37 protein-coding genes (1 of these 37 cut by a window edge) are annotated in these 41420 nt (G+C 37.8%); 19 read left to right on the top strand and 18 right to left on the bottom strand.

Going from position 1 to position 41420, the window contains the following annotated elements:
- The first annotated feature begins 227 nt into the window (after positions 1-227).
- Both A9Y75_RS08550 and A9Y75_RS08545 read left to right on the top strand, forming a co-directional pair.
- The gene (locus tag A9Y75_RS08550; protein WP_071189142.1) at positions 228-617 is read left to right on the top strand and encodes a hypothetical protein; all 390 of its coding nucleotides are present in this window, start codon (positions 228-230) and stop codon (positions 615-617) included.
- Entirely contained in the window at positions 617-949 is a 333-nt protein-coding gene (locus A9Y75_RS08545) for a hypothetical protein (protein ID WP_071189141.1), read from the top strand. The genes A9Y75_RS08550 and A9Y75_RS08545 overlap by 1 nt, the downstream gene beginning before the upstream one ends.
- A gap of 82 nt (positions 950-1031) precedes the next feature.
- Here A9Y75_RS08545 and A9Y75_RS08540 read toward each other — a convergent pair whose 3' ends face one another.
- The 4 genes from A9Y75_RS08540 to A9Y75_RS08525 all read right to left on the bottom strand — a co-directional run bounded on the left by A9Y75_RS08540 (position 1032) and on the right by A9Y75_RS08525 (position 3981).
- Positions 1032-1592 carry a Uma2 family endonuclease gene (locus A9Y75_RS08540; RefSeq protein WP_071189140.1) on the bottom strand — a complete coding sequence of 187 codons (561 nt, stop codon included), beginning with the start codon at positions 1590-1592 and terminating at the stop codon, positions 1032-1034.
- Between the two features lie 296 nt (positions 1593-1888).
- On the bottom strand, positions 1889-2320 hold the full coding sequence (locus A9Y75_RS08535) for an NUDIX domain-containing protein (protein WP_071189139.1): 432 nt from the start codon (positions 2318-2320) through the stop codon (positions 1889-1891).
- Between the two features lie 8 nt (positions 2321-2328).
- A complete protein-coding gene (locus tag A9Y75_RS08530) occupies positions 2329-2781 on the bottom strand; it encodes a DUF3531 family protein (protein ID WP_071189138.1) in 453 nt (150 codons plus the stop codon).
- A gap of 267 nt (positions 2782-3048) precedes the next feature.
- Positions 3049-3981, bottom strand: a complete 933-nt coding sequence (locus tag A9Y75_RS08525; protein ID WP_071189137.1) for a Sll0314/Alr1548 family TPR repeat-containing protein — start codon at positions 3979-3981, stop codon at positions 3049-3051.
- A gap of 331 nt (positions 3982-4312) precedes the next feature.
- Between A9Y75_RS08525 and A9Y75_RS08520 the strand changes: the two genes are divergently transcribed.
- Entirely contained in the window at positions 4313-4984 is a 672-nt protein-coding gene (locus A9Y75_RS08520) for an energy-coupling factor ABC transporter ATP-binding protein (protein ID WP_071189136.1), read from the top strand.
- A gap of 24 nt (positions 4985-5008) precedes the next feature.
- Positions 5009-5764: a 16S rRNA (guanine(527)-N(7))-methyltransferase RsmG gene (gene rsmG / locus A9Y75_RS08515; protein WP_071189135.1), complete on the top strand. Its 756-nt coding sequence runs from the start codon at positions 5009-5011 to the stop codon at positions 5762-5764.
- 38 nt (positions 5765-5802) lie between these two features.
- Here rsmG and A9Y75_RS08510 read toward each other — a convergent pair whose 3' ends face one another.
- A complete protein-coding gene (locus A9Y75_RS08510; RefSeq protein WP_071189134.1) occupies positions 5803-6525 on the bottom strand; it encodes a superoxide dismutase in 723 nt (240 codons plus the stop codon).
- A 398-nt stretch (positions 6526-6923) separates the two neighbouring features.
- Here A9Y75_RS08510 and A9Y75_RS08505 point away from each other — a divergent pair, with 398 nt between their 5' ends.
- The 3 genes from A9Y75_RS08505 to A9Y75_RS08495 all read left to right on the top strand — a co-directional run bounded on the left by A9Y75_RS08505 (position 6924) and on the right by A9Y75_RS08495 (position 12574).
- Entirely contained in the window at positions 6924-9317 is a 2394-nt protein-coding gene (locus tag A9Y75_RS08505; RefSeq protein WP_071189133.1) for a dynamin family protein, read from the top strand.
- Between the two features lie 66 nt (positions 9318-9383).
- Positions 9384-10271: a hypothetical protein gene (locus A9Y75_RS08500; protein WP_071189132.1), complete on the top strand. Its 888-nt coding sequence runs from the start codon at positions 9384-9386 to the stop codon at positions 10269-10271.
- Between the two features lie 14 nt (positions 10272-10285).
- Positions 10286-12574 carry a dynamin family protein gene (locus A9Y75_RS08495; protein ID WP_071189131.1) on the top strand — a complete coding sequence of 763 codons (2289 nt, stop codon included), beginning with the start codon at positions 10286-10288 and terminating at the stop codon, positions 12572-12574.
- A gap of 348 nt (positions 12575-12922) precedes the next feature.
- Here A9Y75_RS08495 and A9Y75_RS08490 read toward each other — a convergent pair whose 3' ends face one another.
- On the bottom strand, positions 12923-14344 hold the full coding sequence (locus A9Y75_RS08490) for an NADP-dependent isocitrate dehydrogenase (protein ID WP_071189130.1): 1422 nt from the start codon (positions 14342-14344) through the stop codon (positions 12923-12925).
- Positions 14345-14648: 304 nt separating this feature from the next.
- Between A9Y75_RS08490 and A9Y75_RS08485 the strand changes: the two genes are divergently transcribed.
- Both A9Y75_RS08485 and A9Y75_RS08480 read left to right on the top strand, forming a co-directional pair.
- Positions 14649-15362, top strand: coding sequence for a GUN4 domain-containing protein (locus A9Y75_RS08485; RefSeq protein ID WP_071189129.1), 714 nt, complete (start codon positions 14649-14651; stop codon positions 15360-15362).
- Positions 15363-15570: 208 nt separating this feature from the next.
- A complete protein-coding gene (locus tag A9Y75_RS08480) occupies positions 15571-16710 on the top strand; it encodes an ABC transporter ATP-binding protein (RefSeq protein ID WP_071189128.1) in 1140 nt (379 codons plus the stop codon).
- A gap of 165 nt (positions 16711-16875) precedes the next feature.
- On the opposite strand, the gene A9Y75_RS08475 is transcribed toward A9Y75_RS08480, so the two are convergent.
- From A9Y75_RS08475 to A9Y75_RS30080, 6 genes are all read right to left on the bottom strand, one after another.
- Positions 16876-17715, bottom strand: coding sequence for a hypothetical protein (locus A9Y75_RS08475; protein WP_071189127.1), 840 nt, complete (start codon positions 17713-17715; stop codon positions 16876-16878).
- 25 nt (positions 17716-17740) lie between these two features.
- Complete coding sequence (mtnA, locus tag A9Y75_RS08470; RefSeq protein ID WP_071189126.1) at positions 17741-18775, bottom strand: S-methyl-5-thioribose-1-phosphate isomerase; 1035 nt, start codon at positions 18773-18775, stop codon at positions 17741-17743.
- Positions 18776-18924: 149 nt separating this feature from the next.
- Entirely contained in the window at positions 18925-19632 is a 708-nt protein-coding gene (locus A9Y75_RS08465) for a class I SAM-dependent methyltransferase (protein ID WP_071189125.1), read from the bottom strand.
- Positions 19633-19749: 117 nt separating this feature from the next.
- Positions 19750-20700, bottom strand: a complete 951-nt coding sequence (locus A9Y75_RS08460; RefSeq protein ID WP_071189124.1) for a DNA cytosine methyltransferase — start codon at positions 20698-20700, stop codon at positions 19750-19752.
- Between the two features lie 20 nt (positions 20701-20720).
- Entirely contained in the window at positions 20721-21254 is a 534-nt protein-coding gene (locus tag A9Y75_RS30085; protein ID WP_269086279.1) for a HindVP family restriction endonuclease, read from the bottom strand.
- A complete protein-coding gene (locus A9Y75_RS30080) occupies positions 21205-21822 on the bottom strand; it encodes a HindVP family restriction endonuclease (protein ID WP_269086278.1) in 618 nt (205 codons plus the stop codon). The genes A9Y75_RS30085 and A9Y75_RS30080 overlap by 50 nt, the downstream gene beginning before the upstream one ends.
- A 119-nt stretch (positions 21823-21941) precedes the next feature.
- On the opposite strand from A9Y75_RS30080, the gene A9Y75_RS08450 reads away from it, so the two are divergent.
- Complete coding sequence (locus A9Y75_RS08450; RefSeq protein ID WP_071189123.1) at positions 21942-23693, top strand: FAD-dependent oxidoreductase; 1752 nt, start codon at positions 21942-21944, stop codon at positions 23691-23693.
- 101 nt (positions 23694-23794) lie between these two features.
- The gene (locus A9Y75_RS08445; protein WP_071189122.1) at positions 23795-24031 is read left to right on the top strand and encodes a hypothetical protein; all 237 of its coding nucleotides are present in this window, start codon (positions 23795-23797) and stop codon (positions 24029-24031) included.
- Positions 24032-24588: 557 nt separating this feature from the next.
- Here A9Y75_RS08445 and A9Y75_RS08440 read toward each other — a convergent pair.
- Complete coding sequence (locus A9Y75_RS08440; protein ID WP_071189121.1) at positions 24589-25647, bottom strand: class I SAM-dependent methyltransferase; 1059 nt, start codon at positions 25645-25647, stop codon at positions 24589-24591.
- A 331-nt stretch (positions 25648-25978) separates the two neighbouring features.
- On the opposite strand from A9Y75_RS08440, the gene A9Y75_RS08435 reads away from it, so the two are divergent.
- Entirely contained in the window at positions 25979-26179 is a 201-nt protein-coding gene (locus A9Y75_RS08435; protein ID WP_071189120.1) for a hypothetical protein, read from the top strand.
- Positions 26180-26271: 92 nt separating this feature from the next.
- On the opposite strand, the gene glnA is transcribed toward A9Y75_RS08435, so the two are convergent.
- Entirely contained in the window at positions 26272-27687 is a 1416-nt protein-coding gene (glnA, locus tag A9Y75_RS08430) for a type I glutamate--ammonia ligase (protein WP_071189119.1), read from the bottom strand.
- 362 nt (positions 27688-28049) lie between these two features.
- Here glnA and apcB point away from each other — a divergent pair, with 362 nt between their 5' ends.
- The 3 genes from apcB (at position 28050) to A9Y75_RS08415 (ending at position 30188) form a co-directional block, all read left to right on the top strand.
- Positions 28050-28559 carry an allophycocyanin subunit beta gene (apcB, locus tag A9Y75_RS08425; protein WP_071189118.1) on the top strand — a complete coding sequence of 170 codons (510 nt, stop codon included), beginning with the start codon at positions 28050-28052 and terminating at the stop codon, positions 28557-28559.
- 375 nt (positions 28560-28934) lie between these two features.
- Positions 28935-29369 (top strand): DUF29 family protein, encoded by a 435-nt coding sequence (locus A9Y75_RS08420; RefSeq protein ID WP_071189117.1) that lies wholly within the window; start codon positions 28935-28937, stop codon positions 29367-29369.
- Positions 29370-30188 carry a TlyA family RNA methyltransferase gene (locus A9Y75_RS08415; protein ID WP_071189116.1) on the top strand — a complete coding sequence of 273 codons (819 nt, stop codon included), beginning with the start codon at positions 29370-29372 and terminating at the stop codon, positions 30186-30188.
- Between the two features lie 126 nt (positions 30189-30314).
- Here A9Y75_RS08415 and A9Y75_RS08410 read toward each other — a convergent pair whose 3' ends face one another.
- The 3 genes from A9Y75_RS08410 to A9Y75_RS08400 all read right to left on the bottom strand — a co-directional run bounded on the left by A9Y75_RS08410 (position 30315) and on the right by A9Y75_RS08400 (position 33562).
- Complete coding sequence (locus A9Y75_RS08410) at positions 30315-30590, bottom strand: Calvin cycle protein CP12 (RefSeq protein ID WP_071189115.1); 276 nt, start codon at positions 30588-30590, stop codon at positions 30315-30317.
- Between the two features lie 405 nt (positions 30591-30995).
- Positions 30996-32372, bottom strand: a complete 1377-nt coding sequence (locus A9Y75_RS08405) for a GTP-binding protein (protein ID WP_071189650.1) — start codon at positions 32370-32372, stop codon at positions 30996-30998.
- An 857-nt stretch (positions 32373-33229) separates the two neighbouring features.
- Positions 33230-33562: a hypothetical protein gene (locus A9Y75_RS08400; RefSeq protein WP_071189114.1), complete on the bottom strand. Its 333-nt coding sequence runs from the start codon at positions 33560-33562 to the stop codon at positions 33230-33232.
- 555 nt (positions 33563-34117) lie between these two features.
- On the opposite strand from A9Y75_RS08400, the gene A9Y75_RS08395 reads away from it, so the two are divergent.
- A complete protein-coding gene (locus tag A9Y75_RS08395; RefSeq protein WP_071189113.1) occupies positions 34118-35050 on the top strand; it encodes a cobalamin-binding protein in 933 nt (310 codons plus the stop codon).
- Positions 35051-35131: 81 nt separating this feature from the next.
- On the opposite strand, the gene A9Y75_RS08390 is transcribed toward A9Y75_RS08395, so the two are convergent.
- Positions 35132-37408 (bottom strand): bifunctional (p)ppGpp synthetase/guanosine-3',5'-bis(diphosphate) 3'-pyrophosphohydrolase, encoded by a 2277-nt coding sequence (locus A9Y75_RS08390; RefSeq protein ID WP_071189112.1) that lies wholly within the window; start codon positions 37406-37408, stop codon positions 35132-35134.
- A 297-nt stretch (positions 37409-37705) separates the two neighbouring features.
- On the opposite strand from A9Y75_RS08390, the gene patD reads away from it, so the two are divergent.
- The 3 genes from patD to A9Y75_RS08375 all read left to right on the top strand — a co-directional run.
- Positions 37706-38059 carry a heterocyst frequency control protein PatD gene (gene patD / locus A9Y75_RS08385; RefSeq protein ID WP_071189111.1) on the top strand — a complete coding sequence of 118 codons (354 nt, stop codon included), beginning with the start codon at positions 37706-37708 and terminating at the stop codon, positions 38057-38059.
- A 388-nt stretch (positions 38060-38447) separates the two neighbouring features.
- Positions 38448-39689: a zinc ribbon domain-containing protein gene (locus tag A9Y75_RS08380; protein ID WP_071189110.1), complete on the top strand. Its 1242-nt coding sequence runs from the start codon at positions 38448-38450 to the stop codon at positions 39687-39689.
- A 239-nt stretch (positions 39690-39928) separates the two neighbouring features.
- Positions 39929-41420, top strand: the 5' portion of a protein-coding gene (locus A9Y75_RS08375) for an ABC transporter ATP-binding protein (RefSeq protein ID WP_071189109.1). Its footprint extends 158 nt past the window's final position; only the first 1492 of its 1650 coding nucleotides appear in the window; it begins with the start codon at positions 39929-39931; the stop codon falls past the right edge of the window.

The following is a 41420-nucleotide window of genomic DNA, read 5'->3' as shown; positions in this document are numbered from 1 at the left end:
AATCCGGTTTGATTCTCCGGTTTGATTCCTGTTCGCGGTAGCGTGCCGTAGGCATATTTACTCGTAGAGGCAGGGAACTCTTAACAGAAAAGAAGGAATATAAGGTGTACTGAGTTTGTAAGCGCAAAGCGCAGGCTGCGCCAACAAAAATCAAATATTATTCCTATATCTGTTAGTTTAAGGTAAATTTGAATTAACCTGGAAATTTCGACTCAGGAGTTAAATTGATGGATATACTCATTGAATCGACCAAGGATTTTGAAAAAGATTTAGAACAATTTACCGATACGGAGAAGTTTAGAATTATTAAAGAAATGAATCTCTATTTTGAACTTTTGTCATCTGAAAACAATTCTTTTTATCAAAATAGCGAACAACTGAGAAATATAAAACTTAATCACTCCTATGATTCCACTATATATTCTCTTAAAATTAATGAACAACAAAGAATAATTTTAACTATTGATGATGACCCAATTTTTGGTTGTATATTAGTCACTTTATTTAGAATAGTTAATGCAGAAGATGCACAAAAGGCATATAACGCTATTGCAGAGTTTATTTATCAAGATTTTACAGTAGATGAAAATCTAGAAGTTAAAGTTACTTCTTTCTAATGCCACAAATTAAACCTCTTCTAGATGAATATGGCGTTATCTATGAAGCGATGAAGATTTTGCCAGAAGATTTAAAAATTGATTTTCTCCAAGCTTTAGCGGAATTAGAAGATAATGAATGTCACAGAACGCGAACGTTTCCCAAAACGAGATTACATAAAGTAACAGGTATTAAACAAGCAATATACCGTGCTGATATTGATAAAATCTCTGGGTGGCGTATCCATTTACAGTATATTGAAGGTAGAATTCATCTCAAAGATATTATTGGTGGTCAACATCATGATAATGTCATTGAGGTAATTAAACTTAAAAAAGATCGATATGATTAATTCGTAATTCGTAATTCGTAATTCGTAATTCGTAATTCGTAATTATCTTTACTTAAACCCGATAATTAGTTAATTAACAACTTTATCCTAAAACGGCATCTACATTTAACTGAATTTCGGGAAATATTTGTAAATCGAGAATATCACCACGCTGAAAAGTTTTAATTTCGCTATAACCATTTGCGGTAGGGTAGCGATAAACTGTAATTACTTGTTCTTCAATATCGACTAACCAAATTTCCAAAATTCCGCTACTCGCATAAAGAGGAATTTTAACTTCTCTGTCATATTCAATGCTACTATCTGCAACTTCAACTAATAGTAAGATATCCTGTGGTTGCGGGTGTCCAGCTTCATAAAAATCTGCACGAGGTTTGAGTAATGCTATGTCTGGTTGCGGTTCTGAAAGATTATTTAAGATAATTGGATTTTGAGCATCAATTATTGCTAATTCACCCAATAGTTGAGAAAATAGGTTAATTAATCTCCGCACACAAGTTGCGTGTCTTGTTCCAATTGGTGACATTTCAATAATTTCTCCGTTAATAAGTTCTACTCTGTCATCTTCTTTCAAAATTCCAGCTTTATTCATTTGGTGGTACTGAGAAATGTTAAAGCGTCGTTTGGCTAATTGTACAACCATGAGGAATCTCCTAGTTTGACTCTATAGCTTGACTATAGCAATCATAAATGAAGTGTGAACACATATTTTCTAGTAGATGTTGGGTTACGACGCGGTTTGGTGATTTATCTATGATCTTTATCAATTACAGCACTTCCGGCTGTTATGAGGTACAAGAACCCCCCCCCCAACCCCCTCCCCGCAAGCGATGAGGGGGCTATCATGTATCTTATAACAAAGGAATCTGCTGTAATTATCGTGTCTAACCCAACCTACAAAAGGTTCGCAATCTCAGCAAAGATTGCTATATTCTTACATTACAAATAATCAAAAAAGACTTCTGGAACTAATCTTAATTCTCCTGATTTAAATTTAGAAATATCTATCCATAAAGCGCGGTGTTTACGTTCTGGAGTTTCGGAAAAAGTGATACTTTCGATTTGGTAAAATTTGGCATCTGCAAAATCACATTCATAAAGTTGAATGATTTCATGTCCTTGTTTACCATCGAAAGTAAATAGGTTTTCTATACAATTCAAGTAGCGAATATTGGTTAAATCAGCTTGAATTTCTTCTTGGAACTCTCTTTCTAAAGCTACACGACTAGTTTCGCCGAATTCCACACCACCACCTAAAGCCCGATAGAATGTTGATTGTTTTGCGGGATCATAACCTTCAGATACAAATATTCTATCACCATCTCGAATTAGTGCTAGAACTATAACGCGAATTTGACCTGCTTTATTCATTGTTTTGACTAATTATCGTAAATTGAGTAAGCGCGACTTTCACTATCTTCAACAGGCCAATCTGAGTTTTCGCCGCCGATATATAATTCTTCAATAGTGACGTATTCTTCACTTAACTGGGTGAGAGAATTGATTAAAATATCGAGTGCCATAGCATCACTGGTTCCTAAATCAAACCAACAACGCCCCCATTCTCCTTCATACTCAAACTCACCCATGTTGTGCATCAAAGATAATAGACTTTTGTCATAACCTTTGGCATCGTAATTCATGTAGCTGATATCAAATCCGGTATCTTGGACTTGGAGATTTTCAGCATTAAATGCCCCTAATTTACCCAAATAAAACCAGGAATTAAAAACTTCTTCTACATATTGTTTTTCACGTTGGGAGGGTACAGTGCTGAATCTCAACCAAATCCAGACATCAAAAGCATTAAACTCACGGAATTGAATGTTCATCTTGGTAAGTAGTAAGACTGAAGAAAAGAAAAGTTAGTAGTAAGGGCTTTAGCCCTATCAAACCTAGCAAAAGAGCGATAAACCGCTCACTACGACAAAAATTTTATCTGACATTTAATTCTTTCTACCTGACTTGAAAATAAGACCCCACCCCTAACCCCTCCCCGCAAGCGAGGAGGGGAATAAGAAGTTTTTTTCATGCGTTCTGGTGTACGAAGTTCATGATGGCTACTTAATGGGTAATAGCTAATTATGAATTACGAATTATCATAAATTTTGTAAGCGTTGTGTAGCTTGTTTACGTTCGTATTCAATTTGTTTTACTAGACTAGCGGGGAGTTGGGAATTTTTGGTTAACGCTTTATCAAAATTAGCGATCGCTTCCTTAATCAGATTCTGGCTTTTTTCATTTCTTCCCTGTGCTTGGAGGATTTGGGCTTTGAGGTAATAGATTTCTGGGTTATCCGCAGTTGTTTTTAAGGCGCGATTGACATAATCTAAAGCTTGAGGGTATTTTTTCAAATCCCGGTAGGCCAAAGCAATACCCCGATCTACCAAATACCCAGGGGCGGCATTTTTTTCTAGCCGTTCAATTGCTTGATCTGGGCTAGTAAAAGGTAAATTCACCGCCAATAATAAATCCATGTAGCCTCGGATTAAGTTTAACTCTGGATCATTGGGAGCGATCGCTTCGGCATTACCTAAATATTCATAAACTTTGCGTAAGCGACTGAATGCTTGTGAAGCACCATTGACAGTTCCTTCACGAGTGATAATTACCGCACCCTCCAAAAAATTTCCCACAGCACTGTATAAATTACCACGTAATGGGTCACTACTAATCAACTTTTGTCCAGTTTCCAGAGTTTGACGACTGTAATTATTGAGACTAGCCCAATCTTGATTTCCATAAGCTAAAGATGCTTTCATCGCATAAGCTAGAGGTTCATCAGGCTCACTAGAGAGGGCTTTTTCCAGAAAATCGGCTGCTGCTGGATAATTTCCCTGTTGAAAAATAGCTTTAAAAGCAGCTTCTGTGCGATCGCCAATTTTACGCGGTTCACTACTCCGAAACGGATCACCAGCCAAAGAAGGATTTACCCATAGATTTAGAGTAATAGCAGTAACAAAAGCCACTTTAGCAAGTACAGGAAATCGAAGCGAGGTTATTAATTGAGGAATAAAAAACGGTTTCAACATAAAAATCCTCAGAATAATTGCGGTTGTAATAGTCTTATCCGTTACTTAAAATGCAAAAAATAGTCAATTTTCAACTTAAGTTATTACCGTCAAAACTTTCTACACCCTTAAACACTAAGTTACTTAGTACAAGATGTCAGTTTTGCTGATTCCACAACTCATACTCCTTCCCAGTGTAAGATCACTTATCTTCTTCCTTCTTCCTTCTTCCTTCGCGCCTATCCCTACGGTCCCGTAAGGGATACGCGGTTCATTAAATCCGTATTCTTCTAACCGCGACTCATAGTCCTTCAGACTTGGTGGTTTGCTAACTTTTTGGTAATCTTAACAAATGCTCTATCTTAGAAATTTAACCTATCACCCCACAGCTTGCCCAACAGCCATTCTCAAATCAATCAACTTAGACTTACCACCCCAACAACTAGGTCTAATTATTGGTCCCAGTGGTTCTGGTAAAAGCACCTTACTAGAGATTTTATCAGGACTAGCTGAACCCACATCTGGCGCAGCTTTCTGGCGGGAACAACAACTCATAGCCGAACAGTTACAACAATTAGCTGGGATAGTGTTTCAGTTTCCAGAAAGGCACTTTTGCGGTGGTACAATTTTAGAAGAATTACGTTTAGGGCATCCAGAATTAGGCTCAGAGCGAGTTCACCAGGCATTAAGCGAAGTAGGATTAGACCATTTATCACTCTCTACCTCTCCCCATGCTTTAAGCGGTGGACAACAGAGACGTTTAGCTTTAGCAGTGCAATTGATTCGCCAACCGAATTTACTCTTATTAGATGAACCCACAGCCGGTTTAGATTGGTCAATGCGTCGCCAGTTAGTAAATTTATTAGCGAAACTGAAAAAAGATTGGACACTGTTAGTTGTAACACATGACGCTGGGGATATGTTGCCAATAGCTGACAAGTGCTGGACACTCAATCATGGTGTACTAGAAGCAGTTGATCCAGCGACATTGGCAAGTAAAGAAAAAGAACCAATAGTAAATTAAAAATTAACAATTACAACAATAATAATGACTCTAGAATCTTTACCTATAGCCAGCTTACCGGAAATGGCAGAAATCTGGCAGCAAACTCTCAATTGGCAACCAACAGACCAACAACAAAAACAATTTCAACAGCTTTATGAATTAATTGTAGAAGGGAATCGGCAACTTAATTTAACTCGCATTACTGAACCTGAAGAATTTTGGGAAAAGCATCTTTGGGACTCTCTGCGAGGTATTGCACCAAAACAGCAATTTATTTCTTCTCTCTCAGATGGAATATCTGTAATTGATATTGGCACAGGTGCAGGTTTTCCGGGTTTACCAATTTCTATAATTTTTCCCAATTGTCAAATAACTCTGTTAGATTCAACGCGTAAAAAAATTAATTTTATTGATTCGATATTAAGTAATCTTTCTCTAACCAATACTAAAACAATTGTAGGAAGGGCAGAAGAGATTGGTCAGGAAAATAAACATCGCCAAAAGTATGATTTAGCTTTAATTCGGGCAGTGGGTACAGCTTCCGCTTGCGCTGAATATAGTCTACCGTTGGTAAAACAGGGTGGTTTAGCTGTGATTTATCGGGGAACCTGGACACAAGAAGAAAGCCAAAGTCTAAAAAATGCTGCTAATCAATTGGGTGGAGTAATTGAATTAATTGAAGAATTTACCACACCTTTTACTAACAGCATTCGTCATTGTATTTATTTGCGAAAAGTGGTAAACACTCCAATTCAATTTCCCCGTGCTGTTGGGATACCGAGTCAAAAGCCTTTGTAAGTTTGCTAAAGGGAAATTGATAAAAAATCAATTACGAATTATCCTAATTTAGTTGCGTCTGCAAAGCGTTGATTAATTTCATCCCAGTTGACTACATTCCACCAAGCTTCTAAATAATCAGGACGACGGTTTTGATATTTAAGATAATAGGCGTGTTCCCAAACATCATTACCAAAAATGGGATATTTGCCTTTGCTTAAAGGATTATCTTGATTTGCGGTAGTTGTAATTTCTAATTTACCATTTTTGCTGCGAACTAACCAAACCCAACCACTACCAAAACGACCAGCACCAGCTGCATTAAACTGTTTTTTGAAATCTGTAAAACTACCAAAATTATCTTTAATTGCGGTTGCTATTTCTCCTGTGGGTTCACCACCGCCATTCGGTTTCATTATTCTCCAAAACATGGAATGGTTAACATGACCACCGCCATTATTTCTAACTGTAGTTCTAATATCTGCGGGTACATTATCGAGATTTTGCAACAGTGCTTCAACTGATTTACTTTTCAGTTTTGGGTGTTTATCTAATGCCTGATTTAAGTTGTTTACATATGCTGCATGGTGTTTATCATGATGGAACTGCATTGTTCTAGCGTCTATATGCGGTTCTAGTGCGTCGTAACCATAGGGTAAGGGGGGTAGTTGAATAGCAGGTACTGAAGGGGTAGATGTTTCTGCTGAAGCAAAGCTATCTAAGAGAAAAGCACCACTACTAGCACTCAGTAAAACCAAGAAATGACGACGATTTAAAGCCATAAATCTTTTTGCAGCTACGTTTTTGTAAATTTGCTCACACTTTCCACTGTTTTAGATCATAACTGCAAAAATAGATTAAGGGATTGTGATTCACACCCCTCAACAGTATCAAGTCTATTCATCCAATACCTACGTTTATACGTACTAAGTCTTGTTTGTATTTATATATGCAATATTCTGATTTGGGGATAAATGTCTATCTAGCTAGAAAAACCTGTAAAGCTTTATTTGGCGATACTTTTATTCTCCTTCAGCAAGCATTAAATAGTCAAATACTTGATCAACCTTTTCTAAAATAGGTTTTTTAAGCACTTGCATTTTGCTATTTATACCTGTACAATAGCATTTGTCACGACAAGTAATAAACACGCACATAAGTTTATATAAATACCAACAATATGAGTAACCAAGTCTATAAGGTATTTGAAGAAATCGAGTTTAAAGCCAAGCTACTGGCTCAATACTGGAATAATTTTCACACGGAAATATCCCAGCATTTACCAGAGAGTTATCAGCCGGAAATACAAGAACTTTCTCATAATTTAGAAACAGCATTAACTCAGCTAATTTTTGAACTGCAAAATCCTACTCTTACTCTGGCCACAACAGGAACTACAAGCAGCGGTAAAAGCACTCTGGTTAATTTGCTATGTGGAGCGGAAATTGTCCCGGTTGCAGTTAGTGAAATGAGTGCTGGGGCTGTGACAATTGAGTACAGTAAAGAAAAGTCTCTAATCATTGATGAAACACCGGGGGCGTTATGGGAGTGTGGAGAATGGAGAGGAATTAGTGACGATAAAATTTATCAGCGTCTTTATCAAGCAATGATAAGTTATATCGAAAATAGAGAAACACAACCAAATTTAGCCTGTCCACAATCTACAATTTCTTACCCTTTTCGATTGTTAAAAGAATCTCAATTACAATTACCAAAAGGAACAAGAGTCAGAATACTTGATTTACCTGGTTTAGCCTATGTGGGTGATCAAGGTAACGCCAATGTGATTAAACAATGTCGAGAGGCTTTGTGCATAGTCACATACAACAGTGCAGAAACAGATTCTCAAAAAGTAAAAAGTTTATTGCAAGAGGTTGTACAGCAGGTAAAAGATTTAGGTGGTTCTCCGGCGCGGATGCTTTTTGCACTGAATAGGATTGATGTTTTTAGAGCAGATAGAAGTTGGCCAGAATCAGAAAACCGTTTTGTAGAAAAAGCTATTCGTGATATTAAAAATGAATTAACTGATCAATTAAAGGAATACACAGAAGATATTGTAAATTTAAAAGTGGTAAAACTGAGTACATGGCCTGCTTTGTTATCTTTGCAAATTCAAAATCAAGATGATATTTATAGTGCTGAAGCTTCTAAAAAAGCAGACAACAATTTTAATGGATTAATTGAAGATATATTAGAAGATTTGCCACGTAACACACAAAAATGGAATAGACACGATAAAAATAGAGTTGCTGAAGCATTATGGAAGAAATCCTATGCTGAAGAATTTCAGCAAAATTTACGAGAACATATTAATAAAAACTTTCCACAATTGGTAATTCCGCAAATTATAGAACGGTTTAATATTGCTGCTGGAAATGCCATAGCAGAATGGGCAACACAAACAACAACAGCTATTTTAAATAGTTCTGAGGAGCAATATCAACAAGAATGCGAAAACATAGTACAAATTAGATTATCACTTAAGAGTTTTTTGGAAATTAGTGATAGAAACTTAAAAGAGCCTTTTGAAAGACTAGATACAAAAGTTAAACAGGTTTTAGCAAAGCAGTCAGAAGATGACGTTGTAAAGTATATAAGAACCATAATTTCAGAACTTCAAGAGGTAGAACCATACGATGAATTAGGGGTAAAATTATTTCCACTTTATTCATGGGAAAATGAATTTCAAAAAGGAATTAACCAAGTATTGGAAGCAATAGCAAAGTCTTTAGAAACTGGAAGAGTAGACTTAGATAGTCCAAATTTAAAAAGAGCAAACGTTTTAAATGTCAATTTATTAGCAAGAAACTTGAACCGTTTAGTTGACTTAGGCTACAAAGCTTCCGTTGCTAAAGAAGGAAAAACAATGGAAGCAAGAACAGAACTAGAGAAAAATAAACTCAAACAACTCAATGAGGAACTCAATGAACTAGCTATACATCTTAACATTGTAATACAGGATGTATTGAAACAAATTTCTACTCAAGAATTAAATAGAATTTATCAAGCTGTGTCTGAATTATTTCGTTGTCACTTGTCTTATTTTGAAAAAGAAGGAAATGATATTGCACCCAACATAGCGATTAAATTTCCTGAATCAGAACTGAGTAAAGTTGAGAGTAATTTAACATTTAATTTCCAGTTTAAAGCAGGATTTGCTGTCACACAAGGGACTTGGGAAGAAGCGGTACAAGTTGAAAAAAAGAAAAGAACTTGGTATACATTGTGGATAAAGAAAAAAACCTTTTATGAAACCGAGTATCAGCCACGTTCTAGCGATAATGCTAAACTACCTAGCATAGAAGATTTACTTACAGGTTGGGTAGAACAGGCTAAAGAAGAAGACTCTGAAAGAGTAAATCAAGTTGCACGCTGGTTACTAGACCAAATTGATTGTCTAAAAAAAAATGTAGACAAAATTCAAAATGATATTATTGACCGTTATCAGGAAAGACTCGATAAGGCAAATCAGGAAATCACTTTAGATTATGAAAAGCAGAAAAGTGTCTGGCAACCTATGGAAAAAAAAGCTCAAAACCTAGCAGAAAATTTTTCTAAGTTAGAAGAAATTTAAATCAATTGTTAACACAATGAATTTTGTTCACCGAGAATCTTTAATACATTCAAAAAATGCAATAATATGAATACGCAAAAAATAGGATTTTCTCCAGGCAAAGAACTAAAAAAATTGTGTGACGACATTTTTAATGAAATTTATCCTCAGATAAAAAAACAGAAAAAGGGAGTTCTATCTACAATAATCTATATAATACTTGAACAAGAACATTCACAAGCAGAACAAATTCATAAATATTTTCAAATTGAAAATAACGCATCATTAGAAGATGATTTATCTATATCAGCAGACGTTATTGGGCTTTTTATAAGTGACCCCAATAAAAATAAAGACTGGTGGAAAGAAATCATAAATGATGGAGTAGTTCAGGTAAAAGAAATCGCAAAGGATGCACGTAAAAAGATTGGGAGTCGTTTGGAAAGTAATGATATGAAATTATTTCAAATTGTTGTAATAGGATGTCTAATTGTAGGAACAGTTTCTTGTCTTATATATCTCAAGAAGAAACAAGGAGAAGTAGAAAAAAAAAGCAAAAATAATACACCATCAGATAGCTCTCCACCACCACGAAGAGTTCCTGTATCTGTAGCTTTATGTCTGGTTGTACCAGCAGCAGTAGTAAGAAATCTAGGGAACGTCATAAAAGATACTACAATCAATGTCTCTGATATAGAAACACTAATAGAAAATGCTTCATATTTTCTATGTACAAGTCCTGAATATACTAATGCCATACAGCTAAAATTAACCAGCGAAGATATTAGAAATGTAAGTGAACAAAGGGAAATTTACATCAGAATCAAGATTGATGATGGAGGAGACATGAAGGGTAAAAAAGTTCCCTATATTTTAAAAAGGAATCTCCCTTCTAATGGACAAGGTATCGTTGAAAAAATAGCTTGTTTAGAATATCTATCTGTATCTGGTTTAGAAGACTTTAACCGTATTTAAGGAGTATCTACAAAATGGATTGGAAAACAGCATCTTCCTACTATGAAACCCGTCTAACCGACGCTTTAAACATCCAAAGACACGCGGTTAATTTAGCCAACTTACCTCAAGCAGAAGTTCCCGACAAATTAAAACAAACACTATTACAAGAAGCACAACCCGCACGTCGTCAACTAGAAAGACTCAAAAAACGCGAATTTCGCATTGCAGTAGTCGGGTTAGAAAAAGCCGGAAAAAGTACCTTTGTTAATGCTTGGTTAGAATGTGATTTACTTCCAGCTAAAGGAGGAAGATGTACATTTACAACCACACAAATTTATTCAGTTGAAAATGAATCGGAACAAAAACTAGAAGTACAAGCAAAAACAGAAGATGAATTTATCAACTTACTCAAAGAACTAGAAAAAGCCAACGCGCAAGAAGATATTAATACTATTCGTATCAATGAAATCACTTTACAACAAGTGAGACAAGAAGGAAACCGGACATTTCCATTTACTAGATTAGAAGATATTCGAGAACCTTTAAAAAAATATGTAGCAGATGAAAAATATGCTCATGCTGTGTTAGAAGCTAGACTTTATACAAACAAACTTGCACAAGCTGAAGGGATTGTTTTTTATGATGTTCCCGGTTTAGATTCAGGTTTAGCAAAGCACGTTGACGAAGCACAAGAAATGTTATCAGATTGTGATGCTGTGATATTAGTACAGCGTTTTACCAGTCTCAGAGAAAAAGAATTAGAAATCATCAAATTTACAGAACAGGGTGATAAAAACGTCACTGTTGCTGATAAATTGTTTGTGTTTTTAAGTCGCATTGATTCTTTAGGTAGTGCAGAAGCAATGAAAACCCACATTCAAGAAGCTTCTCAAGACTGGTTAAAACGGGCAAATTTACCTAATCATAGAATTGTTTCTGGTTCTGCTGGTGCATATTTGCTATTAAATAATATAGCTGGAGAACAAACTAAATTAGAAATTGGAGATGCAAATATTATTCAATCTCATTTACAGAGATTAACTGGTATTGCTGATGAAGAAAATCTTAAAAAATATGCTACAGGTATTCCTGAAATCAAAGAGAAAATCTTTCATTATATTAATACTGAAAGAGTCGCTATTTTAAAGAAACGGTGTGAAGCTTCTCTAAATACAATTATCAGCACTTCTGAAGAAATTTATACAATAGTTAGTAAAAATCATCCAGAAAATCCAGAAGAAGCAAAATTATTTGCAGAAAATAATCGTCGAGTTTTATTTGCTGAATGGTGGAATCAAAAATGGTTAATTATTAAAGCTGATTTACAAAAATACTATGATGCTTATGTTGTCAACCAAGCTTTAGAAAATTTAACTGCTAATTCCTTAACTCAAATAGAAAAATTTCGAGAAGGATATCTAGAAATTGTTGATAAAGAAATGCAGAAACTTAGGGAAGAAACATTTAAAAAGAAAGATACTATGTTTCTGGCTAACTCAAATCCTGAATTTGATAGAATGAAAGCTAACTTTGCTTGGAGAGAAGATTTGTATAATGATATTAGTAAACTTTTATCTAATATTGCTAGACAACTGGCTTTAGAATTACAAAATGAAGCCTTAAATTTAGTTGAATATATGACAAGTTTATTATGGGGAAGTAATCAAGTAAAAGCCAGATTAATTGAAAATTCAGAAGATTATTTTTTATCTAAATTAGAAAATAGTTTAAGCGTGTTATTTTTACGCTTTGCACGTCCAGTAGCAGAAGTTTTGATTCGTGGACCTGTTAACAGTGATACTCGCAATAAAATTATCAAAAGCCTGGGAGTAGATATTGAAATTGTAGATAACTACTACACTGGAGAAGAACTTGCTTATAGCGTTCTTAAAAGATATATAAAATATGGTGCTGATTTGCTTTTTAACTCAGAAATTCGCCAACAAGTATTAGGAGTAACCGCAGCACCAAAGCCAAATTCTCTAAATGTTTCTCATGAATTTATAGTTGAACAACAAGCTGTAATTTTTGAAGTTGAAAATGATATTAATGCTTTTGAGGAATACTTGCGATTTGCAATTTTTAATGCTGCTAGTTTTGAATCATATTGTATTCAAGAACTCAAAGGTTTAGTTGATAGCTTTAGAGAAAAAGAAGGTACTTGGACAGGGGTTGCACTGAATGAATGGTTACAAGGAAATCCACTTTTATTAGCAGAAATACCGAACAATTTAAAATCACAAGAATCTAATTTAGAAGTTAGTGAAAGATTACGACAATTATCTATTGCATTAAAAAGGACTCATTCACAAGAAAGTTAAATTTTATTCTCTCACCACGATTAGTAACTGTAGTTTTGGTTGATGCAAGGAAATATGATATCACTTTTGTATCCCCGACTTTTTAGATAATGTTAGGATCTACATCCAAAGCTTTTAATAACAATCTAAACTCAAACTAAATCCTGAACTTATACTTATTCACCCAAAGAATTGGCAGTGATTATGGATGATTATCTTAGTCAGTTAACTGGTGGTGAAAATTGATTATCTTAATCACAAAATAAATTCAAAAATTAATTTCTAAATCCTGTTCATCCTTTAATCCTGGATATCCTGATTCTGACAATTGATAGGACGGGGAAACCCCGCCCCTACGATTAACCGAAATTAACCGAAATGTTTGATGATTGCGTCGGCAAATTCAGAACACTTTAATGGTTCTACAGGTGGTTCCATTAACCGCGCTAGGTCATAGGTGACTTGAGAATTTGCGATCGCATCCCCCAATCCTTTTTTAACCAAATCTGCGGCTTCTTGCCAACCCATGAACTCCAGCATCATCACACCGGAAAGAATCACCGAACCAGGGTTAATCTTGTCTAAGCCAGCGTGTTTGGGTGCTGTACCGTGGGTAGCTTCAAAAATGGCGCAGGAGTCGCCAATATTTGCCCCTGGCCCCATGCCTAAACCGCCAACGATAGCAGCAGCCGCATCAGACAAATAATCACCGTTAAGGTTCATTGTCGCCAAAATCGAATACTCATCTGGACGAGTTTGGATTTGTTGAAAGATGCTATCGGCAATGCGATCATTAACCATGATTTTCTCTTTCCATTTGCCGTTTCCGTGGCTTTCCCAAATGGCGTTAAGAACTGTTTCCACTTCCTTGACAATTTGCGCTTTCTTCTCTGGTGTCAAGGCATCAAAACCAGGATCGATTTGACGGGCGTTTTCTTCTGAGGAGAGATTGGCGTTTTTCTCCTTGTTACCCAAAATCCAAGATTCCCTTTCTGTAACCGTTTCTTGACGAAATTCCGTAGTTGCTAATTCATAACCCCAATCACGAAAAGCGCCTTCGGTGTATTTCATGATATTGCCTTTATGCACCAAGGTCACTTGTTGCTTATTTTTCGGCAATAACAAGGCGTGTTTGATAGCCCGACGGACAAGGCGCTGAGAACCGGTTTTACTGATAGGTTTGATGCCAATTCCCGCATCCAAAGGAATTTGCTTTTTACCATGTTCTGGGGTAGCGGGTATCAATTCCTCATTCAAGAATTTTATCAAGCGATCGCCAATTTCACTTCCCTGTTTCCACTCAATCCCCAAATAAATATCTTCCGTATTTTCCCGATATATAATTACATCCAGTTTTTCTGGAGTTTTGTGTGGAGATGGTGTCCCAGCGTAATATCGGCAAGGACGCACGCAAGTATAAAGGTCAAAAATTTGTCGTAGTGCTACATTTAAAGAACGAATTCCCCCACCTACCGGAGTAGTTAAAGGGCCTTTAATAGCAACGCCATATTCTTCAATAGCGGTTAATGTATCCTGAGGCAAATACTGGTAAGTACCATATAAATCACAAGCTTCATCACCAGCATAAACCCTGAACCAGCTAATTTTTCTTGTGCCTTTGTACGCTTTCGCTACCGCAGCATCAAGCACTTTTTCGGTTGCTGGCCAAATATCTATACCCGTCCCATCACCTTGAATAAAAGGGATAATGGGATTTTCAGGTACAACTGGCTCACCATTTTTGAAGGTAATTTTTGCTCCAGTTGTCGGGGGGGTAATCTTGTCGTACATAATTCACAAACTCCAAATTGATACGCTGCCACACAAAGTGAGAAAATATCCGTTGGGCAGGTTAACAGATTTCGCTATTTTTGTCTTCACTCGGACATGAGGCGCAGATTATCCCCTGCTTTATCTGATACAGTATTGGTGGCTCAAGTGTAGGTTTTAGTGAAACCACCGCTATTTTGTACGTTCGCGTAGCGTGCCGGAGGCAATCAAAAATAGTAAACTACTTTTCGCTATCTGTGCTTCATTTTGTAGAATGCCCAATAGCTGATTCGTTTTTCCACTGAACGCTAACACGAGTAATGGCATGACAGACCCAATGATTCTATCAGGCACTGCTAATCACATCGACTCCCTGCGCCAAAAGTTAATCGCTGGGTCTGAAAAAGTCCAACAACAAATCATCCCACAGTTAGCTGACTTGGGTAATGAGGGGTTAGATGTATTGCAGGAATTTTTACTGAAACGTCGTGACACCCCAGCAACTTGGATTGATGGTAAAGCCTACAAAGTAGTCTACAACTCTGATGCACCAAAAGCCAAGGAATTTCTACAAACTTATTTTCCTGAGGGAATTGTACCTCTAAAATCAGGCTGTGGGATCAATTACAATTCTTTGCAAAAGCTTCTAGTCGCGTCAGATTTCCAAGCTGCTGACCTATTGACAATTCAAACAATGTGTGAAGTGGCAGGAACCCAAGCAGTACAAAGAAAGTGGTTATATTTTACCGAAGTAGAAAATTTTCCCATCCAAGACCTAAAAACCATTAATCATCTCTGGGTAGTTCACTCGGAAGGTAAATTTGGTTTTTCTGTACAGCGAGAAATTTGGTTGGGGTTAGGGAAAAACTGGGAAAAATTATGGCCGAAAATTGGCTGGAAGAGTGGTAATAAATGGACGCGCTATCCCCACGAGTTCACATGGGATTTAAGCGCCCCCAGAGGTCATCTACCCCTCTCTAATCAACTGCGGGGTGTGCGGGTGATGTCTTCTCTTCTCAATCATCCGGCTTGGAGTTAAGTGATTAGGGAGATGGGGAGATGGGGAGACGCGGGGATGGGGAGATGGGGAGATGGGGGGGATAATTAGAAAATAATTATTACCCAATCACTAATCCCCAATCACCAATTCTCAATCACTAATTCCCAATTCCCAATTCCCAATTCCCAATCACCAATTCCCAATCACCAATTCCCAATCACTAATTCCCAATTATGACTGATTAAAAATGGCAAAAGTTCTGTTAGAAAACGTTAAGCGTAGATTTAACAATGTCACCGCAATTGAGGATATCAGTTTTGAAATTCCTGATGGGGAGTTTTGGGTTTTAGTTGGGCCTTCAGGTTGTGGTAAGTCTACGATTTTACGAACCATTGCTGGATTAGAAGCTGCAACATCTGGTAATTTGTATATAGGCGATCGCTTGGTTAACGATATCCCAGCAAGAGCGCGTGATGTAGCGATGGTATTTCAGAACTATGCCCTTTATCCCCACATGACAGTAGCCCAGAATATCGGTTTTGGGTTAGAAATGCGAAAAATTGACCCCAAGACGATTCAAGAACGGGTGTTGACTATAGCGCGATCGCTTTCTCTAGAATATCTTTTAGATAGGAAGCCTAAACAACTTTCTGGGGGACAGCAACAACGAGTAGCATTAGGAAGAGCGATCGCACGTCAACCACAATTATTTTTACTTGACGAACCTTTATCTAATTTAGATACTCAATTGCGGGATGATACCAGGGCTGAATTAAAACAGCTACATCAACAGTTAGGTATTACGACAATTTACGTCACTCATGATCAAGTTGAAGCGATGACTTTGGCTGATAAAATTGTGGTGCTAAATCGGGGACGAATTCAACAAATTGGCGATCCTCAAAGTATTTATGCTTTACCTGCTAATGAAATGGTAGCGACTTTTTTGGGCAATCCGCCTATGAATATTTTACCAGCTATTTATAAAGGCGATAATTTTGATGTTAGTGGTCAATTATTAGCAGTTCCCAAAAATATCAAAGCAGCTTTAAGTTTACAACCAGAACAAATTTGTAATTTAGGAATTCGTCCTGAACATATTTATATTAACAAATATATTAATGAATATATTAACGAACCACAGAAACGCGGAGAACTCAGAGAGGAAGAGTTGGGAGGTTTGGTTGCAGAAGTGAAGGTGGTGGAACCTTTAGGACGAGAAACATTGATTCGTACAAGTTTATCTGGTTCTTCTGGTTGGCTAAATGTGCAAGTCGGTGGAGATGTCCGTTTACATCCAGGAGAACGGCTGAATTTGCAATTAGATTTAAGTCAGTTATTTGTATTTAATCCAAGTAATGGTAATAGAATTTTTCCCGTTGCTTGAGGATAATTCAAAATCAAAAAATGTAGGTTGGGGAGTCCCCGTGTCTTCTTCAAGTAAGGAAACTCAACATTATCAAATAACATTATCAAAACTTTTGTTGGGTTGCGCTGTCGCTTAACCCAACCTACAAAAAATCAATTTAATATCAATTTAACAGCTAAAAATTTATTTCAATCCTGTAGCTTTCAAAATCTCACTATCACCTTTTTTGACAATAAGGGTTGAAGGAGAATTTCCATCTTCTGTAATGGGTTGTTCTAAAATGTAGAAATAATCTCCATTTGTCCAACCTGTAACACATTTACCATCCCGACAAGATATTTTCCCACCTGTTAAATTAATACATTTACCTTGAGAGTCACATCCTTTATAAGTCAAGTTTCCTGTATTATTAACTCCTGTCCAAGAGTCAGTATTTCCAATAGTAATTGTCCACTCACCATTACTTATAGTGTTGGATTTACTTGATTTACTATCTTCGGTTTTGGTGGATGATTTCTCATCTAGAACTTCCATCTTAGTAATGATAGATTCTTTGCGAGTTTTACCACATGGTTCAATACTTTGACAATCACTAACTGATTCTATTTGGTAAGAAGCACGTACTTTTTTATTTAAAAATTTTGCTTCTTCTGCACAAATCTCAAAGCTTGCACCTTCATTATATTCAGTTCCATTTTCATCTACTAATTTGACATAACATAGTAAATCACCATTGACTAATTCTTTGACTGTTCCAATTTCTGGTTGTTTGGGTACTTTTGTTTGTGGGGTTTGACTTTTTTGAGTGGTATTGCTGACAGTTTGAGGTGCAGATTTTGTTGCGGTTGGAGTATCCGTTCGAGTTTCTGTTTCAGGTTCTGGAGAAGTTGTCGTTTGAGATTGTGCAACAGTATTAGTTGAACCTTCTGGTGCTGTATTAGCTGTATTTGTTGGTGAATTACCACAACCGACAATTGATATACAGCCAATAATTAAGGAAATTGTGGCAATTAGTTTTTGCATTATTGAATGTTGTGATTTACACCATTTAATTTGTTTGAGACTTTACTAAATCACCAGGAGGAAATGCACCATTTTCTGTAATAATGGCTGTAATTAATTCGGCGGGAGTAACATCAAACGCAGGATTATAAAACTCTACTCCTGAAGGTGTCAAAATAGTATCACCAATTTGATATATTTCCGATGGATGACGTTCTTCAATGGGAATTAGACTACCACTAGCTAAGGTAAAATCAATGGTAGAAACAGGTGCGGCAACGAAGAAGGGAATATTATGTTTTTGAGCTACTATAGCTAAACTGTAAGTTCCTATTTTATTAGCGGTGTCCCCATTTGCAGCAATTCTATCAGCACCGACAATAACCGCATCAATTAAACCTTGTTTCATGCAATGTGCAGCCATACTATCAGTAATAACTGTTACGGGAATTCCTTCTTGCACACATTCCCATGCGGTGAGTTTTGCACCTTGTAAGCGGGGACGAGTTTCATCTGCAAATACTCGCGTTAAACGTCCTTCTCTCCAAGCAGAACGCACTACACCTAATGCAGTACCATAACCAGCAGTTGCTAAAGCACCGGTGTTACAGTGAGTAAGTATAATTAGCTTTTCTGGGGTTTTGGGTAAAGCTGCTAAACCGTGATCACCAATAGCTTGACAGATTTGAATATCTTCAGCGTTAATAGTTTGGGCAGTTTCGAGGAGAATTTGTTGAATTTCTGCGATTGTTCCCAGAGTTTCATAAGCAGTTTGCATCATTCTACCAATTGCCCAAAACAAATTTACGGCTGTGGGACGGGTAGAACGCAACAATTGAGCCACTTTTTCTAATTGTTGCAAAAATTCGGTGCGATCGCTAGTTTCAATTTCCCTCGCACCCAAATACATTCCATAAGCAGCAGCGACACCAATTGCCGGCGCACCTCTAACAATCATAGTTCTAATTGCTTCGGCCATATCTTCACTGCGATGAATTTCCACCACAGCATACTCATTTGGTAAACGAGTTTGGTCGATTAGTAAAACGGAGTTATTTTTCCAAACAATGGGATAAAGCATAAATGGGTAATTGGTGATTGGTAAGAGTTATTTCTCAGTCCTTATTTCCTACTACTATGGGAAATAAGCAATCATCATACCAACTTTAGGGTGATTTTGAGCGATCGCGTCGGAAATAGTCTAAGTAATAAAAATATCTAAGTAGTAATTTAAGAGTTTTTAGTTGCTACCCAACCACCAACCCAAAGTCCTGTATAAAATCTCAAGATATTGCCAAAACCAGCTTGCTGTAATAATTCCACTACTCTCATTTCTGAAATAGGGAAAACACCTTTTTTGATTGTTTCTAGTCCTTGTATTCTTTTTTCTGGGTTCATCCCCATTTGCTCCCAATAAACTTGAATGATGGAAATCATGCGTTCAAATTGATCAGTTTCTTTTTCACCAAATATATCTACTAAAATAAAAGTAGCTGATGATTTTAGACGCTGGGAAATATTTTTCAGTAAAGCCAATTTACTGCCATCATCAGGTAGAAAGTGCATTACTAAAATACAAGTTGCTGCATCATATAAAGAAGTAGTATTTAAATCATGTGTATATCCTGCGAATAATTTGATTCGTTCAGATAATCCATGTTCATCTATTTTATTTTGAGCAATAGATAGCATATTACTCGATGGATCTACACCGAGCATTTGCCAATGTGAATTACTTTGACTAAACTTGACTAATTCCATACCACTACCAGCACCCACTATCAACAAATTAGCTCTTTCTGGTATGTTTGCTCTGAGAACAGATAATGCCATATTGTGCATTACCTCATAACCAGGTAAAGCCATTTGAATCATCGTGTCGTATTCATTGGTAGCAACTGGTGGATTAGAGTCAAAATTTATAGTTTGTTCTGGCATTTGCTTTTATTTTACTGTTTAATTACTCATTTGATTATACATCAACACAATAAACGAAATAATGCAAGCAGCAGTTTAGCAATGCTAAAGCTTTACATAATTCTGGATTTTGACAATTTAAACAGTTAACAATGAAACATCAAATATCTGGGATTTATTTTTATCTTGAATATACATCAGCAGACATTTAGCAACATATTCTGCTAATTTAACAGGTACAGCATTACCAATCATCTGTTCCAAATCAGTTTTTGAACCTTCAAAAATAAAATCATCAGGAAAACTTTGAATATAACTTCTTTCACGAGTAGTTAGGGGACGTAAATCTGGTGTTAATTCTGCAACATCTCCGGGATGTTGTTTATAATTTTTAGGTATTGGTCTATTTACACCTCTAATAGTTGGACTTGGTTCATCAATACTAAAAATAGCCCTTCTTTGATAACTTCGAGGATGTCGATAATAGTATTCAATTCCTAAACTATTTCCTACATAATCTCTAATAGTTGTAGGTTTTCTAGATAAATTAGCTTCTAGATAAGTCTTTAAATTATCATCCTTACCACCTTTTTCTCCTATACAAAAAAATCTTTTTCTTTTTTGAGGTACACCGCATAAACTAGCATCTAATACTTTTTCTGTTAAACCATAACCAGCAGATTTAAGAATTTGCCGAAATTCTTGATATTTGTTGGATTTTCTAAACAATTCTACATTTTCTAAGACAAACCATTGACTAGAAACATTGGCTACTATTTCCGCAAATGTAATACTTAAATCTCCTCTACCTAAATCTTCATTACGCTTACCTGCACTAGAAAAATCTTGGCATGGTGGACCACCAATAATCACATCTGGTAAGAATTTTTTAAATAGGGAATAATTATTATTTATCTGACTCAAATCATATTCACAAATTGGATGATCAAAATTTAGCTTGTAAACATTTATTGCAGGCTTCCAGTTGTCAAAAGCAGCGACAATTTTAAATCCACCATTCTGAAATCCTAGTGATAAACCACCACAACCAGAAAATACATCTATGACTTTTAAGAAAGAGGATTCCATTTGTATATTCATTAAATTTATCAAATGTGTTTTAATCTATCATCAAAAATTTCTGGATTGCTTAAAATAATAGCATCAAATCTTCTTTCAGGGCTTAAAAAGTTCTGTCCTCCTCCTAAAATTATGTTATTAATTTCTTCTTTGGTAATTCTGGGTTGAATCAAATTATCACAAGTCATATAAGGTCGAGTATTAGAACCACTTAAAGCAAAAGCTTTATCATTCTTCGTGTTATAGGTTAATGTATCAATAATTAATTTATGATTTATTTTACCAATTAGAGCAAATTCATATAACATCTTTGCTAACCATACCACAGAACGCATAGGTCTTTGTATGCTTTCTTCTGATTTAGCCAATCTTTTAGTGATATCAAAGAAAAGCCTAGTAAATCCGAAGTTGCTCCAAACAAAAATATCTAAACAGTTTTGATAAAGTTTGGAAGTTTTACCTACAGTTTTCCATATGGGTTGCATGACTAATGGAGATTGAATTTCAATATTCTCACTTATTAAAGTATCTAAACAATCTACAATTTGAGGGATAAAAGGCAATATTATGACTTATACTTTGCCAATCTTGAATCTGACTACATACGGGTTGTAGATAATTTAGTAATTTATCTCTTGAATTTTCAAATTCATGAGCAATACTCAGAGCAAGATAGACAATAGTATCGGGTCTTGTTACAATTTCACAGCCATATTGATTATCTGGTAAACGATAAGTAGAATTGTCAGGTAATGCTGTTAATTTAATTTCTATACTTCGTAAACAAGCATTATCTCTATTAAGATCATGGGTGACTAAATCAACTCGTGGCAATTTACCAACAACTATTTTTCTATAAGGTACATAGTCACTTTCAAAAGAAAAAAATAAATTAGGAGAAAGAGGACAAATACCCAATATTTGAGAAGTATCTATTTCTTGATGCTGAATTGTTAACCCCTTGTCCAAAGTTAAATAATTTAGTTTAAGTCCTTTCTCGTGCATATAACAAGCTAATGACACAGGAAAAGAATTATTAAATTGATTTTTCCCCCAACTTTCTCTTTGAGAAAAGTCTCTATTAGAATGAATTAATCCAAATAAACCTACTTGTAAATTATCTGGTTGCATTAGAGGCTGTTTGATAATATGCTCACATAACAATTTCAGTATAAATTAATTTATTGATATTTAGCTGATTTCTTGATTTATAATCACTCATCATCAAAAAAGTAGAGTAACTATTATTTATGCTCAATCAAACCTATACAACCGATGTCCTAGTAGTTGGAGGAGGAACCGGCGGAACTGCTGCGGCTATCCAAGCTGCACGAAGAGGCGCTAAAACCATCCTTGTGAGCGAATTTACCTGGTTAGGAGGAATGCTCACCTCAGCGGGCGTATCTGCACCAGATGGTAACGAATTACAAGCCTTTCAAACCGGCTTATGGGGAGCATTTATACAAGAATTACGCCAACGACAACAGGGAGGATTAGATAACAGTTGGGTGAGCTTTTTTAGTTATGAACCGCGTATAGGTGCAGAAATCTTTGCTGACTGGGTGCAGGAATTCCCTAATCTCCAATGGATATCCGGAAAAGTCCCTTTAGAAGTATTGCGTCAGGGAGACTGTATTACAGGTGTACGCTTTGCAGACTTCACAGTTAACGCCAAAATTATTCTTGATGGTACAGAATTAGGAGACTTATTAGCTTTAGCAGAAATACCTTACCGTTGGGGTTGGGAACTAAAGTCAGAGTGGGGAGAACCCAGCGCCCCAGAAAGTTTTAACTCTCTCACAGAAAAATATCCCGTACAAGCGCCAACTTGGGTAGTGGTAATGCAAGATTTTGGGGAACCTGTCGCCCCACAAATTCCACCTGCCCCTAACTATAATCCATCATTGTTTACAGGCGCTTGGGATGACTATGGGGCGGAAAAATTTTTAAATTATGGTCGCCTGCCAGGAAGTCGGTTTATGATTAACTGGCCTATTTGTGGCAATGACTACGGCCAAAAAGCTAACCGTTTGATAGAGTCGGATTTAACTAGACATGAGTTTGTCCAAGAATGTTTCTGGCATAGTCAAAACTTTGCCCATTTTATCCAAACTCAGCTTGGTCGGCGTTACGGTTTAGCAGAAGGTGTTTTTCCTAGTTTCTCTCCAGCTTTTGCGCTGCATCCCTATTATCGGGAAAGTCGCCGTTTAAAGGGACTTGTTACTGTCTGTGAGCAGAACATTCTGCCTTTATCAGGTAGTAGTGTCGCAGCTAAATTTGATGATACGGTTGCTATTGGTAACTACGCCAACGACCACCATTATCCTGGTGATAAGTTCTCACTGCAACCTAAATCTATCCGCTGGGGAGGACGTTGGACTGGAACGCCCTTCACCATACCCTATCGTTGTCTGATTCCAGTGACTACAGATGGTTTGCTGGTCTGTGAAAAGAATATTTCTGTGTCCCACATCGCAAATGGGGCAACCAGACTACAACCTGTAGTGATGGGTATCGGTCAAGCAGCGGGTATGGCAGCTGCTCTATGTTGTGAGTTAAAATGTCAACCCAGGGATTTGCCAGTTAGAACGCTGCAAGCAGCTTTATTAACTGATGAGCGATCGCCTGCGGCAATTGTTCCCCTGTTTAACTTATCAACCAATCATCCAGAGTGGCTAAACTGGCAAATTCATTATTTGAACAACCCAGAAACATATCCCACTAGTGGTAATTGTCCTGGTTTATTGGTTAATCCGTATGATTACTTGAATCTTGATTGTTTCATAGGCATTTTTAATCGCTTAGACCAACAAGACTACACATTTACTATCACCAACCCAACTGAATTTTCACCGAAAATTTGGCAGATTGTGACCTTGCGATCGCATATTGATGACCAACTGCAAGCCCTTCCCCCTAAAGGAAAGCTCACCATCTGGGGACGGACAAATTCATCTGGTAACTGGCTACTCGTTGAATATATCGACGAAGTATCAAATTGATTTTTTTGCAGTCACATACAATACTTTTTAATAAATTGTCCGGATGATCATAGAAAAGTTAAGTATCAGTGAATTGGAGAGTTCTAAAATAGACATCTACTATGCGTGCTGCCATTTCACTTTTAGTATCGAGTCTGGTATTCGGCTCCTTAGCTTTTAACTGCGAAGCGGTACTGACTCGCCTTTCCTACCTGCTAATTGCTACTTCTGGTTCACAACAGCTACTTGCTGAAAAACCTCAAACTAGTCCTAACCAACCAGAAACGCCAGCACCTCATCGCGGTAGTGGGCGCAAAGAGTCCTTGGGATATTCCAGAAATATCTATTCTGTTGTTTAAAAACCCCAGCCTCAGACTGCTTGTAGAAAAATTAGTTGCCAGCAAGGGAATCAAATTACCGGATAACTGGATGTTTAACATCCTGGACACAATTTGTCGAACAGAGACATAGACAGTTAAAGCACTACACAGCTAATAAACCGTTGCCAATGTCATCTTATTTGACAGAGATATAGACAGTCAAAGCACTACACAATTGTTCCAGATTTCATCTTCTCTGACTACAGACTTAGACAGTTAAGCCACTACACAACTACACAACTCAGCAACCGTTTAGTACTTTCTAAAAACATCTGGTAATTGCGGCAACCCTGACGTGTATTGGTGAATTAGTGACTCATAATATATGTACTAGTCCAGCCTTGTTTAACCACTTTTACTTTGCACGGCTTGCGTCTACAGGTTGGGAAGGCCAATGGCAAGTAGGTTGAGCAGGAAAAACGGGAAAGCAGAAGGAACAGGGGGAGAATCAGACTGTTCTTTCTGTAATTAACCCGTCAATATCGGTGTGGTAGATCCCTACATCAGCCTGACAAAATGAGCGTTTATGTGTGACCCTAAGCTGGCTTATGAGCAATAAAATACTTGCTCACATAGTGAACTTGTGTTTCTATATTCTCAAATCCTGCTTGCTCTAAAGACTCTACCAAGTCATCAGTGATGTAATGGTTATAGTAAGGTTCATGGAACATTTTGGAGAAGTTATTCATTATAGGAGCCAATTCAGGTGAATCACTCATCTGAATCGAGTCACAGATAATAAATACTCCCCCTGGTTTTGTCACCCGGAAGCATTGCTCTATCACAGTTTGACGTATTGATGCAGGTAACTCATGAAATAGAAACACAGAAGTGACTGCATGAAAATAGTGATCGAGATAAGGCAATTCTTCGGCATTTGCTTGTACAAGTTGCGGCAATTCTCCCGGAATCTGTGATAGTAGCTCATTGGCTTTACGCAAATAAGCTGGTGATAAATCTGTACCAAATAAAGAGACTTGAGGCAAAGCGGCTCGAATCAACTTCAAAGTCCGCCCAGTACCGCAAGCTATATCTAAAATTCTGGTTTGTCGTTGTGGAAGATCATCGAAAATTTCCAGCCCACTTTTTAGGGGAGCGAGAATGCGCCTCCGCATGATATCAGCTGTACCACCAAACAGAATTTCCACCTGTAATTCATATAAATTGGCTGATAGATCGCTTAAATAGCCATTGGTTTGGTGATGGAAGTTCTGCAGATAATAGTTGGGATAATCATCTTTCTCTATTTCCTGTGCAAATTCTTGATATCTATTTTGTGTGAGCCGCTCCCAGGTTAGGGGCAAATCTAAGCAAAGCATCGGATAGTAACGGAAAAAGTCTTCCCACTCGTTGTCAAACAATAAGCTGTCGGGATAGATTCCTTTTTCCCCATCTTGCCAGTCTGTCTCTAGCAGCTGATTTAGTCTGTCTTCCAGCCCCGCTATTAGCTCTTTGGGTATGGGTTCGCTGATTTGCCCTAGTTGGGGATGTATCAGGTTTCTGAGGCGTAAACTGAAGATTTTGTGCGCCAGACTAAAGTAATTTTTGCTCTGTTGAAGAGTCTTATAGGTCAATTTAGTTAAGGTGTCAGACATAATCCATCAATTAAGATTTATTAACCTTTCTTATTTTATGTAAATAAAAGTCAGAAATAAAGAATCTTATCAAAATAAAAGCTCATTTTGAGATAAACAATCGGGAAATTTGGTTTATGACTCCAGAGTTTTGAAATCTTGGCTAGTATGGGTTTCCCCTATGCTCTTCTTTTTGCCCTGGGTTGTGGAAAGAGCGATCGCTATTTCGATTCAATTATGAATTTATATTAAGAAAATCAATTCCGTAACATAAGCTACAGAATTTTTGCTATATTGGGAAGTGAAAGAATAACTAACCATATATCTATAAAAAATACAGAGGAGCGTAGTTATGTCTATTCAAGAAAAATCCCGCGCGTTAATGGTGCGTCAACATCAACAAGTTAAAAACCGTCAACAATCAATGCTGATGCGTGCAGCACAAGAACTTGGTCTTCCCGAAGAAATATCCCACTATTGGAACCCCATTCAAGGGAAGATAGATCCTACTACTCAGACGCTTTATAGCCGTAGCCAGGCAACAATGAGTTAAGGTAGTGCATTTAGATGTGATTCCCAAATGACAAGGTTCAAAAAAAGCCACCCTGTTGGGTGGCTTTAAAATTTATTACTTTTACCCTGCAATTAGCAATCGTAATACAAGAAGAATTCGTAGGGATGAGGACGCAACTGCATTTGCTTAACTTCGTTAGCCAACTTGTAGTCAATCCAGTTTTGGATGAAGTCTTCTGAGAATACGCCTGTGTCTGTCAAGAAAGCGTGATCATTTTCCAGTGCTTCCAAAGCGAGTTCTAAAGAACCTGGAGTGGAAGGAATCTTCGCCAATTCTTCTGGAGAAAGTTCATAGATATTTTTATCTAAGGGTTCACCAGGATGGATTTTGTTCTTAATGCCATCAATACCAGCGCAAAGCATGGCAGCAAAGGCTAAGTAGGGGTTAGAAGTAGCATCTGGACAACGGAACTCTAACCGCTTGGCTTTGGGGTTATTTCCAGAAAGAGGAATCCGCACAGAAGCAGAACGATTACCTTGGGAGTAAGCCAAGTTTACAGGTGCTTCATAGCCCGGAACTAGACGCTTGTAAGAGTTTGTAGTGGGGTTGGTGATTGCCAACAGTGCTGGTGCGTGCTTGAGGATACCACCGATGTAGTAGAGTCCCATTTCACTCATGCCAGCGTACTTGTCACCAGCAAACAAAGGTTGACCACCTTTCCAGATAGATTGGTGACAGTGCATACCAGAACCGTTATCGCCAAAAATTGGTTTTGGCATGAAGGTGACGGTTTTGCCGTATTTTCTAGCAACGTTCTTGATCACATATTTGTAAGTCATCAGCCAGTCAGCAGCTTCGATTAACTTACCAAAACGGAAACCAAGTTCGCACTGACCACCAGTAGCAACTTCGTGGTGTTGCTTTTCAATAGGTACACCACAGTCTTTCATAGTTAGCAGCATTTCTGTCCGCATATCTTGAAAGCTGTCAGTTGGTGGAACTGGGAAGTAACCTTCTTTGAAGCGGGTTTTGTAGCCCAGGTTAGGACCTTCTTCTCTACCAGTGTTCCAACGACCTTCTACGGAATCTACGTAGTAGTAACCTGAGTTGGCGGTTTGGTCGTAACGGACATCATCAAAGATGAAGAATTCAGCTTCAGGTCCAAAGAAAGCCGTGTCACCAAGTCCGGTAGAAGCGAGATAATCTATTGCTTTTTGAGCAATAACGCGGGGGCAACGGTTATACCATTCGCCTGTGCGGGGTTCTTTAATACTACAAATGATACTTAGAGTTGGCTCTTTCATGAATGGGTCGATCCAAGCGGTGTTGGGATCGAGTACCATTGTCATGTCTGATTCTTCGATGCCTTTCCAACCCCGAATACTGGAACCGTCGAAAGGAACACCATCAGTGAATGAACTTTCATCAATTTGATCCTGGTACATGGTCAAATGTTGCCAAGTGCCTGGTGTATCGATGAATTTCAGATCAATCATCTGAATGTTTTTGTCTTGAATCATCTTCAAGACTTCTTTTGGTGTTGTCATTGTTACTCCTTCTGTACCCAATTTCCTAAAGTAAAACGAAAATCTGCCAAAGCATCTTCAGCCTGCTATGCTAACCCAAGTTGTGACACACCACCTGGAATATCGTAAATACTTGACTTGAGGTGATTTTGTAGTGTTTGTTACAGATGATCCCGATTACAGGTTATATTAACCTTTCTTCATCATCTGCACAAAACTGGAAATATCATCTCATGGGGGTCAACTTTGGCATAGAATCCTTAAATAGCGGATGGATCGTTTTTGTGCCGCATCTATTGTTTATGGCACAAAAGTTTACTGGTGCATAATAGCAGCCAAATAAATATCAAACCATAGATAGTTAATGATTGGGAGAAAAAAGAATGCGCGATGCAGTTACAACTTTAATTAAGAATTATGACGTAACCGGTCGTTATTTTGACCGGAATGCAATTGACAGCCTCAAGTCTTACTTTGAAACCGGGACAGCAAGAGTACAAGCGGCAGCTGCAATTAATTCTAATGCAGCGGCTATTGTTAAACAGGCTGGTGCTAAGTTATTTGAAGACTTACCAGAATTGATTCGTCCTGGTGGAAATGCCTATACAACTCGTAGATTTGCGGCTTGTTTACGAGATATGGATTATTACCTGCGCTATGCTACTTATGCCCTAGTTGCTGGCAATATGAATGTGTTGGATGAACGTGTGTTGCAAGGGCTACGGGAAACCTACAATTCTTTGGGTGTACCCATTGGTTCAACAGTTCAGGGTATCCAGATTATGAAAGATATTGTCAAGGCGCAAGTTACAGCTGCGGGTGTGGCTAATACGGCTTTTGTAGATGAGCCTTTTGACTATATCACTCGTGAGTTGAGTGAGATTGATATTTAGCCCTAGCGATTGAAAACCGAGTTTATATAAACAATTTCCATCTGTGTGGATTTAGTTCATATCGCACTTTGGCCTTTTTGGCAAGGTGCGTTTACTTTTTTTAATAACTGTCTGATAGCGTAGCGCAAGCCATATCAGGATTTACAGGATTAAAGGATTTACAGGATGTTAGTTTGAGTTGAGATTTTCCAGATAAAATCGATTTCCTATCAGTGCATCCTTTTTTTATTTGCTTATCCTTTCATAAAGAGAGTGGTAAAACCCTTATTAGCTGCTAATGGAATAGCCAGGAGTGTAAAAGGGAAGTTTAGTTAAACAGCAATTTACTGACTTTATCTGCCACAATAGAAGTTGCCGATATTTGAGGCGCTAATTATGGAAGAATTATTAACCCTGAAAGACTTGCTTCTGCGAGGAAATGTCCAAGAAGCATTGGTTATAGTTGAAGAATTAGAAGAAATGAGCCGAAATGAAATTATCAAAACAATTCGGAGTTATGCAGTGATTTTATTGTTGCACTTGATTAAACAAAAAGCTGAAAATTGCACAACTCGCTCTTGGGAAGTTTCAATTAGGAATTCAATTCGGGAAATTCAACGAGAAAATAAGCGTCGTAAAGCTGGCGGTTATTATCTCATGCAAGAAGAATTAGAAGAAGTACTAGAAGAAGCTTATTTAAATGCTATTGATGCAGCTTCGCTGGAAGTAGCAGAAGGTCGTTATGAATCAGAAGAATTAGAAAAGCTAGTTAATAAAAAAGAAATTATTCATCATGCTTTAAGTCTAATATTACCAGGAGAATCTAATTAATTGGTTAAACAAAGACTCGACACCCTATTAGTAGATTTAGGTTTATGTCCCTCCCGTCAGCAAGCACAACGGTTAATTCAAGCTGGAGAAGTGACAGTCAATCAACAAATGATTGATAAAGCTGGGACTGAAGTTGATATTACCGCCCAAATTCAAGTTAAAGAACGTCCTCCTTTTGTTTCTCGTGGTGGTGAAAAACTCGCCAAAGCCTTAGAATTATTTAGAATTTCTGTAACTGGACGCATCTGTTTAGATGGGGGAATTTCAACAGGTGGTTTTACAGATTGCTTATTACAAGCTGGTGCAATTCAAGTTTATGGTATTGATGTTGGTTACGGACAAGTTGATTGGAAAATCAGAACTGATGAAAGAGTTATTTTAAAAGAACGCACAAATTTAAGGCAGTTAAAACCAGAAGATTTATATAGTGAAAATTCCACGCTTCCTGATTTAGCTGTGGTGGATGTTTCGTTTATTTCTTTAACTAAAATTTTGCCTGCTTTATGGCAATTAACCCAACCTCCCAGAGAGGCTGTATTGCTTGTGAAACCTCAATTTGAGGTAGGGAAGTCTCGCGTAGGTAAAAAGGGTGTTGTCCGCGATTCTAGTGACCAAGCTGATGCTATTTTTCAGGTATTAAAAGGGGCTTTGGAGTTAGGTTGGAAGTATAAAGGTTTAACTTGGTCGCCTATAACTGGACCAGCGGGAAATATTGAATTTCTGCTTTGGTTAGGAATGGAAAGTGAGACACCTCCACTGGATTTAGAAGCAATTTTACAAATGACTAAATCAGCAGTTGCTAATTTTCGAGATGGTTAAAATTTCCTGAATTTAAAATAGAGAGCCGATACATATAAGCGATATCTATACCCAAAAAACTGCGAAAATCTCAAAACTATTCCCAATAGCTCAGTGTTGGGTTGGGTTAAACCCAACCTCACCAATTTATAAATCGTAGACTAGACACTCTAATGCATCTGGATACATTTCGCAGTAGGTTTCTAAAGCTGTTTTACAGTGTTTAGCTTGTTTTTGATGCGCTTTCTCAGCTTGTAATTCTTCAACAATATCCCAAGCTACAGCACAATTAGGGGAATTACTTCCATTTTGCTCACAGGTTGTACGAGCTTCTACAATTGCTTCCAGAATTGCTTGCTCAATGGTTTTAGTGCTATTTTTATCTGAGTTAATAGCAACTAAAATTTCGTTAAAAGATGTCATGATATTTTCACCTTTGTGGTTGAGTAAGATCCAGATTTACGACAAACGCTAATGTGTACTTAAGTATTTTTTACTCAGCACTGTTTGGTTCTTGTTGTATGCGAAGATGAGAATGTAGAGAAAGTATGAGAACCAGTTAGAAGCAGTTAAGAAACTATCCTCAACGGTAACAATTTAAAAAAATATTTTTAGTTAATTTATATACTTTTTTAGCCATGATCAAAGAGAGATGGCTAACTTATACAAATTTAAAATTCAACATTTGTCTGTATTTGGAGATACAGCACTTCCCAGTGTCATGAGGTACAAGAACCCCACCCCCAACCCCCTCCCCGCAAGCGATGAGGGGGCTATGATGTACCTTATAACAAAGGAATCCGCTGTATCAGAGTATGGTAACTGAAGTTAAAAATCTCCAAATTTTCCGCCCAATTCTTGCCGTAAACGATACAAAATTGTATTTTTGTCAACTTGCGATAAAATTTCTTGAATGACTGTATCAGCACCTAATTGTCCCCAAGTACAGCCTTTTTCTAGATATATTTGTGCAGCTTTACCGACAGTATAAGCACCATAACCAGCAATTCCACCTTGAGCGATACCTCCGGTGAGCTTTGCTAACGCACTCCCCGCAAAAGTAGTAATATTTACAGGACTATCACCACTAACTATAGCAGCGGTACTATTGCCTAAACCTAACATTAAACTACTGCCGATTTCTCCTAACAATAAACCACCAGAACTAAATAAAATGGTTTTTAATAATTTACTAGCTTCATAGCTTGTCATGGGTAAACCATACAATCTAGCTAAAGAACGAATTAAAGCTAAATCGGTGATTAAACCGCCAAGAATATCTAAAATAGGAATGGGATTTAAACCAATAGCGAGGGCTTTATATTTAGTAAATTTCCAAATGATATCTTCTGCTTCTTCTTCACGAATATCAATGGTTTTACTAGCTATAACTGCTTCTGCTTCCCGTGCTTGGATAAGTGCATTTAAAGCTAAAAGCGATCGCCCTTCCCGATTGAGTATATTCAGAATCGTTTGCTTCAGTTCCTCAACCTGCGGTGGTGGTGTTTCCCATTCATAACTCACAGTTCCATCTGGGTATTCTACTCTAACTTCCATTGGTGCAGGTTCAGCCGCTACCATGACAATTTCATCAGGTAGTAGTGGTTTCTCTTGAAGATTTCCTGCACCCAATAGTTGTAAATTTTTGTAAATGGTCTTTCTGTCTGTATCTGGGTACAAATCAATTTTGTTAAAAACTAAAATCAGTGGTTTTTGGGATTGTCGCAATTGGAGCAATCCTTGATACTCAGTTCTAGTAATATCTCCAGAAACAACAAACAAGATTAAATCGGCTTGACGAGCTACTTCTCGCGCCATTTGCGCCCTTGATTCCCCCTCAATTTCGTCTAAACCGGGAGTATCAATTAATTCTACTAATACCTTTCCCCCAGGTTTCCAACGCACCGAACGAGGCCATTGAGTTACACCGTTAAGGGGGCCTGTTTGGAGAATTTTTTCCCCTAGCAAGGAATTCAACACTGCTGACTTTCCGCGACTCACTAAACCAAAAGCAGCTATTCTCACCACGTTAGAGTCTAGCTTGTTGAGTGTGGCGGTTAAATTTTCTATTTCCGGCTTTACCAAACCCGCCAATTGTAGGTTTGATGATAGCTGTCCTGACTTGCGGAGATATCCATACCAAGATAGAGCTTGTCTAAGACTAGCACGGGCGCGGTTCAAATGAGTTTCTTGCAGGTTTCGCACTGCCTTAGGTTGAGACAAGGTGGAGCAAACAATGGGTTATATATCCATTTATATCGAAATTTCTGGTCTTTTATGAATTAACTTTTACTACTTCAGAAATCTTAATTCAGAACATAGGGCTGTGTTCACTATCCCAGCATTCATTATTTTCCCAACTTCTACCCGAATGTTCACATTGCGATGAATTGTCTATCCAAGGAATAGAAGTAGGGTGGTAAGAAGTTCCTACATTAATGAATACAGGAGAAGAGAACATCGGTAATATTAGTGTCAGCAACACATAAGTACTTACGGGTACGCTTAGTAGAAATACGTATAAAACAGCCTTGTACATATTCCTATGGCGATTATCTGCGGTAGGTTTATTTTTTTGACCGTTGTTGAATAACAGGGATTTTTTGTATAAAAACATATTGGTAGTTTGCTAATAGTCAATCAATAGGGAAGAAATTTATTTCTTGAAAAATATTATTAAGCATTTGCACTGAAAAGTCAAAAATAAAAATCACAATTACTTTTGTACGCAAATGATTTTAGCTATAAAAATGACTTACAACTGTGTATATAATCATAACTAAAATATCTACAAGTGTTGATAAATAAAGATTAAATGAGATACTTAAGTAATATAAACTAAAATCTGTAGTAAAATAATATACTTATGTTTTTTTTGCGGTTTACCTCTGAATACGTCATTGAAACTTATCGATCAAAATAAATACTCGCTTTTGTGCGATAAGTTTTCTACATACACATATTTTTATATTTTAAAGCTTTTGTATTGGCATAAACATCAATGCCTTTCCTAGTGGAGAAGGAGAAATTAAAAGCCTCTCCCCTAGGAGGAGGGGAGAGATTTACCACCAAATACGTTCACCTTTCTCATTAACTCGTGCTTGACGAATTACATCAGAAATCTCTTCTGCATCTTTTACATGATGAAGGGCTTTTTTGTCACCTTCGGGAGTGTCTACCACAAAGTAGGTGGGAACTGTAATTTGATCACCTGTAATATCAGGGACATCTACCGCAACTTGTTTGGCTTTTTCTTCAATTGATTGAGGTTCATCCGCAATTCTATCTCCTGGATTTGCGGTTAATTTCCTTTCTTTAACATTTGGTTTTTCTCTCGAAAAGCTATCGTCACTTACTGGCTGATTAATTTCATTGTCTTGATGATTATTAGTCATGACTTTTTCCTTAATCCAAATTTGACTATTACTAATATCAATCTAAACAATCAAAGGTGTAAGTAGCTCTTTCTTTGGAGATAGTTTGAGGTATTATTGTTGATGACTGGATATGGAATTTGGAGACGAAAGTATAAATAGAAAATATCCAGAATACAGAAGAATTTAGGCGTGAGGATAAATCTCAAGTGGTTTTATACCGACGCTTACCAACTACCAACCTAAATTTAGATAACTAGTAAATTGGAATTATGTAGGGCTTGCTGAATAAAGATAAAACCTAGATGAATCAAGGGATTCAGGGGTAAAAAAGGGTAAGAAGGTGCAAGCAATAGACATTAAAACCATCAAAAACTGCTCACTTTTCCTTCTAGATAAACTATTCTCAGCTGCTTCTAATTCTTCCTCCTGACTCCTGACTCCTGACTCCTGACTCCTAACCCCTAACGGAAAGACTTTTTCAGCAAACCCTATGTATGCTTCTCAAGAAGGATAATTTACTAGTTAAATTGTGCAAGAATAAAAATCAGGAACACCTTTTATGTAGGTGGAACCATGACAGATAAAAATATAAGAATTGTTTCTTTAATTCCTAGTGCGACGGAAATTATCGCCACACTGGGGTTGTCAAAAGCTATTGTAGGGCGATCGCATGAATGTGACTATCCCCCGGAAATAGCAAATATCCCTGTATGTACTCAAGCAAACTTCAACGGTACTGCTCCTAGCCACGCCATTGATGAGCAAGTAAACAGTATATTGCAATCTGCTTTAAGTATCTACAAAATTAAAGTTGATGTTTTAGAGCAATTGCAGCCAACGCATATTATCACCCAAGATCGGTGTGATGTGTGTGGTGTCAGATTACCAGAAGTTGAAAAGGCTGTCACCGAACTTACCCACAGTTCACCCAAAATTATTTCTTTACAACCTAACACACTACAGGATGTGTGGGGAGATATTGAGCGAGTTGGTCAAACCTTTGGGGTAGACTCAGTAAAAATACTGGAAAATTTAGAAGCACGAGTCAAAATTTGTAATCGTAAAATCCAAGGACTTTCTGTCACCGAAATGCCTACAGTCGCTTGTATTGAGTGGACTGAGCCTTTGATGACGGCTGCAAATTGGATTCCTGAATTAATCAATTTGGCAGGTGGACAGACGTTGTTTAGCTTTATGGGTCAACCTTCTGCTCATTTAAACTGGGAAACTTTGATTACCACCAACCCCGATGTGATTATTTTCATGCCTCGTGGCTTTGATTTAAGACGGACTCAGCAAGAAGCAAAATTGTTAACTCAACGTCCAGAGTGGCAAAAACTGCACGCTGCTAAAACAGGTAGAGTGTTTGTGACCGACGGTAACGCCTACTTTAACCGTCCTGGTCCGCGACTGGCTGATTCTGTGGAAATTTTAGCAGAAATTTTGCACCCAGATATTTTTCAATATGGTTATAAAGATACTGGATGGCAAACTTTACAAAAGTGAAATCCTCCTACACTGTATGCGTCACTATACAGTGTAGGCTTCTCCACAATTCCGGCTATCACTATTACAACCGCAGAAAAACTAACTCTGGAATTCCTCAACTTGACCAAGACGGCGGATGTTAAGAATGTCACTCATTTTCTTAATTTGAGCAAACAAGTGTTCTAATTGAGAGCGATCGCGGATATCAATACCCAAATCCATCAAAGCTGGTTGTCCCAAAGCTGTTTTCACGTTAGCATGACGCACATTTATACCTTGATCACTCAACCGCGATAAAATATCTTTTAATATTCCTACTCTATCAAGAGTCTCAATTTGAATATCAATTGGGTAAGTGTGAGGACGGCCGTGATTTTCTAAAGCTGAGTTCCATCTCACGGGTACTAAGCGTTCACATTCCACATTTTCCACATTATGACAGCCTTGGCGATGGATAGATATACCGCGTCCCCGTGTTACTACACCAATAATTCCTTCCCCAGGAATCGGCGTACAACATCCAGCGACATGATAAACCAAGCCTTCTACCCCAAGAATCGGCGAATCACTTGCACGGGAAGTAGGAGGTGGCGTATCTCGTGAGGTTTTCGATGTTGACTCCTTGGGTATAAAGGGTATGACATCTGCCACGGGTTGATCAGCTTTCACCACATCTCGCCACCGATTCAATACCAGGTTTAAAGTAATCTCTCCGTAACCTAAACCTGCGAGTAAATCTTCAACACTATGATAATTGCACTTTTCGGCTACAGTCTGCATCGCATCAGATTTGAGCAAATTATCAAAACCAGTTTTACCAAGTTCCTTTTCTAATAAATCCCGTCCTCGCGCCACATTTTCTTCCCGGCGCGATCGCTTGTACCATTGTTTAATTCTATATTTCGCCGCCGAAGTCCTGACAAAATTTAACCAATCCAAACTGGGATGACTATTCTTTTGAGTAATCACATCAACAATATCCCCATTATGCAATCGCGTTGATAATGGCACCATCCGCCCATTCACCCGCGTACCTGCACAATGGTTCCCCACCTCTGTATGAATTCGATAAGCAAAATCTATACTCGTAGAACCGGGACTTAGAGGAACCACATCCCCCTTAGGGGTGAAGACATAAACATCATCTTCAAATAGATTGTCCTTAACACTATCTAAATATTCTTGCGCGTCTTTTAAATCACTTTGCCATTCCAGCAATTGCCGCAACCAAGTAAACTTTTCATCTGAACCTGTTAATTGGTTATTACTGGAACCACCTGTTTCTTTATATTTCCAATGCGCTGCAATCCCATATTCAGCCACATGATGCATATCCACAGTCCGAATTTGCACTTCCAAAGGGCGGCCAGTCAAACCAATTACCCCAGTATGCAACGACTGGTAACGGTTCGGTTTAGGCAATCCAATATAGTCTTTAAACCTGCCAGGAATGGGGCGAAAAGCATCATGAACTACCGCCAAAGCCCGATAGCATTCCTCATTAGTTTGCACAATTATTCGCAGGGCTGCCAAATCATAAATTTCATGAAATTCTTTTTGCTGCTTATGCATTTTTTGATAAATGCTATAAAGATGTTTGGGGCGGCCACTAATATCCAAACACTGAACTCCAGCTTGTTGCAAACGCGCCCGCAAAACATTCGTAGCTTTAGCCAGTTTTTCTTCCCGCGCTGTCCGTTTTTCAGAAACGTGCTGCTGAATTTCACGGAAAGCATCGGGTTCCAAATACTTAAACGCCAAATCCTCCAATTCCCATTTCATTCGCCAGATACCCAAGCGATTGGCTAAAGGTGCAAAGATATCTCGCGTTTCCTGGGCGCTGCGGCGACGGCTTGCTTCTGACATATACTGCAAGGTTCGCATATTATGCAAACGATCTGCCAACTTCACCACAATTACCCGAATATCTTTAGCCATTGCCAAAAACATTCGCCGGAAATTCTCAGCTTGGCTTTCGGTTTTGCTCGTGAAATTAATTTTAGAAAGTTTGGTGACACCTTCCACCAATTGCCTTACTTCTGCCCCAAAATGCTCTTCTATTTCTTCAATTGTAACTTCTGTATCTTCAACTACATCATGAAGAAAGCCAGCTGCTATCATAGCAGGACTGCCTCCCAACTCGTGCAGCAAGCCAGCTACAGCCACTGGATGGGCAATATATGCTTCTCCAGATTTACGGAACTGTCCCTGATGCAGTTGATAGGCAAATTGGAAAGCGCGACAGATTAAAACCATATCACTATGCGATCGCTCATTTTCCGGTTCGCTGCTTTTTGCTGATGTTTCTCGTAAACATTTCTTAAGCCATTCCGGAAGATTGACATCAACTGAGGAATCAAGAAGTAAGCTGCTCATACAAGAGAGATTATAAGTTTTTGGTGGATTTAGTGAGATATAGACGCAAATTACAGCATCGTCTCCAGAAGATGCTGTTGCCCTACAGACGGGTAGAAAAAACAGTGTGAGGATGACTTTCTAATTGCCTGTGATCATCATCCATTGCAGGTGTCGAGGCACATAAGGCAGAATATCCATAGATTGCAAACAAAGCCTCAAAGTATGATTCGAGGCTTTTAGTTTGATTGAGTCCTTAAAAAAGTTTATTGTAGAAGAAAATTTTCTTGACATTAATACTATCTTAACTAGCACTGGATGTCTCTGAATCTTGATAAATATCAGGAATTTGCAACATTACTAGAGCAACTACGCTCTGATGTTACAAAAACTCTGCTAGATGCTCCTACCCTACGGCAGCGTCTGGCCATTTTGCAGCAATGGTTTGTCCAACAAATTGTTCCTTTAGCCGATGTAGAATATCGGGAGCAGTCTTATCAAACGGAGATGAGTAAGCAACTGCGTCTCTTGGAAATAGATGTAATGTTTTTCCAAGGTGCAAAGCAGTCTGCAACAGCACAAGCGAGACTAGCAACTATTGAAGAACGCTTATCAACTCTGATTAGATATTGCCATGCCATACTCCAACCAGAAGAGAAGGGGGAAAAATAACTACTGCTTTCCTTTTTCTCTATTTACAGCGGTTTCCGCTCTTATGAGGTACATCTTAGCCCCCTCCTCGCTTGCGGGGAGGGGGTTGGGGGTGGGGTTCTTTTACCTCATAACACCGGGAAGTGCTGTAAGTACATAATGCCACTTATAACTGACATGAGACTGCTACCAAAGTAACAATAAAATGGTAGGTTGATTTCAGCAACAGCGTAACCAAACAACAACTTTGATTTTCAGAATGTTGAGTTACCATACATCAACTCAACCTGACTTGAAAATAAGACCCCACCCCTAACCCCTCCCCGCAAGCGATGAGGGGAATAAGAAGTTTTTTTTCATGTGTTTTGGTGTACGCATTTCATGATGGTTACTTAGGTAGAAAAATTATATGTTTACTAGAATACGCCTGTTTTTAAGTCGATTTTTTCATAATTCTCAAACAATCAATAATGAACCTCTAAATAAGGTAAGTTTGATTGTGATTATTTTGGTTGATATTTTTATTTTAATCAATGTTTTTACAGGTTTAGATAATATTAGCAGATGGCATCTCAGCCCTGCACAAGCTTATCCATGCTATTCAGAATGGAATAGTTACAACAAACAAACTACTAAAGATAAAGACTTTGAAATTCTTAGGAATTCATTGCCATATAATACAAATACTCAATCGAATTTCAGGCAAATCTATCAACAGCAAGAAATAGGACATTTGGGTAAAGTTTCGGAAATATGTTTGAACTATGGCGAAGCTAAAGATAAACTGAATAATTCCGAGAATCGCCAAACTCTAACAGCTATAAATCAGACAAAAGATAATATCAATAAATTATCACAAGCAAATTTAAATATTCGCAATCAATATGATTCAACGCTGTTAGAAAAAATTGCTGGACAGTCTCCAGGAAATTCTATTAATCAAGTTGGAGCAGAAAAAGCTAAACAGGAATTAGATAACAATAACCGTAAAATTTCTACATTTAAACAGAAAATTGCTAGTCTGCAAAGTCAACTGTTAACGAAACCAGAAACTATTGATTTTTTATCTTTTCTCAAAGATGAAACTAAATTTACGGAAGTTGACAAAGGCTATCAAAATGCATCATTTTGGTATCCCAGTCTCCAACTGATATTTCAATCTGTTTTTCTTCTCCCTCTAATTATTATCGCTTTATTAGCGCACCAATTTAGCGTCAAGAGAGGATATGGACTGATAGCTTTAATTAGCTGGCATTTGCTGGTGATATTTCTGATTCCGTTGATTTTGAAAATCTTTCAATTTCTGCAAATTGGTGCAATTGCAGAGTTCATTTTCAATATTATCAGTCAAATCTTTGGTAGCTTGCTGTTTCTGATTAGTTATGTTTATATCTTTTTAATTCCCCTGGTGGGTTTTGGGCTAATCAAATTCTTTCAGACAGTTGTCTTTAACACTAAATTTCAAGCTGCTAAAAGAGTTCAAAAATCACAATGTATTAACTGTGCAAAAACGATTAAAAGTCATGATGCCCATTGTCCTCATTGCGGTTATTATCAATATGTTGAATGCCATAATTGCCATAATTTAACTTACAAAAAGTTGCCTTATTGTTATCATTGTGGTGCTGATCAAAATCCGAATCATTCTTAAAGAACCCCACCCCAACCCCCTCCTCCTTCGGATGATGCCTCCGGCACACCTTCGGTGAACACCAGTCGCCTACGGTGGGAAACCCGCCTACAGCGCTGGTTCACCGCTTGCGAGGAGGGGGCTAAGATATATCTCATTCAAGTGCATACCGCTATAGAACAACTACTTTCACTAATCTGATAGACTATCTTAAATTTACGATTTTATATAAACAGGCAGCGTCAGGCTGATAATTAACTATGAGTGAAGCTTTATTTAATGTTGAAAATCTCTGCGTAGCTTATCCCCAACGCAACGGAGAAGAAGCAAGCTGGGCGGTTGACAATGTATCTTTTACACTCCAACCAGGTGAAAGAATGGGTTTGGTAGGAGAGTCTGGTTGCGGTAAATCTACTATTGGACGGGCAATCATGCGATTGTTACCTTCTTCTAGTTGTGTTGAAGGTAAAGTAAATTTTCAGGGACAGCCTGTTTTAGATTTAACACCGCTTCAGATGCAGAAGTTTCGGGGTGAAGCGGTGGCTTTGATTTTTCAAGACCCAATGACGCGCCTTGATCCGTTGATGACGATTGGTAATCATTGTATTGAAACTTTACAAGCCCATTCACCGGAGTTATCAAAACAACAAGCGAAAGAAAAGGCTTTAGCGACTTTGGAAAAAGTGAAAATTCCCGCTAGTCGTTGGAGTCAGTATCCCCATGAGTTTAGCGGGGGAATGCGTCAACGGGTGGCTATTGCACTCGCTCTTCTCCTCAATCCTAAACTCATTGTGGCAGATGAACCCACAACCAGCTTAGATGTCACGGTTTCTGCACAAATTCTGAAAGAGTTAACGCGATTGTGTGCTGAGGAAAATATGGGATTGTTGTTGATTTCCCATGATTTAGCAATGGTGGGGGAATATTGCGATCGCATTGGGGTCATGTATCAGGGTAAAATGGTAGAAATGGGGAAAACGGAAACTGTATTTAAACAACCCCAACATGAATATACCCGTTCTCTATTAAAAGCAGCTTTGCTCATTCAAGCAGTAAATGATCATGAAGAATTGGCAATTGATAATAGAGAAACAAGCCAATCACCAATTCTGAAAATCACAGAACTTAAGCAACATTATACCATAGAACCGAATTTTATTGAACGCTTATTTAAAGGAGAAGGACAAACAATTAAAGCTGTAGATGGAATTAATTTAGAATTGTATCCGGGAGAAATTTTAGGACTAGTGGGAGAGTCGGGTTGCGGGAAAAGTACGCTTTCGAGAACTATCTTACAATTAATTCGTCCTACATCTGGAAAAGTCGAGTTTTTGGGACAGGAATTAACGAGTTTGTCACCTCAAGAAATTCGTTCTTCCCGTAGACAAATCCAAATGATATTTCAAGATCCCCATGCTTGTTTAAATCCAGCTATGACGGTGGGACAAAGTATAGCAGATCCTTTATTAATTCACAATTTAGCTAATACCATACCAGCCAAAGAACAGGTTTTATGGATGTTGGAAAAAGTAGGTTTAACACCAGCAGAACTTTATTACCAGCGTTATCCCTCTGATTTATCTGGGGGACAACAACAACGGGTAGCCATAGCACGGGCTTTAATTACTCGTCCTAAACTGGTAATATGTGATGAACCGGTAAGTATGTTAGATGCCAGCGTACAAACACAAGTTCTCGATTTGATGCTGCAACTAAAGGCAGAATTTGAGTTAACTTACCTATTCATTACCC

It is taken from the genome of Trichormus sp. NMC-1, from assembly GCF_001858025.1.
Taxonomy (GTDB): Bacteria; Cyanobacteriota; Cyanobacteriia; order Cyanobacteriales; family Nostocaceae; genus Anabaena.
Note: the sequence above shows the minus strand (reverse complement) of the source record. Positions and strands in the feature narration are given on the sequence as shown.

What these genes read in the sequence shown, in the direction of transcription:
- A9Y75_RS08510 (WP_071189134.1), bottom strand. Translation starts at nt 6,525, where the DNA reads ATGGCTTTAAATCGTCGTCATTTCTTGGTTTTACTGAGTGCTAGTAGT.
- A9Y75_RS08495 (WP_071189131.1), top strand. Translation starts at nt 10,286, where the DNA reads ATGGATTGGAAAACAGCATCTTCCTACTATGAAACCCGTCTAACCGAC.
- A9Y75_RS08395 (WP_071189113.1), top strand. Translation starts at nt 34,118, where the DNA reads ATGACAGATAAAAATATAAGAATTGTTTCTTTAATTCCTAGTGCGACG.
- A9Y75_RS08540 (WP_071189140.1), bottom strand. Translation starts at nt 1,592, where the DNA reads ATGGTTGTACAATTAGCCAAACGACGCTTTAACATTTCTCAGTACCAC.
- glnA (WP_071189119.1), bottom strand. Translation starts at nt 27,687, where the DNA reads ATGACAACACCAAAAGAAGTCTTGAAGATGATTCAAGACAAAAACATT.
- A9Y75_RS08485 (WP_071189129.1), top strand. Translation starts at nt 14,649, where the DNA reads ATGACAGACCCAATGATTCTATCAGGCACTGCTAATCACATCGACTCC.
- A9Y75_RS08530 (WP_071189138.1), bottom strand. Translation starts at nt 2,781, where the DNA reads ATGAACATTCAATTCCGTGAGTTTAATGCTTTTGATGTCTGGATTTGG.
- A9Y75_RS08475 (WP_071189127.1), bottom strand. Translation starts at nt 17,715, where the DNA reads ATGCAAAAACTAATTGCCACAATTTCCTTAATTATTGGCTGTATATCA.
- A9Y75_RS08525 (WP_071189137.1), bottom strand. Translation starts at nt 3,981, where the DNA reads ATGTTGAAACCGTTTTTTATTCCTCAATTAATAACCTCGCTTCGATTT.
- A9Y75_RS08460 (WP_071189124.1), bottom strand. Translation starts at nt 20,700, where the DNA reads ATGGAATCCTCTTTCTTAAAAGTCATAGATGTATTTTCTGGTTGTGGT.
- A9Y75_RS08480 (WP_071189128.1), top strand. Translation starts at nt 15,571, where the DNA reads ATGGCAAAAGTTCTGTTAGAAAACGTTAAGCGTAGATTTAACAATGTC.
- patD (WP_071189111.1), top strand. Translation starts at nt 37,706, where the DNA reads ATGTCTCTGAATCTTGATAAATATCAGGAATTTGCAACATTACTAGAG.
- mtnA (WP_071189126.1), bottom strand. Translation starts at nt 18,775, where the DNA reads ATGCTTTATCCCATTGTTTGGAAAAATAACTCCGTTTTACTAATCGAC.
- A9Y75_RS08420 (WP_071189117.1), top strand. Translation starts at nt 28,935, where the DNA reads ATGGAAGAATTATTAACCCTGAAAGACTTGCTTCTGCGAGGAAATGTC.
- A9Y75_RS08435 (WP_071189120.1), top strand. Translation starts at nt 25,979, where the DNA reads ATGTCTATTCAAGAAAAATCCCGCGCGTTAATGGTGCGTCAACATCAA.
- A9Y75_RS08390 (WP_071189112.1), bottom strand. Translation starts at nt 37,408, where the DNA reads ATGAGCAGCTTACTTCTTGATTCCTCAGTTGATGTCAATCTTCCGGAA.
- apcB (WP_071189118.1), top strand. Translation starts at nt 28,050, where the DNA reads ATGCGCGATGCAGTTACAACTTTAATTAAGAATTATGACGTAACCGGT.
- A9Y75_RS08500 (WP_071189132.1), top strand. Translation starts at nt 9,384, where the DNA reads ATGAATACGCAAAAAATAGGATTTTCTCCAGGCAAAGAACTAAAAAAA.
- A9Y75_RS08465 (WP_071189125.1), bottom strand. Translation starts at nt 19,632, where the DNA reads ATGCCAGAACAAACTATAAATTTTGACTCTAATCCACCAGTTGCTACC.
- A9Y75_RS08535 (WP_071189139.1), bottom strand. Translation starts at nt 2,320, where the DNA reads ATGAATAAAGCAGGTCAAATTCGCGTTATAGTTCTAGCACTAATTCGA.
- A9Y75_RS08520 (WP_071189136.1), top strand. Translation starts at nt 4,313, where the DNA reads ATGCTCTATCTTAGAAATTTAACCTATCACCCCACAGCTTGCCCAACA.
- A9Y75_RS08490 (WP_071189130.1), bottom strand. Translation starts at nt 14,344, where the DNA reads ATGTACGACAAGATTACCCCCCCGACAACTGGAGCAAAAATTACCTTC.
- A9Y75_RS08545 (WP_071189141.1), top strand. Translation starts at nt 617, where the DNA reads ATGCCACAAATTAAACCTCTTCTAGATGAATATGGCGTTATCTATGAA.
- A9Y75_RS30080 (WP_269086278.1), bottom strand. Translation starts at nt 21,822, where the DNA reads ATGCAACCAGATAATTTACAAGTAGGTTTATTTGGATTAATTCATTCT.
- A9Y75_RS08440 (WP_071189121.1), bottom strand. Translation starts at nt 25,647, where the DNA reads ATGTCTGACACCTTAACTAAATTGACCTATAAGACTCTTCAACAGAGC.
- A9Y75_RS08410 (WP_071189115.1), bottom strand. Translation starts at nt 30,590, where the DNA reads ATGACATCTTTTAACGAAATTTTAGTTGCTATTAACTCAGATAAAAAT.
- A9Y75_RS08380 (WP_071189110.1), top strand. Translation starts at nt 38,448, where the DNA reads ATGTTTACTAGAATACGCCTGTTTTTAAGTCGATTTTTTCATAATTCT.
- A9Y75_RS08400 (WP_071189114.1), bottom strand. Translation starts at nt 33,562, where the DNA reads ATGACTAATAATCATCAAGACAATGAAATTAATCAGCCAGTAAGTGAC.
- A9Y75_RS08450 (WP_071189123.1), top strand. Translation starts at nt 21,942, where the DNA reads ATGCTCAATCAAACCTATACAACCGATGTCCTAGTAGTTGGAGGAGGA.
- A9Y75_RS08550 (WP_071189142.1), top strand. Translation starts at nt 228, where the DNA reads ATGGATATACTCATTGAATCGACCAAGGATTTTGAAAAAGATTTAGAA.
- A9Y75_RS08445 (WP_071189122.1), top strand. Translation starts at nt 23,795, where the DNA reads ATGCGTGCTGCCATTTCACTTTTAGTATCGAGTCTGGTATTCGGCTCC.
- rsmG (WP_071189135.1), top strand. Translation starts at nt 5,009, where the DNA reads ATGACTCTAGAATCTTTACCTATAGCCAGCTTACCGGAAATGGCAGAA.
- A9Y75_RS08505 (WP_071189133.1), top strand. Translation starts at nt 6,924, where the DNA reads ATGAGTAACCAAGTCTATAAGGTATTTGAAGAAATCGAGTTTAAAGCC.